General features: G+C 70.9%; 37 protein-coding genes (1 of these 37 running past the window's edge). 17 read left to right on the top strand and 20 right to left on the bottom strand.

The window, feature by feature from the left end; genetic code table 11:
- The first annotated feature begins 142 nt into the window (after positions 1-142).
- Together DQ384_RS20965 and DQ384_RS20960 are read left to right on the top strand one after the other, a co-directional pair.
- Positions 143-328, top strand: a complete 186-nt coding sequence (locus tag DQ384_RS20965) for a hypothetical protein (protein WP_114030546.1) — start codon at positions 143-145, stop codon at positions 326-328.
- On the top strand, positions 315-740 hold the full coding sequence (locus DQ384_RS20960) for a hypothetical protein (RefSeq protein ID WP_114030545.1): 426 nt from the start codon (positions 315-317) through the stop codon (positions 738-740). The genes DQ384_RS20965 and DQ384_RS20960 overlap by 14 nt, the downstream gene beginning before the upstream one ends.
- An 18-nt stretch (positions 741-758) precedes the next feature.
- On the opposite strand, the gene DQ384_RS20955 is transcribed toward DQ384_RS20960, so the two are convergent.
- The 3 genes from DQ384_RS20955 to DQ384_RS20945 all read right to left on the bottom strand — a co-directional run bounded on the left by DQ384_RS20955 (position 759) and on the right by DQ384_RS20945 (position 8,365).
- Positions 759-4,100, bottom strand: coding sequence for an ATP-dependent helicase (locus tag DQ384_RS20955; protein ID WP_245966656.1), 3,342 nt, complete (start codon positions 4,098-4,100; stop codon positions 759-761).
- Entirely contained in the window at positions 4,094-7,309 is a 3,216-nt protein-coding gene (locus tag DQ384_RS20950) for an ATP-dependent helicase (RefSeq protein WP_245966655.1), read from the bottom strand. The genes DQ384_RS20955 and DQ384_RS20950 overlap by 7 nt, the downstream gene beginning before the upstream one ends.
- Before the next feature lie 189 nt (positions 7,310-7,498).
- Positions 7,499-8,365, bottom strand: a complete 867-nt coding sequence (locus DQ384_RS20945) for a GNAT family N-acetyltransferase (protein WP_147268851.1) — start codon at positions 8,363-8,365, stop codon at positions 7,499-7,501.
- A gap of 471 nt (positions 8,366-8,836) precedes the next feature.
- Between DQ384_RS20945 and DQ384_RS20940 the strand changes: the two genes are divergently transcribed.
- Together DQ384_RS20940 and DQ384_RS20935 are read left to right on the top strand one after the other, a co-directional pair.
- Positions 8,837-11,056 (top strand): M4 family metallopeptidase, encoded by a 2,220-nt coding sequence (locus tag DQ384_RS20940; RefSeq protein ID WP_114030542.1) that lies wholly within the window; start codon positions 8,837-8,839, stop codon positions 11,054-11,056.
- Between the two features lie 214 nt (positions 11,057-11,270).
- The gene (locus DQ384_RS20935; protein ID WP_114030600.1) at positions 11,271-12,245 is read left to right on the top strand and encodes a magnesium transporter CorA family protein; all 975 of its coding nucleotides are present in this window, start codon (positions 11,271-11,273) and stop codon (positions 12,243-12,245) included.
- An 18-nt stretch (positions 12,246-12,263) separates the two neighbouring features.
- Here the strand turns inward: DQ384_RS20935 and DQ384_RS20930 are convergent, their stop codons facing one another.
- Positions 12,264-12,944 (bottom strand): TetR/AcrR family transcriptional regulator, encoded by a 681-nt coding sequence (locus DQ384_RS20930; protein ID WP_114030541.1) that lies wholly within the window; start codon positions 12,942-12,944, stop codon positions 12,264-12,266.
- Between the two features lie 179 nt (positions 12,945-13,123).
- Here DQ384_RS20930 and DQ384_RS20925 point away from each other — a divergent pair, with 179 nt between their 5' ends.
- Positions 13,124-13,495, top strand: coding sequence for a DoxX family protein (locus DQ384_RS20925; RefSeq protein ID WP_114030540.1), 372 nt, complete (start codon positions 13,124-13,126; stop codon positions 13,493-13,495).
- A gap of 15 nt (positions 13,496-13,510) precedes the next feature.
- Here DQ384_RS20925 and DQ384_RS20920 read toward each other — a convergent pair whose 3' ends face one another.
- The gene (locus tag DQ384_RS20920) at positions 13,511-14,773 is read right to left on the bottom strand and encodes an ROK family transcriptional regulator (RefSeq protein WP_114030539.1); all 1,263 of its coding nucleotides are present in this window, start codon (positions 14,771-14,773) and stop codon (positions 13,511-13,513) included.
- Between the two features lie 56 nt (positions 14,774-14,829).
- On the opposite strand from DQ384_RS20920, the gene DQ384_RS20915 reads away from it, so the two are divergent.
- Positions 14,830-15,471: an HAD-IA family hydrolase gene (locus tag DQ384_RS20915; RefSeq protein ID WP_114030538.1), complete on the top strand. Its 642-nt coding sequence runs from the start codon at positions 14,830-14,832 to the stop codon at positions 15,469-15,471.
- Positions 15,472-15,805: 334 nt separating this feature from the next.
- Here the strand turns inward: DQ384_RS20915 and DQ384_RS20910 are convergent, their stop codons facing one another.
- The gene (locus DQ384_RS20910) at positions 15,806-16,201 is read right to left on the bottom strand and encodes a hypothetical protein (protein ID WP_114030537.1); all 396 of its coding nucleotides are present in this window, start codon (positions 16,199-16,201) and stop codon (positions 15,806-15,808) included.
- 917 nt (positions 16,202-17,118) lie between these two features.
- Between DQ384_RS20910 and DQ384_RS20905 the strand changes: the two genes are divergently transcribed.
- On the top strand, positions 17,119-18,618 hold the full coding sequence (locus DQ384_RS20905; protein ID WP_114030536.1) for an FAD/NAD(P)-binding protein: 1,500 nt from the start codon (positions 17,119-17,121) through the stop codon (positions 18,616-18,618).
- A 121-nt stretch (positions 18,619-18,739) separates the two neighbouring features.
- Positions 18,740-19,153, top strand: coding sequence for a hypothetical protein (locus DQ384_RS20900; protein ID WP_220183039.1), 414 nt, complete (start codon positions 18,740-18,742; stop codon positions 19,151-19,153).
- A 104-nt stretch (positions 19,154-19,257) separates the two neighbouring features.
- Here DQ384_RS20900 and DQ384_RS20895 read toward each other — a convergent pair whose 3' ends face one another.
- Together DQ384_RS20895 and DQ384_RS20890 are read right to left on the bottom strand one after the other, a co-directional pair.
- The gene (locus tag DQ384_RS20895) at positions 19,258-19,458 is read right to left on the bottom strand and encodes a DUF397 domain-containing protein (RefSeq protein ID WP_114030534.1); all 201 of its coding nucleotides are present in this window, start codon (positions 19,456-19,458) and stop codon (positions 19,258-19,260) included.
- Positions 19,427-20,275: a helix-turn-helix domain-containing protein gene (locus tag DQ384_RS20890; RefSeq protein ID WP_114030533.1), complete on the bottom strand. Its 849-nt coding sequence runs from the start codon at positions 20,273-20,275 to the stop codon at positions 19,427-19,429. Before DQ384_RS20890 ends, DQ384_RS20895 begins: the two co-directional genes overlap by 32 nt.
- A gap of 173 nt (positions 20,276-20,448) precedes the next feature.
- Between DQ384_RS20890 and DQ384_RS20885 the strand changes: the two genes are divergently transcribed.
- A complete protein-coding gene (locus tag DQ384_RS20885; protein WP_181871314.1) occupies positions 20,449-20,877 on the top strand; it encodes an ATP-binding protein in 429 nt (142 codons plus the stop codon).
- A gap of 166 nt (positions 20,878-21,043) precedes the next feature.
- Entirely contained in the window at positions 21,044-21,799 is a 756-nt protein-coding gene (locus DQ384_RS20880) for a hypothetical protein (protein ID WP_114030531.1), read from the top strand.
- 117 nt (positions 21,800-21,916) lie between these two features.
- Here the strand turns inward: DQ384_RS20880 and DQ384_RS20875 are convergent, their stop codons facing one another.
- The 5 genes from DQ384_RS20875 to DQ384_RS20855 form a co-directional block, all read right to left on the bottom strand.
- Entirely contained in the window at positions 21,917-22,276 is a 360-nt protein-coding gene (locus DQ384_RS20875) for a hypothetical protein (protein WP_114030530.1), read from the bottom strand.
- 96 nt (positions 22,277-22,372) lie between these two features.
- On the bottom strand, positions 22,373-23,434 hold the full coding sequence (locus DQ384_RS20870) for an ABC transporter ATP-binding protein (protein WP_114030529.1): 1,062 nt from the start codon (positions 23,432-23,434) through the stop codon (positions 22,373-22,375).
- 157 nt (positions 23,435-23,591) lie between these two features.
- The gene (locus DQ384_RS20865; protein WP_181871313.1) at positions 23,592-24,410 is read right to left on the bottom strand and encodes an ABC transporter permease; all 819 of its coding nucleotides are present in this window, start codon (positions 24,408-24,410) and stop codon (positions 23,592-23,594) included.
- 156 nt (positions 24,411-24,566) lie between these two features.
- Positions 24,567-25,382, bottom strand: a complete 816-nt coding sequence (gene modA, locus DQ384_RS20860; RefSeq protein WP_114030527.1) for a molybdate ABC transporter substrate-binding protein — start codon at positions 25,380-25,382, stop codon at positions 24,567-24,569.
- A 7-nt stretch (positions 25,383-25,389) separates the two neighbouring features.
- Positions 25,390-25,800 (bottom strand): TOBE domain-containing protein, encoded by a 411-nt coding sequence (locus tag DQ384_RS20855; protein WP_114030526.1) that lies wholly within the window; start codon positions 25,798-25,800, stop codon positions 25,390-25,392.
- A gap of 211 nt (positions 25,801-26,011) precedes the next feature.
- Here DQ384_RS20855 and DQ384_RS20850 point away from each other — a divergent pair, with 211 nt between their 5' ends.
- The 3 genes from DQ384_RS20850 to DQ384_RS20840 all read left to right on the top strand — a co-directional run bounded on the left by DQ384_RS20850 (position 26,012) and on the right by DQ384_RS20840 (position 29,753).
- Entirely contained in the window at positions 26,012-26,929 is a 918-nt protein-coding gene (locus DQ384_RS20850) for a LysR family transcriptional regulator (protein ID WP_114030525.1), read from the top strand.
- A gap of 100 nt (positions 26,930-27,029) precedes the next feature.
- Positions 27,030-28,190: an NAD-dependent formate dehydrogenase gene (locus DQ384_RS20845; RefSeq protein WP_114030524.1), complete on the top strand. Its 1,161-nt coding sequence runs from the start codon at positions 27,030-27,032 to the stop codon at positions 28,188-28,190.
- A 366-nt stretch (positions 28,191-28,556) separates the two neighbouring features.
- On the top strand, positions 28,557-29,753 hold the full coding sequence (locus DQ384_RS20840; RefSeq protein WP_114030523.1) for an ROK family transcriptional regulator: 1,197 nt from the start codon (positions 28,557-28,559) through the stop codon (positions 29,751-29,753).
- Between the two features lie 27 nt (positions 29,754-29,780).
- Here DQ384_RS20840 and DQ384_RS20835 read toward each other — a convergent pair whose 3' ends face one another.
- On the bottom strand, positions 29,781-30,320 hold the full coding sequence (locus tag DQ384_RS20835) for a hypothetical protein (protein ID WP_147268850.1): 540 nt from the start codon (positions 30,318-30,320) through the stop codon (positions 29,781-29,783).
- A 291-nt stretch (positions 30,321-30,611) separates the two neighbouring features.
- Here DQ384_RS20835 and DQ384_RS20830 point away from each other — a divergent pair, with 291 nt between their 5' ends.
- Complete coding sequence (locus DQ384_RS20830) at positions 30,612-31,229, top strand: aldo/keto reductase (RefSeq protein WP_114030521.1); 618 nt, start codon at positions 30,612-30,614, stop codon at positions 31,227-31,229.
- A gap of 856 nt (positions 31,230-32,085) precedes the next feature.
- On the opposite strand, the gene DQ384_RS40490 is transcribed toward DQ384_RS20830, so the two are convergent.
- From DQ384_RS40490 to DQ384_RS20820, 3 genes are read right to left on the bottom strand one after another with little or no spacing between them, the layout of a single operon-like run.
- Complete coding sequence (locus DQ384_RS40490; RefSeq protein WP_147268849.1) at positions 32,086-32,367, bottom strand: hypothetical protein; 282 nt, start codon at positions 32,365-32,367, stop codon at positions 32,086-32,088.
- On the bottom strand, positions 32,355-32,711 hold the full coding sequence (locus DQ384_RS40485) for a hypothetical protein (RefSeq protein WP_147268848.1): 357 nt from the start codon (positions 32,709-32,711) through the stop codon (positions 32,355-32,357). The genes DQ384_RS40490 and DQ384_RS40485 overlap by 13 nt, the downstream gene beginning before the upstream one ends.
- On the bottom strand, positions 32,708-33,526 hold the full coding sequence (locus DQ384_RS20820) for an SAM-dependent methyltransferase (RefSeq protein ID WP_114030519.1): 819 nt from the start codon (positions 33,524-33,526) through the stop codon (positions 32,708-32,710). Before DQ384_RS20820 ends, DQ384_RS40485 begins: the two co-directional genes overlap by 4 nt.
- Before the next feature lie 248 nt (positions 33,527-33,774).
- Between DQ384_RS20820 and DQ384_RS20815 the strand changes: the two genes are divergently transcribed.
- The gene (locus tag DQ384_RS20815) at positions 33,775-34,890 is read left to right on the top strand and encodes a helix-turn-helix domain-containing protein (RefSeq protein WP_114030518.1); all 1,116 of its coding nucleotides are present in this window, start codon (positions 33,775-33,777) and stop codon (positions 34,888-34,890) included.
- Between the two features lie 113 nt (positions 34,891-35,003).
- On the opposite strand, the gene DQ384_RS20810 is transcribed toward DQ384_RS20815, so the two are convergent.
- Together DQ384_RS20810 and DQ384_RS20805 are read right to left on the bottom strand one after the other, a co-directional pair.
- A complete protein-coding gene (locus DQ384_RS20810) occupies positions 35,004-36,410 on the bottom strand; it encodes a replication initiator (RefSeq protein WP_181871312.1) in 1,407 nt (468 codons plus the stop codon).
- A 712-nt stretch (positions 36,411-37,122) separates the two neighbouring features.
- Positions 37,123-38,673: a recombinase family protein gene (locus DQ384_RS20805; RefSeq protein ID WP_181871311.1), complete on the bottom strand. Its 1,551-nt coding sequence runs from the start codon at positions 38,671-38,673 to the stop codon at positions 37,123-37,125.
- A gap of 73 nt (positions 38,674-38,746) precedes the next feature.
- On the opposite strand from DQ384_RS20805, the gene DQ384_RS20800 reads away from it, so the two are divergent.
- Both DQ384_RS20800 and polX read left to right on the top strand, forming a co-directional pair.
- A complete protein-coding gene (locus DQ384_RS20800) occupies positions 38,747-39,127 on the top strand; it encodes an aldo/keto reductase (protein ID WP_245966654.1) in 381 nt (126 codons plus the stop codon).
- 199 nt (positions 39,128-39,326) lie between these two features.
- Complete coding sequence (polX, locus tag DQ384_RS20795) at positions 39,327-41,012, top strand: DNA polymerase/3'-5' exonuclease PolX (RefSeq protein WP_114030515.1); 1,686 nt, start codon at positions 39,327-39,329, stop codon at positions 41,010-41,012.
- A 276-nt stretch (positions 41,013-41,288) separates the two neighbouring features.
- Here polX and DQ384_RS20790 read toward each other — a convergent pair whose 3' ends face one another.
- Positions 41,289-41,791, bottom strand: the 3' end of a protein-coding gene (locus tag DQ384_RS20790) for a solute symporter family protein (protein ID WP_114030514.1). It continues 1,108 nt past the right edge of the window; the window shows 503 of its 1,611 coding nt (coding positions 1,109-1,611); the start codon falls outside the window, past its right edge; its stop codon occupies positions 41,289-41,291.

Raw genomic sequence — 41,791 nt, 5'->3', positions numbered from 1 at the left:
AGGGCGAACCCCACGGCCCCTGCGGCCGCCCGAGCATCGCGGGGCCCGCATGATCTACCTCTGCCTCCCCAGCGTCGGCCGAAATGCCGACAGATCGCCCTCCGGCCGAGCGGCGGACATATCAGCCTGCTACGCCGTCCGGGTGACCGCACGCCGCGCCCGCGAGACGATGCGCCGGTCGGCCGAGTTCGAGCGGGCGTGGCAGCGGGCCATCCGGGCGATGCGCGCCCAGGGACTCGGCCGCGCGGACCTCACCAACGCCGCCCTGGCCCTCGGACTCCCCTCCCCCACCGACGAAGAATGGGCCCAGATCGATGAGCACCTCTGACACCGTCTCGGAAAGGCGTGCCGACGAGGACGCCGAACTGCTCGCCATCCTGCACCGTCACCTGGCCGGAGAAGGAATCCGGTCCCTGGTCTGCAAACGGATACGCCTTTCGATCGGCACGGAGACCGTTCCGCCGCGGCGCGCCTACAACCCCCCCGAGCTGATCGTCTACGGCGCGGACGGACACGGACGCGCGAAGGTCATCGTCCGCACAAGACTCTGGGGAACGGCCTTCCTGGTCACCCCCGGCGACGACCGGCCGGTGTTCCAGTTTCCCGTAGGCCAGGTCTCCGAGGTGATCCGCTGGCTCACGCTGCTGACCCGTGACCAGTCCTGCCCGCCCGCCATCCCGTCCCCGGGAAGCCGTGAACTCCGACCGCCCGGCGTCTGCCCGCCCGGCGAGACCCTTTGATCCGGCGCGCCCCGGGTCTCACTTGTCCTCGGGGACTGCTTCGATGAGCTTCATCAGGCCGCCCGCGTCGAGCAGGTCCACCGGGCGGACGGTCTCGTTGGCGCGGACGTAGTGGAAGGCGGCGCTCACCTTCGTGAGGGGGACGCCGGCGAGGTGGGACCAGGCGAGGCGGTAGGCCGCGAGCTGGACGGAGGCGGCGCGGGCGCCGCGGCCGCGCGGGGGTTCGCCCGTCTTCCAGTCGACGATGACGTAGCCGTCGTCGCCGTCGGGGAAGACGGCGTCCATGCGCCCGCGGACGACCCGGTCGGCGATGACCGTCTCGAACGGGACCTCCAGGTCGACCGGTTCCATGGTCGCCCACACGCTCTCCTCGAAGCGTTGCTGCAGCTCGGCGAGCTGGAGGTCGGTGGGGGAAAGGTCGTCGGCGGCGCCGGGCAGCTCGAAGTCGTCGATCAGGCGCTGCTGCTCCCAGCGGCCCTCCAGCCAGCGGTGGAAGGCGGTGCCGCGGCGGGCGAGCGGCGCGGGGCGGTGGGGCAGCGGGCGGCGGATCTGCCGGGCCAGGGCCGCGGGGTCGGAGGCGAGGGTGACCAGGGACGAGACGGTGAGCCGCACCGGCAGGTCGACGACGGCGCCGCCACGCCGCCGGGCCTGGTCGCGTTCGCGCAGCAGCAGCTCGGTGTCGCGGGCCCACGAGCGGACGCGCTCCTGCTCCCAGTCCTTCAGGGGGCCGGCGTCGCCGGGAGGGAGCCACACGTCGCCGTTGATGGCGTCCATGACCATGTCGGCGCCGCCGCGCACGGCCTCGTACCGCTCGCCGTGCGGCGTGACCGGCCACTCCTCGGACGGGGGCTCGGCCAGCAGGGGGTTGACGGCGTCCTCCTGGAGGTCGGGCGCCCAGGAGGCGACCTGGCCGGTCGCGTCGCGGATCTCCAGCAGGAAGTCGGACGGGTCGAGGGGCTTGGCCGCCGACCCCCAGCGGTACCCGGAGGCGATCAGCAGGTAGTGCGCCCGGGTCACGGCGACGTACGCCAGGCGCCGTTCCTCCATGAGGTCGCGTTCGCGGCAGCGCTCGTCGAACGCGGCGAGGTCGTCCTTCTCCAGCCCTTCGAGGGCGGGCAGGTCGGAGCGGTCGCCGCGCAACGGGTAGGGCAGCTTGCGCGGGTTCTCGGTCCACCGGGAGTTGGTCGCGGGGGTGGCGGGGAAGACGCTGCCCCGGGCCAGCCCGCCCGCCTGGGTGGTGACCTGGGAGAGCCCCGGCACGATCACGACGGGCCACTCCAGGCCCTTGGAGGCGTGGACGGTCATGAGCTTGACGCTGTTGGTCTCGCCGACCCGCCCGGCCTCAAGGCCGAACTCCTCGGTCTCGGCGGCCTGGAGGTAGGCGAGGAAGGCGCCGAGCGTCGGGTCCTCGGCGTCGCCGGCGAAGCGGGAGGCCGCGTCCAGGAACGCGTCCAGGTCGGCGCGGGCGGCGAGCGGCCCGCCTCCCCGGGCCGCGACCTCGATGTCCAGGCCGAGGCGGCGTTCGACCTCGGAGATGAGGTCGGGCAGCGGCTGCCCGGCGTGGGCGCGCAGGACGCGCAGCTCCTGGGCGAGGCGCGGCAGCCGTTCGCGGGCGAGGGGCGAGAAGGGCTCCAGCCACTCGGGACGGTCGGGCAGCTCGTCGAGGGCGTCGACGAGGCTGCCGCGCTCGGCGGCCATGTCACTGACGACCTGCTCCAGGGGGTCGTCGGGGCCGCCGCGCTGGGAGACGGTGAGTTCCCGGGCGAGGTCGCCGAGCAGCTTCAGGTCCGCGACGCCGATGCGCCAGCGCGGCCCGGCGAGCAAGCGTACGAGCGAGTCGCCGGCCGCGGGCTCGTACAGCACGCGCAGGGTGGCGACGACGTCGGCGACCTCGGGGACGGTGAGCAGGCCGCCGAGGCCGACGACCTCGACGGGGATGTCCTTGGCCTCCAGGGCGCGCCGCAGCGCGGGGAACTGGGACCGCTTGCGGGCGAGGATCGCGAAGTCCTGCGGCTGGAGGGCCTCGGGTCCGCCCCACGCGCCGGCCTTGGCCTTCACCTTGTCCCGCTCGCCCTCGCCCCACGGCAGGCCGTCGGGGGCGGTCTCCTGGCCGAGCAGGTGGGCGACGCCGTCGGCGATCCAGGCGGCCTCGTCCTCGGCGGTCTCGTGGAAGGCGCACAGGACGCGCCCGCGCCCGGTCCGGTTGACGCCGGGGACGAGCACCGGAACCTCGCGGGCCTCGGCGCGCAGCGGCACCTGCACGCGCGCCGCGACGTCCAGGACCCGCTCGCCGTTGCGGAAGCTGACCGACAGGCGGCGCACGGGCGACGGCTCGCCGTTGGCCGTGGGGAAGTCGCGGACGAACCGCTTGAGGTTGCCCGAGGAGGCGCCGCGCCAGCCGTAGATCGACTGGCAGGGGTCGCCGACGGCCGTCACCGGATGGCCGCCGCCGAACAGGGCGCGCAGGAGGACGAGCTGCGCGTGGCTGGTGTCCTGGTACTCGTCCAGCAGCACGACGGAGAACCGGCCCCGCTCGATCATGCCGACGTCCGGATGCCGGTCGGCGATGCGCGCCGCCAGCGCCATCTGGTCGCCGTAGTCGATGACCTCGCGGGCGCGCTTCAGCCGCTCGTACGCCTCGACGAGCGGCAGCAACTGCTCGCGGATCTCCTGCGTGCGCACCGGCCGCCGTTGCGGCAGCGTCGTGCGCCCCTGGACGGCGGCCAGGCGCTCGGCGAGCCAGCGGCCGACCTCGCGCACGTCGCCGGGGCCGCGCAGGTGCTCGGCCATCTCACCGGCGAGGTCGAGCACGGCCGCCGTGACGGAGGACGGCGCCAGGTCGACGCGGTCCATGGGCCCGTCGTACTGGCCGACCACGCGCGAGGCCATCTGCCAGGAGATCGCGGGCGTGACGAGCCGCATGGTCGGCTCCAGCGCCTCGCGCAGCGCGTGGTCGGTGACCAGGCGGGCGGCGTAGGCGTGGTAGGTGGAGACGGTGGGCTCGCTGTCGAGCAGCTCGGCCGGGGCCAGGCCGACCTCGGCGAGCCGGGTGAGCCGCTTGCGGACGCGCGCTGCCAGCTCGGCGGCGGCCTTGCGGGTGAACGTCAGGCCGAGCACGCGCTCGGGCCTGACCAGCCCGTTGGCGACCAGCCAGACGACGCGCCCGGCCATGGTCTCGCTCTTGCCGGAGCCCGCGCCCGCGACGACCACCATGGGGCCGAGCGGCGCCTCGATGACGGCGGCCTGCTCGGGGGTGGGCGGCGGGATGCCGAGCCGGTCGGCGAGCTCGGCGGGGCCGATGAGCGCGGCGCGCACGCCCTCGGCGCCGGGGGTGGCGCCGGGCGCGCTGGGGCCTAGCAAACCCGGCCCCCCGCGTCGTTGACCGGGCAGCTCGCCTTGGCGGCGCACGTGCGGCAGCCGTCGTTGACCGTGGCGGTGAAGACCCGCGAGGACATGCCGGTCGCGACCGTGTCGACCAGCTCGCCCGCCCAGCCGGGCTCGGGATCGTCCCCGAGGGCCCCCTGGACCTGCTCGCGGGCGAGCTTGGCCTCCTTGCCGGCCGCCTTGCCGAGCTGGACGAGGGCCGCGCCGCCCGGCTCGGTCAGGCCGTGGCGCTCGAACGCGCCGAGGAGGGTGGCGAGCTGGTAGACGCCGAGCTGAGGGTGCCGGTCGAGGTCGTGGTCGGACGGCTTGCTGGTGCCGGTCTTGAGGTCGATGATCACGGCCCGGCCGTCGCCGTCGCGCTCGACGCGGTCGACGCGGCCCTTGATCTGCACGTTCTCCGACAGCATCGCGGTGAACGCCTCTTCGACGGCGACGAGCTCGCGGGGGTTCTGCTCGTGCCAGGTGAGGAACCGGGAGAGCATCTGCTCGGCGACCGTGCGCTGCTTGCGGTTGTACCAGAGCCCGCCGAAGTCCAGTTCCTCCCACACTTCGTCGATGCGCTTGCCGAGCGCGTCGCCCTCCTGCCCGGCGGCGGCGAGGACGGCGACGGCGTGGATGACCGAGCCGAGGCTGCGCGACATGTCGGTGCCGGACGCGCCGACGGCGGTCTCCAGCAGCCAGCGCAGGCCGCATTTGGTGAAGCTCTCGACGGTGGACGGCGAGATGCGGACGATGCCGTCCGGCCAGGTGAGGGGACGGTCGTCGGAGATGCGCGTGAGCGCGTACCACTCGTCGGGGTGGGCGCCGGGGACGCCCGCGCGTGCCAGGCGGGCGAGGTGGCCGGCGGCGGCCCTGCGCACGGCCTCGGACCGGGTGGGGTCGCACACGGCGGCGCGCAGGTCGGCGACCAGGGAGGACATGCTGAGCCAGCGGGCGCGCTCGTCGATGTTGGCGCCCTCGGCCGCGCCGGGGATCAGCTCGGCGAGGAAGCGCGAGGGCCGCTCGTCGGTGTCCTCGCCGCCGACGGCGGTGACGACCAGGCGGCGGCGGGCGCGGGTGGCGGCGACGTAGAACAGGCGGCGCTCCTCGGCGAGGAGCTTGGAGGCGAGGGCGGCGGTGGCGGCGTCCACGCCGTCGAGCACCGAGCCCTCCGACAGGGCGACGAGCTGCTCGATGCCGAGCAGGGAGCCGCGCAGCCGCATGTCCGGCCACACGCCGTCCTGCACGCCCGCGACCACGACGACGTCCCATTCGAGGCCCTTGGAGCGGTGGGCGGTGAGGATGCGGACGGCGTCGCCGTCGGGGGCGTGGGCGGCGAGCGTGTTGCCGGCGATCTCCTGGGAGACCAGGTCGTCGAGGAAGACGCCCGCGCCGGCGTGGGGCAGGCGGTCGACGAATCGGGCGGCGTGGTCGAACAGGGCCACCACGGCGTCGAGGTCGCGGTCGGCCTGCGCGCCCCTGGCCCCGCCCGCGACGCTCGCGTCCGTCCAGCGCTCGGGCAGGCCGGACGCCTGCCACACCGCCCACAGGGCCTCCTCGGCGGTGTCGCCGCGGTCGACGGCCGCGCGGGCGACCTTGATCAGCGCGGCGACGCGCTCGGCGCAGGCGGCGACGTGCGGCTCGATCGAGGTGAGCTCGCGGGAGTCGCGCAGGGCGGCGACGAGCAGGTCGTCGGAGGAGCGCGGCGGCGGGGACGGCGTGCCGGTGTCGATGGCCGCCGCCTCCAGCTCGGCGACGCGCAGGGCCCGGCGCAGGCGGCGCACGCCGATCGCGTCGGTGGCCCCCAGCGGGCCGGTGAGCAGTTCCTCGGCCGTGGTGACGTCGAGGGTCTCGGGACGCAGCGCGACGCGCAGCAGCGTGGCCAGCGGCCGTACGCCCGGCTCCTGGATCAGCGGGACCTCGTCACCCATGATCACGACGGGGACGCCCGCGGACAGCAGCGCGCGGCGCAGCATCGGCACCTGGCGGGTGGCCGAGCGCACGAGCACGGCCATGCGCGACCACGGGACGCCTTCGAGCAGGTGGGCGCGGCGCAGCGTGTCGGCGACGACGGCGGCCTCCTGCGTCTCGCTGTCGGCGAGCAGGACGCGGACCTCGCCGGGGTCGGCGGTGTCGACGGCGAGCAGGTCGCGGTGGCTGTCGGGATGGGGACGGGCGCCGCGGCCGGGGCTGGGCGGGACGGGCAGGCGGGAGGCGAGGCGGCGGGAGGCGGCCAGCAGGCCAGCGCCGCTGCGGCGGCAGACGCGCAGCGCGACCACCGGCGCCTCGCGCCCGTCGGCCGTGCGGAAGCGCTCGGGGAAGGACAGGATGTTGCGGACGTCGGCGCCGCGGAAGCCGTAGATCGACTGGTCGGGGTCGCCGACGGCGATCAGGTCGCGGCCGTCGCCGGCGAGGTGGCGCAGCAGCTGTTCCTGCGCCGGGTCGGTGTCCTGGTACTCGTCCACGAACACGACGTCGTAGGCCCCGCGCTCGCGCCGGCGCACCTCGGGGTCGCTCAGCAGGCCGGCGCCGGCGCGGATCAGCTCGGCGTAGTCGAGGGCGGGCGTCGGGTCGAGGTCGAACCGGTCGTTGTACCGGCCGGCGAAGCGGCCCGCCGCCACCCAGTCGGCGCGGCCGTGCTCACGGCCGAGCACCACCAGGTCGGGGCCGTCCAGGCCGCGCTCGGCGGCCCTGGCCAGGAAGTCACGCAGCTCCTCGGCGAACCCGCGCGTCTTCAGCGCCTCGCGCAGGCTGGGCGGCCACTGGCGCGCGCCGTCCTCCAGGTCGCCGTGGAGCAGGCGGCGGATCTCCAGGAGCTGCTCGGGGCCGGTGAGCAGGCGCGGCGGCGGGTCGCCCGCGAGGACGGCCTCCCGGCGCAGCAGCGCGTAGGCGTAGCTGTGGAAGGTGAGCGCGAGGGGCGTTCGCGTGGTGCGGCGCATGCGGGCGGTGATACGCTCGCGCAGCTCTTGGGCCGCCTTGCGGCTGAAGGTGAGCACGAGCACGCGCTCGGGGTCGACGCCGCGCCGCTCGACGCGCTCGACGATGCTCTCGACGATCGTGGTGGTCTTGCCGGTGCCGGGGCCCGCCAGGACGAGCAGCGGGCCGCCCCGGTGGCCGACGACCGCGCGCTGGTTCTCGTCGAGCACGGGAGGCGTCGCCTGTCCCGCGCTTCCCCTGCGTACCAGGCGGTAGGTCTGACCACTCACAACACGCTATTCCACCAGACCACAGGGGTAGATCGTGCCGACTCGGCCGCTACTGGCGCCCGTGAATCTCCGTGGCGGGTGACAAAGCAGGTTATCGGGGTCATGCCGACACGCCGAGCAATGACACGCCCGTCTCTACACCGCCTCCGGGGCGCCCCGGACCGCCGCGCCGGAGGCGCGGCCATGGGCTCAGCCGAGGGCCAGCATCACCGGGGCGTAGATGCGGGCGCGGGCGCCGGGGAGGGGGCCGCCCCGGGTCATCAGGGTGGTGGTGAAGGCCGGGGGCATCCCCCGGGCGGCGGCCCAGCCGGAGAGGCCGGCCTCGCCGGCGCCGAGGTCCAGGCGTACAGGGCCGTGCAGTTCGGAGGCCAGCCCGGCGATCAGCCCCCGGGCCATGGCCGTGCTGTCGGCGATCACCGGGCCGACCACGACGTTGTCGACGTTGCGCCACGCCGCGCCGAAGCCGACGACCTCGCCGCCGCGTTCGGCGACCCGCGTCTGCTCGGCGATGGAGGACAGCCGGGTGATCAGGTCGGCGCGGGGGGCGCCGGAGGCGTGCGCGTCCAGGCCCCGTATCGCGGCGAGGTCGGCGTCGCGCGCGGGGCGCAGGCCGTCGTGCTTGAAGTCCTCGGGTTCGGGGCGCAGGTGCCCGATGTGGGTGACGATCTCGCCGACCGCGCGGAAGCCGAGCTTCTGGTACAGCCCGCGCCCGTACTCGGTGGCCGAGAGGAAGACGGTCGCGTCCCCGGCCCGGTCGAGCACGTGGAGCATGAGCCGGCGGCCGAGCCCCATGCGGCCGTACCGGGTCGCCACCAGGACCATGCTGACGGCGCCGAGGTCGCGGCCGTAGCGGGCGAGCACCACCGTCCCGGCGAGGCCCCCGCAGGGGTCGTCGATCCCGTACACCTCGCCGACCTCGAAGAGCAGCCTCCACTTGGCCTCCTCCGGCAGCCACTGCCGGTCGATGGCGAGCAGCAGGCAGTCGCGAAGGTCACCGAGGCCGAGCCTGCGGACGGGCATGTCCGTGGCGCTCGGCCGGCCGGTGGAATCGATCACGTACACCCCCGATGACGGCGTCCGGGCCCTCTGGCCCCTTCCGTCGGCATCATCGACCACATCTGCCGATACATCCACTTAATTTGCAGACCGTCGTTGATGTTCGTTCAGTGCATTTTTCCGTAGATGTACGGATGTCACTACGGATGTTCAGAACGTGAAGCGGCACCTAGCGTCACGCACAGGTCAGTTCACCGCGGCCCGCCTGAGCCGAGTTAAGGAGCGCTGTGGAGACAGCCCCCCACTTACCGCCCTAGCCGCTTCACCCGCACGGACATCTCCGCCGGACACGGCCCGCCCCGGCCAGGTCACCCCCCAAACCGGCGGACGCACGCCGTTCCCCTTTGTCTCATCACCCCCCAAGATCCCTTCACTCACTCCCCCGGTCGACGATGCCCGGCGGCGTGACGACCGCCGCACGCGTCCACGGCGAGCGACGCGGTGGCGGAGGCACTAGAAAGGAAATCGCGCATGAGGCGCAGAGCTCTATTCGCGGTGACCGCAGGGCTGGCCGTCGTGGCCGTCGCGGCGCCGGCAACCCCCGCGGCAGCCAAGCCCCCGCCCGGGTTCACGGCCACGCCCCTGGCGGCGGACCCGATCCAGCGCGCGACGCTGGCGGCCGACCAGGCCGTCGCCAGCCAGCTGGACGCCCTCCGCAGAGGCACCGACGAAGTCTTCACCCGCACCGGCGTGACCCCCAGCGTCGGGGGCTCGTTCTACGCGACCTACGCGCGGTCCTACAAGGGCCTGCCCGTGGTCGGCGGCGACGCGGTCGTCGTCACCGACTCGGCCGGCCGCGTCCGCGACACCGAGTCGGCCGCCGCGCCGACCGCCGGCCTGTCCACCGACGCCACGGTGAGCGCCGACCAGGCGCTGTCCACCGCCAAGACCAAGCTGGACCGCGTCGACGACAGCCGCAGCCCTCGCCTGGTCGTCCTGGCCTGGGGCGCGCAGCCGCGCCTGGCCTGGGAGGCCACGGTCGCCGGCATCGCGAACGGCAAGCCGAGCATCCAGCACGTCTTCGTGGACGCCAAGAGCGGCGCGATCGCCGACTCCTACGACGACGTCCGCGCCGGCACCGGCAACGGGTACTACTACGGCACGGTGACCATCCAGACCAGCGGCTCCGGCAGCTCGTTCTCGATGGCCGACAGCACCCGCAGCGGCATCCGCTGTGGCGGCCAGAACGGCACGACCTACACCGGCACCGACGACGCCTGGGGCACCGGGTCGGGCACCAACCTGGAGACCGCCTGCGTCGACGCCCTGTTCGGCGTCCAGCGCGAGTGGGACATGCTGCGCGACTGGCTCGGACGCAGCGGCATCAACGGCAGCGGCGGCGGCTTCCCGGTCCGCGTCGGGCTCGCGGACGTCAACGCGTACTGGAACGGCAGCTACACCAACTTCGGCCACTCGCAGGACAACGCGCGCCAGGCCACCCCGATCGACGTCGTGGCGCACGAGTTCGGCCACGCGATCTTCCAGACCACGCCGGGCGGCGCCGGGTCGGGCAACGAGAACGGCGGCATCAACGAGGGCACCGGCGACATCTTCGGCGCGCTGACCGAGGCGTACGCCAACAACCCCAACGACCCGCCGGACTACCAGGTCGGCGAAGAGGTCAACCTCGTCGGCCAGGGCCCGATCCGGTACATGTACAACCCGTCGACCAACGGCGACCCCAACTGCTACTCGTCCTCGATCCCGAGCACCGAGGTGCACGCGGCGGCCGGTCCGCTGAACCACTGGTTCTACCTGCTGGCCGAGGGCTCCAGCCCCGGCGGCGGCAAGCCCAACAGCCCGATCTGCTCCGGCGGCCCCTCGTCGGTGACCGGCATCAGCATCCAGAAGGCCGGCAAGATCTTCATGGGCGCGCTCAGCCGGAAGACCTCCACCTGGCGGTACGCCAACGTCCGCACCGCCTCCCTGGCCGCGGCCGTCGAGCTGTACGGCGCGAGCAGCCCCGAGTGCGCCGCCACCAAGGCCGCCTGGAACGCCGTCAGCGTCCCGGTGCAGTCCGGTGAGCCCACCTGCTCCGGCACCCCCGGCAACGACTACTCCATCTCGCTGAGCCCGACCTCCGGCTCGGTCACCGCGGGCGGCTCGGCCACGGCCACCGTCTCCACGGCGACGACCTCCGGCAGCGCGCAGACGGTCACCTTCTCGGCCTCCGGCCTGCCGAGCGGCGCCACCGCCACCTTCAGCCCGACCTCGGTCACCTCGGGCGGGTCCTCGACGCTGACCATCTCCACCTCGACGTCCACGCCGAACGGCAGCTACAGCGTGACGGTCACCGGCACCGGGTCCGTGACGCACACGGCGACCTACACGCTGACGGTCGGCACCACCGGCGGCCGGACGTTCCGCAACGACACGAACTACACGATCAACGACCTGTCGACGATCAACAGCCCGGTCACCTCGACCGCCTCGGGCACCGCGGTCTCCCCGGTCCAGCTCACGATCGTCATCAGCCACACCTGCGCCGAGGACCTGCGGATCCGCCTGCGCGGCCCGAGCGGGACCTACTACACCGTCAAGAGCAGCGGCGGCACCTCCTGCACCTCCTTCGGCACCCGCAACTACTCCGTCCCCGTCAGCCAGACGGCCGCCGGAACCTGGACCCTAGAAGTCGCCGACCAGTACAGCCAGGACACCGGCTTCCTGGACTCCTGGAGCATCACCCTCTGAGTCCCGTTCGGGGCGCCTGCCCAAAGGCGCCCCGAACCGCCGCGCCGGAGGCGCGGCCATGAACACGGCGCCCCTGCGACCAGTGGGCCTTCCGGTCGCAGGGGCGCCGTGCCTCAGCATGATAGCAATGGTTTTCATAATCGATAAGAGCCTGCAGTGGACGCGGCGCGGCCACGTCCCCGGCCTCCCACCCGCGGGGCTAGTCTTGGCGGACATGGTACGTACACGCCTTTATCGCGACGGCGCCCTCGCGGCCGAAGGCTTCCCGATCGCCGACGTCTCCGACCACCTGGAGGATCCGTCGGCCACCGTGTGGTTCGACCTGTGCTCTCCCCCGCCCGAGAAGCTGGCCGTCATCAGCGAGGAGCTGGGCCTGCACCCGCTCGCCATCGAGGACGTTCTGCATCCGCACCAGCGGCCCAAGCTCGACATCTACGAGAGCCACCTGTTCATCGTGGCGTACGCCGTGAGGCTGGGCGACGACACCGGCTCGCTCGGCTTCAGCGAGGTGTCGATGTTCGTGACGCGCAACGCGCTCGTCACGGTGCGCTCGGACGAGGCGTTCGACATCGACGCGGTGGCCGCGCGCTGGGACGCGAGCCCGGGCCTGGCCAAGCACGGCGTGTCGTACCTGCTGCACTCCCTGCTCGACTACATCGTCGACGGCCACTTCGATGTCGCCCAGGCCCTGGACGACCGGGTCGAGGAGCTCGAGGACACGCTGTTCACCGACCATCCGGGCAACGGGCGTGGCATCCAGCGGCGCATGTTCGACCTGCGCAGGACGACGGTGCGGTTCCGCCGGGTCGTGGTGCCGATGCGCGAGGTCGTCAACGGCCTCATGCGCCCGGACCTGCGCGTGGTCCAGCCGGACATGGCGCCCTACTACCAGGACATCTACGACCACGTCCTGCGGGTCTCGGAATGGACCGAGTCGCTGCGCGAGCTGGTGGGCAACGTCCACGAGACGCACCTGAACCTGCAGGGCTACCGCATGAACGACATCATGAAGCGGGTGACGAGCTGGGCGGCCATCATCGCGGTCCCCACCATGATCACCGGCTTCTACGGGCAGAACATCCCCTACCCCGGCTTCGGGCAGTCCGCCGGCTTCTGGACCTCAACCCTGCTGATCCTCGTCGCGTCGGCGATCCTGTACGTCGTCTTCCGCCTGAGGGACTGGATCTGACCTTCGCGGCGCCGAGGGTCAGCCCCCGCAGGTGCTGGACCCACCGAGGTCGACCATCGCCTTGTAGACCTGGTCGGGGCGCATGGGCGGCTCGGGCAGCGGGTGGGCGCGGTCGGCGCGGAAGGCGTCCAGCATCAGGCCGAGGTGGCGCCGCCAGGCCGTCGGGCAGACCACGCTCGTGGCGTCGGTGATGCGCGTGTGCGCCCACACGACGAGCGCGAGGTCCTCGGCGGTGACGTCGGGCCTGACCGCGCCCGCGGCCTGGGCGCGCTCCACGATGAGGACGCTGAGCTCGTAGATGCGGCCCCGGGCGCGCTCGCTGCACGAGGCGTCGGGGAAGCGCATGGACGCCAGGTCGTTGAACCCCCGGTCGTGCGCCTGGAGCTCGCACAACCGCTCCAGGTAGAAGGCGAACGCCTCCCACGCGTCGTCCATGACGAGCGCCCGCTCAGCGTGCTCCAGCCACGCGCCGAGCTTCTCGAGGAAGATCGCCTCGACCAGTTCCATGCGGGTGGGGAAGTTGCGGTAGAGCGTGCCGATGGCCACGCCGGCCTGCCGGGCTATCTGCTCCAGCGGAGCGTCGAGCCCTTCGGAGGCGAAGACCGCGCGCGCCGCGGCGAGAAGGGCGTCGCGGTTGCGTCGCGCGTCACGACGGAGGGGCCGGGCGGCTGCGGTGTGAGCGGAGTCGTCGGGCGGCATTTCCCCAGTGTAACCAACTGGAGGCCACCCTCGACTTATGTGCTACGCTCCCAAAGCCGAGGAACCCCTCGACTTCCGGACGCGCAGGTCGGGCGCGCTTTTCCGGAGGTGATCCCCAGGCTGTGCGGCCGGCACGCCTGGACCGCACCCTCCCCGTCCGGCCCTTCGAAGGAGACCCTGTGAACGTCTTCCTCTGGGTGCTTCAGGCACTCCTGGCCCTGGCGTTCGGCCTCGCCGGCGTGCTGAAGTCCACCCGTCCCAAGGAACAACTGGCCCCGCAGATGCCGTGGGTCGGCGACTTCTCCGCCGGCACGGTCAAGCTCATCGGCGCGGTCGAGTTCCTCGCCGCCCTCGGCCTGATCCTCCCCGCCGCCACCGGCATCGCCCCGATCCTGACCCCGCTGGCCGCGACCGGCCTCGTGATCACCATGATCGGCGCCATCGTCGTCCACGGCCGCCGCGGCGAGCCCCAGGGCATCGTGATCAACGTCGTCCTGCTGGTCCTCTCCGCCCTGGTCGCCTGGGGCCGCTTCGGGCCCTACAGCTTCTGAGTCACGGCGTGTAGATCACAGAGCATCCGCCCACGCCGCGAGCGCCGCCTCGCTCGTGACGTGGTCCAGGCCGACGGCGACGGCGCCGTGCAGCGCGCCGTCGTCGCCGTACGCGGCGTCGAGGACGGGCGGGGGCAGGTCCCTGCGGAAGCTCATCAGTCCGTCCGCGTAGGCCGCGCCGAAGCGGGCGGAAGCGGCGGCGCGCAGGTGGACGGCCAGGCCGCCGAGCGTGACGACGTCGGGGGCATGGGCGTTGACCAGCCCGGCGATGCCCGCCGCCAGCGACCCGGCGACCACGCCCGCCGCCCGCGCGGCCGCCTCGATGGGAACGTCGTCGAGACCGTCCCCCGCGGCCTCCCGGCCCGCGACCCGGGCGAGGACCCGGCGGGCGTACGTACGCGGGTCGCGCGGGGCGGGCGCGCCGAGGTGGCGGGCGAGGGCGCGGCCGTCCACCTCCAGGTCCCAGCACCCGCGCGCGCCGCAGGGGCAGCGCAGCGCCCGGTCGCCGAAGGGCATGTGCCCGTACTCGCCGCCCGTGCCGCCCGCGCCCGTGACCGGGCGGCCCCCGACGATGAGGGCGCCGCCGACGCCGACCTCGACCAGCAGGTGCAGCGCGGTCCCGGCCCCGGCGGCGGCCCCCGTGCGCGCCTCGGCCACCCCGGCGAGGGTGGCGTCGTTGCCGACCAGCAGAGGCAGACGCGAGCGGGCGGTCAGCGCGCCGAGCTCGACCGGCCCCCAGCCGAGGCCGGACGCCTGGACGATCCGGCCGTCGCGGACGGTGGCGGGTACGGCCAGGGACACCGCGCGCAGCCGGTCGCCGTGACGTCGCCACGCGCCGGCGACGACCTCGCCGAGCGCACCGAGGACGGCGCCGGGCTCGCGGCCGGCGTGCCGTCCCTGCCGGAGGTCGTGGATCCGCCCGTCCAGCGAGGCGAGCCCGCACCGCCAGTCCTCCTGGCGCAGGTCGACCGCGAGGACCAGCGGGCCGGAGGGGTGCGGCGCGAGGACGGTGGTCGGCCGTCCGCGGCCCCGCGCGGGCGCCGGGGTCTCGCTGAGCAGGCGCAGCTCGCGCAGCCGCGCGGTGATCTCGGTGGCCGACCCGGTGGTCAGGTTCAGCCGCCGGGCCAGCTCGGCGCGGGTGATGCCGGGCTCCCCGCGGACCCGGGCCAGCACGTCGGCCGCGGTGCGCCAGCGCGCGGTGCGGGCGCGCTCGGGCCGGTCGCCGGTCCCTGTTCCCGGAGCGGCGTCGCCGGATCGCCGGGGCCCGTCGCTTGCCATCCGCCGTGTCCACCACCTTATGCTCGTGCCACGAGTATAAACCGGAAGGGGTGGACATGGATCTGACGCACGTCGAGGCCGTCCTGCTCGACATGGACGGCACGCTCGTGGACTCCGACGCCGCCGTCGAACGCGGGTGGAGGGTGTGGGCCGCCGAGTACGGCGTGGACGCCGGGACGGTACTGGAGATCATGCACGGCAGCCCGTCCATCCTCACGGTCCGCCGGCTGCTGCCCGGCGCCGAGGAGACGGCCGTGGCCGCCGCGGCGGCCCGCCAGCTCGCCCTGCAGTACGACGACCTGTCCGACGTGGTCCCCGCACCGGGCGCGCGGGAACTGGTGGCCGCGCTCGGCGACCTGGCGTTGCCGTGGGCGGTCGTCACCAGCGCCGACGCGCGGCTGGCCAAGGCCCGTCTCGGCGCGGCCGGCATCGACCCGCCCGTGCTGCTCACCATCGAGGACGTGACGGCAGGCAAGCCCGACCCCGAGGGCTACGTCCTCGCCGCCGCCCGGCTCGGCGTCCACCCCGGCCGCTGCCTGGTCGTCGAGGACAGCACCCCGGGGACGGCGGCCGGGTGGGCGGCGGGCGCGACGGTCGCCTCCCTCAGGGGCCTGCCCGGCGACGTGCCGCTCACCGGCCTGGCCGAGCTCGCCGGCCTGCTCACCCGTTCGCTCCGGCCCCGGCCCGCGACCGGGTGACCGTCCCCCGGGCCACCGAGCGGCGGCCGGGCATCCGCCCCCACGCACATCGCCGTCCCCTGGGCCGGGCCCAGCCGACGATCTGTCACAGGAACCCCTCGACCTGGTCGTCACCCTCTCGGCAGGGGCCGGGCGGCCGGTTCGGGCGGGCGAGGCCCGCCCGAACCGGCCGTATGACCTGCTGCCGTCCGGCGATGCTAGGCAGTCGGACGTCCGGTAGCCGTGATCATCGATCGTTTGGTCGGACAAGTGGGGAATGGGCGCGCACGAGCGGCCATGGTTCGGCGATCCCCGACGACCGCCGGCCAGATGCGCGGCCCGCGGAGCGATCCCGCTACGCTCGGCCCTCCGCGGGCCGGTCCTCATGGGGCCGATCCCCCTGAGGCCACACTTCCCGAGGCGCGGCCTCCTGATGCGCGGGTTCCCGGCCCCGATCCGCCTCGGACTGCCGGCGGAGTTGGGCGTAACGCTCGGCGACCCGCCGGGCCGTGGTCACCGGGTCGTCGGCGGGGCTGTAGCTGTAGCTCCTGCGGTTGCCCGCCGTCACGGCACCCGACCACCAGAAGCAGGAGCCGTCGGTCCACGCGACGAGGTCGACCCACACGCTGACCAGCGCGAGCCCGCGCCCCTCGTGGACCTCGCCCGTGATGCCGTGCCGTTCCAGGGCACGGCTCAGCCGGTGGGCGGCCTGCGCGGACGGATGCCGCCACGACCGCTCATCGTCCGTCATGGCGGTCCCCTCGCGCGCGTGCGGCAGCCCTCATGGCCACGAACCTAGAAATGAGACGACAAAGCGGGCAAGAGGGTTTCTCATTGTTGCTTCGGATTGGTCAATGATTCAATCTCCCGGCAGCGTCAGGAAACCCGCCGTTACTAGTGCGGACACTTCGGGAAACCGGTCGTCCGCACCAGCCTCGCCGCACCCGAAAATGCCCGGCCGTTCACCGCCATCACCGGCCTGGCCAGCCACGATGACCTCGGATCTCGGAAATCCGGAAATCGGACCGCTCATATTCAGGCCGGATATGGGCCACCCAAATAACGGGGACGCCGTGACGGGCGTCGCACGGTCCGCGAGGCGCGGAGCGTCCCGAACGCGCATTTCCGGGGGCGGGTGGGCTGGAACGCCGTCCATGTCGGCGGAAGTCTGGTTGCGTCTGGTTTCCCGCCCGCGCCACGCCCACGCCCCGGGCCGGGGACCGCGAACGCGCGTGCGGACGAGCCGCGTACGGCTCGGGCGACCCGCGCCTGGGCTACGAGGAGACGTGCGTCCGCGGTTCGTGGTGTTCGACGGCACGGCGACGTCCTTCGCGGGGCCGAGCGGCGACCAGCGGGCGTTCTACCGCCCGTACTTCACCACGCTCACCGACGCGCACAGCGTCTCCCCCGCGCTGGACACCTACGACCCGACCCCGACGCGGGCCCTGGCGCGAGCCCGGCGCGGGCCAACTCCCTTGGCTGCCCGAGCGCGACCGTCGTTTCCAGCGACTGGCGCACCGTCCCCGGCCGGCAGGGCCCGCACCCGCGCGGCGCCTGCTGACCCCAGGCCAGCAAATCGGGCATACGACGCAAAACTTCACCCACCCGCAACCCGGAGTTGAGCTATAACCCTTATGTCATGTAGGTATACAGGGTTATTCTGAGCACGTGCCTCACCCTCCAGCGGTCGTCATCGTGGGCGGCGGCGCCAGCGGAAGCCTGGCGGCCATCCACCTGCTCCGCGCGCCGGCGAACGGCGCACCGCTGGAAGTCGTGCTGGTCGACCGGGACGGGCGCCACGCGCTCGGGCAGGCCTACGCCACCACCGACCCGCGTCACCTGCTCAACGCCTGCGCCGAGAAGATGAGCGCCGTGGACGGCGACCCCGGCCACCTGCTGGCCTGGGCCCACGCGAACGGCCTGGACGTCGCCGGGTCCGACTTCCTCCCCCGCGAGGCGTACGGACGCTACCTGCGCCACGTCCTGGACACCGAGGCGCGCCGCGCCGCGCCCGAACGGCGGCTGACCCGGGTGACCGGCACGGCCTGCTCGCTCGCCCGCCCGGCCACCGGCCGTCCACTCCACGTGCGCCTCACCGACGGGCGCGTGATCGAGGGCGACGCGCTGGTGCTCGCCACGGGCAACCCCTCCCCGGCCACGCCCCCGGGCCTCATCGGGCACACCGGCGAACGCTACATCGCCGACCCGTGGGCGCCGGGCGCGCTCGGCCGCGTCCGCGACGGCGCGGTGCTCGTGATGGGCACCGGCCTGACCATGGTGGACATCGCGCTCACGGTCACCGGGACCGACCCGCGCGCGGTGGTGTACGCCGTCTCCCGGCACGGCCTTCTGCCCCGGCCGCACCGGCACCCGTCGCCCCCGCCCGTCCCCGCGCCCGTCCCCGAAGGCCCACTCACGCTCGCCCGGCTGCTGCGAGCCGTCAGGAGCGCCGTCCGGGACAACGACGGCGACTGGCACGCCGTGGTGGACGGCCTGCGGCCCCGCGTCCCGGACCTGTGGTCACGGCTCGCCCCCGGCGACCAGCGCCGGTTCCTGCGCCTGGTGGCCCGCTACTGGGAGATCCACCGCCACCGCCTCGCCCCCGCCACGGCCGCCCTCGTCGACGAGTTGCGCGCCACCGGCCGCCTACGCGTACTGCGCGGCCAAGTGGTCAGCGCCGTCCACACCGCGGGCCCGATCGGCGCGGCCGGCCCGGCGAACGCCATAGGCCCGGTCGGCGCGGCAGGCGTCATAGGCCCGGTCGGCGCGGCCGGGGCGGCGAACGCCGTCGGCATCTCCGGTGTGACATGCTCTCCGGACGGGCTGACCGTCGCGGTGGAGGACGGCGACGTCCGGCGCGACCTGCGGGTCGACTGGCTGGTCAACGGCACCGGCCCCGCCTCCGGGGCCGACCGCGACCCCTTCCTTGCCCGCCTGCTCGCCGACGGGGTGATCCGCCCCGGCCCGCTCGGGCTCGGCCTGGACGCCGACGGCGACGGCGCCGTCCTCGACACCACCGGTCGCCCGTCCGACCACGTCTTCACCCTCGGCCCGCCCCTGCGCGGCAAGTGGTACGAGACGACGGCGGTCCCCGAGATCCGCGCCCAGGCCGCGGCCCTGGCCCCCCGCCTCATCGAGGCCGTCACCCACCCCGCGGCCCTGCGCTGAGGCACCCGGATCCCCCGATCCGGGCCGCCGATGACCGGCCGGGTCCCGCACCTGCGGTCGATTCCTGCGAGGCAATCGAATATATGGCCATCTCATGGATTTTCGGACGCTACGGTGGGGCGTGGCCACCTCCGGATACTCGGGCACCCCGCTCGCCAAGAAGATCGGCGTCAAGCCCGGCTACCGGGTCCGCCTGGCGCACCGCCCCGATGGCTGGGCCATCCCAGACCTCCCCGACGACTGCGCGGTCACGAACGCCGGCGGGACCGCCGGGGCCGACGTCACCGTGGCCTTCTACCGCGCGGCGGCCGACCTGGCGGATGAGTCGTCCCAACTGGTCCACGACCTCGCCGACCACGCGATGCTGTGGATCGCCTGGCCCCGCCGCGCCGCTGGGCACGCCAGTGACATCACCGAGAATCTGCTGCGCGAGGTCTTACTGCCGCTCGGCGTCGTGGACGTGAAGGTCGCCGCCCTGGGCGACGACTGGTCCGGCCTGAAGTTCGTCCGCCGCAAGGAGAACCGCACCACCTGACCCGGCCGACGGGAGGGCCCGCTCGCTGGCCTGTGACCGATCCTCAGATGAGCACCGTCGGGACATCTCACCTGAGGATCCATCACCAGGGGGACGCGGCCAGGTCAGGCGGACAGTTCTCCTCGCGCGAGGCCGCGCAGGAACGCCGACCAGCCGCCAGGAGAGGCGACAAGAGCCGGACCTGACGGGTTCTTACTGTCGCGGACCGCTACCAGCCCCGGCAGGTTCGACGCCACCTCGACACACTCTCCCTGGTCCGCGCTGAAGCTGCTCTTACGCCACCGTGCGTCCTGAAGGTCTTGCATCACTTTGGTTCACCGCTTCCTCTATTAGTCGAAGTGACTGGCTGAACGGGACGGCCTCGGCCCGGAGCGCGTCGTACCGGCGGACCAGCTCGGCGATCAATCGGCGGTCGTCGAAGGTGCGTCCGGACGGTTGCGCATCCGTGTATGCGGCGTAGGGGTGCCCGTTCCGTTCCGCGATGATGAAGCCGCCTGCCATCCCGCAGTGCGCCCGCACCGTGCAAGGCACGACTTGGATCGTCACCTGGGGATGCCGGGCGATCTCAAGCAGGTACCTTAGCTGTTCGCGGGTGACCTCCATATCGCCGATCACGCGCCGGATAACGCCTTCGTCCATGACCACGCTGAGCGCGGGCGGCTTTTCCCGGTGAAGGATCGCCTGCCGCTGCATACGGTTGGTCAGCCGCCTTTCCAGCACCTCATCGGTGATGCCGGGCGTTGCGGCGAGGACTTCACGAGCGTACGCCTCGGTCTGGAGCAGACCGGGGACGATCATCGGCTGCCAGGTTCTCAGCCCCGTCGCGTCCTCCTCTTCCTCCAGCCACGGGCGCAGGTATTCGGGGGCCTTGTGCCAGGTCGTGGCCATATACAGCCTGACCATGGTGCCGTCCAGGCCGAAGACCTGGTCGCACAGTTCCGCGAACTGGCGGGACGGGGGGCGTTTGACCTGCTCGACCATGTTGACCATCGAGTCGGAATAGCCGAGGCGCTGGGCGAGCTGGCGCTGGCTCATGTTGACCGCGTTCCGGTAGCGGCGCAGCTCGAAGGCGAACAGGGCGCGCGGGGACTCGTACGGGTCTGGCTCTCGGTCGGGGGGCATGGTGCACCTGCCTATCGACTAGGACACTTCGCTGCATGAATCACGCCGCCCACCATGACTGTGGTCACGGGGTGGATGCGATCCACTACCAAGAGTAGTCCGATGGCGGCATTCTGTTAGGGCGAACTCCCGATCACGTCCGGCAATTCTCCGGCGAGCGAAAAGGCATGCCGATGATGACAGGATTCCTGCTCGGCGTTACCCACCTGACCGGTTCTCCGCAGTCGGCCGCACAGGCCCGTGAATACGTGCGCGCCAAACTCGGGAAGCATCACCCGGCGCTGGACGACGTCGTATTACTGGTATCCGAGGTCGTCACCAACGCCGCCGTCCATTCCAATTCGAGAAACGGCGGCGTGGTCACCCTGGCCATCGCCGATTGTCACGACCTCGTCCGCGTCGACGTGGTGGACGCCGGCGGCGAAACGGCTCCGCGCGTGTGCGATGACGACCAGGCCGAAGGCGGACGCGGCCTGGTGCTGGTGGACCACATTTCCCACCGCTGGGACGTCCACGAGGACGACACCGGGCGCACGGTGTGGTTCGAGGTGAAGTACCGGCACGCCTACGAGCCCCATGGCGTTCCCCCTCGACCCTCGTAGCGAGGACCGGTGGAGAACCGGACCGATCAGCGGGCACGAGGCCGGGACACGGTCAGGTGGAGGGACTGCCATGGCGAGGGCATGCGTGTGATGATTGCGCTGCCCGTGGTTTCCCTCATAGGACCAATAGTCATCTGGCCGTTGTGCAGCTAGGGGGGCCGATCCAGTGCGCCAAGCCCGGCCGGGCCGTGTCCGCGTCTTCGCCGTCCTGTTCCTGCTCACGTTCACGTCGGCGGCCGTCGGCGGGGTGATCGCGGGGATGAAGATAACCGAGCTGCGCGACGCGGCGCGCGCGCAGGAGAGCCGGCTGGCGTCGCTGCAGAGCAGGGTGAGCACCGTCAGCAAAGAGACAGACCAGCTCCGCGACGAGCGGGACGCCGCGAAGAAGGCCATCGCGGAACTGGAGAAACAGTCCGGCACGTCCGTGAAGGACGTCACCGAGATCTTCCGGGACGGGCTGACGCTGACCCGGACGAGCGTGCTCGACGCCGCCCTCCCGAAGGACCCGCTGAGCGTTCCCCTCCAGCAGGCGAACTGCCGGTCGGACTTCGACAACTGGGCCTGCGAGGACTTCACGACCATCTCGGCGTCGCTCTCGCCGTGCGAGACCGGCGAGCCGTGCCTGTCGCAGACGTGGGTGGACGGCGCGGCGGTGCTTTCCAGGGGCGACGACCCGGCCGCGACGACGTGGTCCGGCTCCGGCACTCCGGTCGGCGTGCAGTTCCAGTGCGGCGGCGCCGACGTCAGCGCCGAGATGACGTGGAGTTTCACGTTCGAACCCCGCGCGGCCGCCTTCGACCCGAGCAGCCGGAAGTGGAGGGTCACCGAATACTCCGCCGAATTCCAGCTCCAGACCTCCCCGGGCTCGGCCTGCCCCGAATTCACGGCGACCTGGACCCTGCCCGACGGCACCGTTTCCTGATCGCCCGGCCTGCCCGGCAACCCGCCACCGCACGCCGCACGGACACGCGAGGGCGTTTCGACGAGACCGGGACGGCACCTCACTCGGGGAGGCGCCGTCCCGGTCACGTGGGGCCGTTCAGCCGTTCACGTTCGAAATGCCGCGATAGATGAATATGGAGATATCGGAGTAGGTGTTCTGCACGATGGCCCTGGTCTCTGGGACGCGTTTCAGCTCACGTAGTTTCGGCATTACACGGTCGAGATCGAGTGTTCCATGAATGCGCGCGAGATGCCCCAGACAGGTGATGGCCACTTCGCGCACGTAAAGGTTTGGATGATCGCACAGTTCGAGGCATCTGTCCTGAACCCAGCGCCAGTCATCGGCCCCCCCGAGAGTCGCAGCTACCAGGCTATCGCGGATCAGATCGATGTCGTTCGCTTCCATGGCCCGCAGCAGGCTCTCAGGAATGCCCTCCTCGGCCTCCTCGTACTCCATTCTTATTTCGGCCTTCCTCAGTGGTCGACGATACCGGCCTTGATCAACGCACTTCGCGCTCTGTCGTCGAGGCCCTTCCATCGAACGCTAAGCGAGTCATGCCGGATAGGCGTGGGTTTCGGTGGCTTTGACCGAGGCCCAGATGGCCTGGCCGGGGGTGAGGTCCAGGTCCGCCACGGCGGCGGGGGTGATGTCGGCGAAGGCGGTGATGGGGCCTTCGAGGTGGACGCGGACGTTGTCGCCGTGCCGTTCGATGCCCTCGATGCGGGCCTGCCAGAGGTTGCGCGGGGTGCCGTCCGGACGGGCCCGGTAGAGGGCGACGGCGGCCGGTGAGAACGCGACGAACGCCGGGCCCTGAAGATGCTCGACGACGCTGAAGGACATACCGCCCACCTCGACCCGGCGGTCGGAGGCGGTGCCCCGGTACAGGTTGAGGCCGACCAGGCGGGCGACGTAGTCGGTGCGGGGACGGCGGGCGACCTCGGCGGGCGGGCCGGTCTGGACGATCGCGCCGTCCTCGACGACCACGAGCCGGTCGGCGAGCACCATCGCGTCCAGCGGGTCGTGGGTGACGAGCACGGCGGCGCCGTCGAAGTCGTCCAGGTGGCGGCGCAGTTGTGAGCGGATCTCCAGGCGGGTGTGCGCGTCGAGGGCCGCGAGCGGCTCGTCCAGCAGGAGCAGCCGCGGCCCGACGGCCAGGGCGCGGGCCAGGGCGACGCGCTGCGCCTGACCGCCCGACAGGGTGCCGGGACGTGCGGAGGCGTGCGCGGACAGGCCGACCCGCTCCAGCAGGGCCGCGGCGGTGCGGCGGGCCTCGGCCTTGGACGCGCCGTGGCAGCGCGGCCCGAAGGCCACGTTGTCGAGGGCGGACAGGTGCGGGAACAGCAGGTAGTCCTGGAAGACCATGCCGATGGGGCGGAGCTCGGCCGGCAGGTCGTGCAGGGGACGGCCGTCGAGGCCGATGCGGCCCCCCTCCGACAGGGCGGCCAGCCCGGCCAGCGCCCGCAGCGCGGTGGTCTTCCCGGCGCCGTTGGGCCCGAGCAGCGCCAGCACCTCCCCCGGCGCGACCTCCAACTCGATGTCCAGGACGAACGCGGCCCGCGTGACGACGAGCCGCGCCCGCAGCCCACCACCGTCAGCGGCGCCGGAGCCGCTCATCGCAGCGCCCTCGGCCGGGCGGGACCGACGTGCGCCCCACCATCTCGCGGCACGGGCCAGGTCGGCGGGCGGACGCCTGATCCGGCGTGCCCGGCGGCGGACCGCGCGGGTGTACGGATGCGCGGTCGCACTGGCCGGGCGGACGGGGCGGGCCGGCTCATGGGGACGTCACCCACCTGTCGCGCAGGGCGGCGAGGATGGCGACCGAGACGACGAGGAGGACCAGGCTGAGGACGATGGCGGACTCGGGGTCGGTTTCCAGGGCAAGGTAGACGGCCAGCGGCATGGTCTGGGTGCGTCCGGGGAAGTTGCCGGCGAAGGTGATCGTCGCGCCGAACTCCCCCAGGGCGCGCGCCCAGCACAGGACGGCCCCGGCGACGACCCCGGGCGCGACCAGGGGCAGCGTGACGCGGTGGAACACCGTCCAGCGCGAGGCGCCCAGCGTGGCGGCGGCCTCCTCGAAGCGCGGGTCGGCGCCCCGCAGCGCCCCCTCGACGCTGATGACCAGGAACGGCATCGCGACGAACGCCTCGGCCACGACGACGCCCGCCGTGGTGAAGGGCAGCGAGACGCCGAAGGTGGCGTCCAGCCACTGGCCGACCAGCCCGCGCCGGCCGAGCACCAGCAGCAGCGCCACTCCCCCGACGACGGGCGGCAGCACGAGGGGGACGGTGATGAGCGCCCGTACGACGCGCCGCCCGGGGAAGCTCACGCGGGCGAGCAGCCACGCGAGCGGCACGCCCAGCAGCAGGCACACGGCCGTGGCGACGGTCGCGGTGACCAGCGACAGCCGCAGTGCCTCCAGCACCTGTGCCCCCGCCAGCCGGGACGGCAACGTGGACCACGGCGCGCGTACCAGCAGCCCGGCCAGCGGCAGCACCAGGAAGGCCATGCCGATCACGGCGGGTATCAGGAGCGGCCAGGGCGGGCGGCCCATCACGCGGTCGCCTCCGGCCGCGCCACGGCGAGGCCGCATCCTGGCGTGGCCGGAGGATGAAACTGGAGAAGTCATGAGATATCCGGACGACGCTGCGCGGGACGCCGGCCGGTGGACGACACGAGGGAAGCCACGCGACACCCCGGACGAGGCCGCGTGCGGGACCGGACGGAAGGCGTGGCGCGGGTCACGGGATCAGGGGGTCTCGAAGCCCGCCTTGCCCAGCACGTCCCTGCCCTGCTGGGACAGCACCAGGTCGACGAACTGCTGGGCCAGGCCGGGCGCGGAGGCGTTGGACAGCGGGGCGATCGGGTAGTCGTTGACGGCCTTGTCGGCCTCGGGGAAGGCGATGCCCGTCACCTTGCCCTGCGAGGCGAGGACGTCCGTCTTGTACACCAGGGCGGCGTCCACCTCGCCGAGCTGCACCTTGGTGAGCGTGGCCTTGACGTCCTGCTCCAGCGTGACCGGCTTGACCGTCACCCCGGCGGCGTCGAGCGCCTTGACGGCGGCGGCGCCGCACGGCACCTGCGCGGCGCACAGCGCGACCTTGACCTTCGGGTCGGCGAGGTCGGACAGCGCGTCCACCTTGGCCGGGTTGTCCGGCGGGACGGCGATCTCCAGCTTGTTGCGTACGAACGTGACCGGCGAGGCGGCCAGCGAGGCGTCCGTGACGGTCTTCATCGTTGCCGGGCTGGCGGCGGCGAAGACGTCCGCGGGCGCGCCCTGGGTGATCTGCTGCGCGAGCGTCGCGCTGGACCCGAAGTTGAACCTCACCGAGGCGCCCGGGTGGGCGGCCTCGAAGGCCTTGCCGAGCTCGGTGAACGTCCCGGTGAGCGAGGCGGCGGCGAACACGTTCAGCGTCGTGGCCTCGGCGGGAGCGGTCGTTGAGGCGGACGTGGGGGAGGACGCGGTCGCGGCCGGTTCCCCGGATCCGCAGCCGGACAGGCCTGTGGCGAGCGCGAGGACGACGGGGGCGGCGACCGCCCACCGGGATAGACGCCTGAACACCAAGGGCTCCTTACTGGTTCACCATGCGGGTGTGGTCGGGGATCTCCACGACGACGTTGGTCGACTTGATGACGGCGACCGCCACCACGCCGGGCTGGAGGCCCAGCTCGTCGGCGGCCTGGCGGCTCATCAGCGACACCACGCGGTACGACCCCGCGGCGATCTCGACCTGCGCCATCACCGCGTCCCGGATCACCTCGGTGACGATCCCGCGGAAGCGGTTGCGCGCCGAGGACAGCCCCGAACCGTCCCCGGCCTCGATCTGGGACCGCGCGAACGCGGCGAGGTCGGCACCGCCGACGCGCCGGTGGCCGTTCTCGTCGCGCTCGGCCGCCAGCCTGCCGGAGTCCACCCAGCGGCGGACGGTATCGGAGCTGACCCCGAGCAGCGCGGCGGCCTCGCTGATCCGGAACGTCGTCACAAGCAATCACCATACCTTCGCACATTCCAGCTACAAGAGGCGGATCCCATCGCAACAGCGGCGTTATACATGGCCTCCCTCTGGCATCCACGAGACCTCCTCGGGTGGCCCGCGCGTCGCCGCCCACGATCATGCCCGGACCCGTCGCCGTCACCCGCGGGTCACGCGACGGGGCATCGCCGGGTGAACCCGGATTCGCGTACGCTACGGCATGCTCTTACGCGAGTTGGAGTATCTGGTCGCCCTGGCACGGGAGCGGCATTTCACGCGGGCCGCCGCCGCGTGCCACGTCTCCCAGCCGTCGCTGTCCGCGGGCATCCGCAGGCTGGAGAAGGACCTCGACGTGACGCTGGTGCGGCGCGGGCAGCGGTTCGCCGGGCTCACCGCCGAGGGCGAGCGCGTGCTGCTGTGGGCCCATCGCATCCTCGCCGACCGCGACGCGCTGCGCGACGACCTCGTCCAGATGCAGACCGGCCTGTCCGGGGTCCTGCACGTGGGCGCGATCCCGACCGCGCTGCCCACCGCCTCTCTGCTCACCGCGCCGTTCTGTGAGCGGCATCCGCACGCCCGGGTCGGCCTGGTCTCGCTGTCGTCCCGCGAGATCCACCGCCGGCTCGGCGACTTCGAGATCGACGTCGCGCTGACGTACCTGGACGAGGAGGACCACGCCCGCGCGCTGCCGCTGTACGAGGAGCGCTACCTGCTGCTCACCCCGGACGACGGCGAGCTCGCCGGCCGCGCGCTGGCCCGCTGGACGGAGGTCGCCGCGCTGCCGCTGTGCCTGCTCGGCGGGCAGATGCGCAACCGGCGCATCCTCGACGACCTGTTCCGGGCGGTGGGCGCGGCGGTCGTCCCGGCGGTCGAGACCGACAGCGTGTCCGCGCTGTTCGCCCACGTGGCCACCCGCCGATGGTCCAGCGTCATCGCGCACGCCTGGCTCACCATGTTCGGCGTCCCGGACGGCCTGCGCGTCGTGCGCATGGAGCCGCCGCCGCGCCCGCCGAGGATCGGCCTGGTGACCGCCGACCGCTCCCCCGAGCCGGTGCTCGTGCGGGCCATGCTGCACGTCGCCCGCGGGCTGGACATCCGGGACGCGCTGGACCAGAACCTGCGCCGCCATCTGCGTTGATAGACTCCGCCTATCGCCCATAGGGACATACGCTTTGACCCCGTCCCGGCCCGCCCGGAAGGTGAGATCAACAGCTCCCGATGGACGGAAGGCGACGACGATGGCGAAGATCCTCTGCGTCCTGTACGACGACCCGGTTGACGGCTACCCCGCCACCTACGCGCGCGACGACCTGCCCGTCCTGGACGGCTACCCGGGCGGCCAGACGCTGCCGACCCCCTCGGCCGTCGACTTCACCCCGGGCAAGCTGCTCGGCAGCGTGTCCGGCGAGCTCGGCCTGCGCACCTTCCTGGAGGCGGCCGGGCACACGCTGGTCGTCACCTCCGACAAGGAGGGCGACGGCTCGGCGTTCGACCGTGAACTCGCCGACGCCGACGTGGTGATCTCCCAGCCGTTCTGGCCGGCGTACCTCACCGCCGAGCGCATCGAGCGGGCGCCCAACCTCAAGCTGGCGATCACCGCCGGCATCGGCTCCGACCACGTCGACCTGGACGCCGCGATCCGGCACGGCGTCACCGTGGCCGAGGTGACCTACTGCAACAGCATCAGCGTGGCCGAGCACGTGGTCATGATGATCCTCTCGCTGGTGCGCAACTACCTGCCGTCCAACAAGTGGGTGCTGGACGGCGGCTGGAACATCGCCGACTGCGTCGCGCGGTCCTACGACCTGGAGGGCATGGACGTCGGCACCGTCGCGGCCGGGCGCATCGGGCTGGCCGTGCTGCGGCGGCTCGCGCCGTTCGACGTGCGGCTGCACTACACCGACCGCCACCGGCTGCCGCGCGAGGTCGAGGAGGAGCTGAACCTGACCTGGCACCCCTCCACCGCCGACATGGTGCCGGTCTGCGACGTGGTGACGATCAACGCGCCGCTGCACCCCGAGACCGAGGGCATGTTCGACGACAAGCTGATCGCGAGCATGAAGCGCGGCGCGTACCTGATCAACACCGCGCGGGCCAAGATCTGCGACCGCGACGCCGTGGTCCGCGCCCTGGAGAGCGGCCGGCTCGCCGGGTACGCGGGCGACGTCTGGTACCCGCAGCCCGCCCCGGCCGACCACCCGTGGAGGTCCATGCCGCACCACGGCATGACCCCGCACATCTCCGGCTCCTCCCTGTCGGCCCAGACCCGCTACGCGGCCGGGACGCGGGAGATCCTGGAGTGCTGGCTGGAGGGCAAGCCGATCCGCGACGAGTACCTGATCGTCCAGGGAGGGCACCTCGCGGGCGCCGGCGCCCACTCCTACTCCACCAAGTCCTGAGAACCCGCTCCACCACACCCCGGGGCCCGCTCCACCACACCCCGGACCCGCTCCACCACCTAAGGACCCGCTCCACCAAACGCTGAGGACGGCTCCGCCGAGCCCAGGGACCCGCGCCGTCAAGTCCTGGGGTCCCCGCTCCACCGAACCGTGATGACCCGGCCGCTCCGGTGACTCCCGGCGCCGCGCCGCACGCCGCTCCCGACCGGTGGCGACGGAGCGCGGTTCGCCGGGTGTCGCCGAGGTTACGGGCGACTCCGATGATCCCTTTCTTCGGATTCCGAACCGGGAAAACGGGCTGACAGCCGGTTATCATGACTGCGTCGGCGACGGCCCGACTGCTCCCGAGTCATCAGGATCCCCACGATGCTGAAAGCCGGTCGGTCCCAGGAGGAGATCCGCCAGCACAATCTGGGCGCCCTGCTCCGGCACGTGCACCTGGGCGGCGCCGTCTCCCGCGCGGTGCTGGCCGACCGCATGGGCCTGAACCGCAGCACCATCATGGCGCTGACCGCCGAGCTCACCTCCGCCGGGCTGGTCCGCGAGGAGCTCCCCAAGGAGACCCGCAAGGCGGGCCGGCCGTCGCTGGTGGTCCGCCCCGAGTCCGACCGCGTGTACGTCCTGGCCTTCGACGTCCGCGTGGACCGGCTCGTCGCCGCCCGGGTCGGGCTCGGCGGGACGATCCTGGCCCGCAGGGAGGCCGTGCGGCGGCGCGCCGGCGCCGACCTGGACGACGTGGTCGGCGTGCTCGCCCGCTTCGCCCGCCTCCTGCACCGCGACGCGCGTCCGGACTCGGTGTGCGTCGGGGTGGGGGCGGCGTACTGCGGCATGATCCGCCCCGGGGATGGAATGGTGCGTTTCGGGCCGAACATGGGGTGGGTGGACCAGGCGTTCGGCACCGAGCTCAGCGACCGGCTGGGGCTCGGGCTGCCGGTGGCGGTCGGCAACGAGGCCCACCTCGGCGCGCTCGCCGAACACCAGCGCGGGGCGGGCGTCGGCTTTCAGAACCTCGTCTACCTGCACGGGGACGTCGGCGTGGGCGGCGGCATCATCGTCGGCGGCAAGCTGCTCGACGGCGACCGCGGGTACGGCTGCGAACTCGGCCACATGATCGTCAACCCGTACGACGGGCGGGCCTGCGGGTGCGGCTCGCGCGGCTGCCTGGAAGCGGAGGTCGGCGAGCAGGCCCTGATCGACATGGCAGGCCGCACCTCGGAGCTGTCCGGCCGCGAGGGCGTGCGCGCCGTGGTGGACGCGGCCGCGCGCGGCGACGAACCGGCCCGCGACGCCCTGCGCCGCATCGGCGACTGGCTCGGCATCGGCGTCGCCAACCTGATCAACCTGTTCAACCCCGGCGTCGTCATCTTCGGCGGCATGCTCCGCGAGGTCTACCCGAGCGCGGCCCCGGAGGTCCACCACCGCGTCACCTCCAACGCCCTGGTCATCTCCCGCGAAGTACACCTCCGCACCTCGGGCCTCGGCGACGACAGCACCCTGATCGGCGCCGCCGAACTCGCCTTCTCCAAGGTGCTCTCCAGCCCCCTCGAAGCCCTCGCCCGCTGACCGTCAGACTTTCAGCGGTCCTTGAATCTACGAGCCTACGAGCAGGGCTCCGCCGTAGAAGTACCGCGTGTGCTCGTCCGCGAACCATTCTTCACCTAGATGGACGCCGGTGATTCGCTCGGCCAGGAGGAAGGCGTGCGTCAGCCAGACGTCGAACGTCACCTTGTCCCGCAATCCGAGGCCGGCGAGGCGCGGTTCGAGAGGGCGCACGTCTCCCTCCGGGTCGTCGAGCCGGACCAGACGGCACACGAGCCGACCTTCGCGCGCATAGTAGAACGAGCAATACGACCCATGGGCCACGGTGATGCAGCAAGCCTCGCCTGCGGCGGAGAGCGCCTCAAGCTTGCGACGCCCTCCTGAGGCCAAGGGCTCCAGGACGACGAGCCACGCCCCGGCCAGGCCGATGAGCACCGGATTCGGACCTTCGCCTGACACCGCTCGCTCGTAGGACTCGTCGTAGGCGTCCGCGAGGTTTCTCTGCCCGGCCGTCGACGGATCCGCGCCGAGCACCTCCGCGAGCCGACCCGTGTCCGTGCCCGGCACCCACGTGACGGAGATGTTCCGCATCTGGAAGTCGTACCATTCGAGCAGATGCCGGTACGTAGGCTCCACGTGGTGCGGCAATGCGTCTCCCAGAAGATCGGGGCGGACGGTCGGCCCCGGGAATGGCACCTACGGCCCGCGGTGGCCGACCGTCACGGGCGGATTTCTATTGAGGAATCGTCACATAGAAGCGCTCGAACTCGAGGGAATGTTCTCTCGTTCACGGGCGTCGCCGAGCTCTCCCTCAGGGCTCTCCGCCCCTTTGCCGCGCTCGCAGGGACGTGTGATGGGATGGCCGTTCGGGAGGTAATAGACATGGAATACGTACGCCTGGGGACGACCGGGATGAAGGTGTCGCGGGTCTGTCTGGGGATGATGAGTTACGGGGATCCGGCGCGGTGGCAGGAGTGGGTGCTGGATGAGGAGGGGGCCGAGCCGCTGGTCAGGAAGGCCGCCGAGGCGGGGGTGACGTTCTTCGACACCGCCGACACCTACTCGGCCGGCGCCAGCGAGGAGGTCACGGGAAGCCTGCTGCGTAAGATCTTCACGCGCCGCGAGGAGTACGTCCTGGCGACCAAGGTCTACTTCCCGGTCGAGATCGCCACCAACGATCATGGGCTGTCGCGCAAGCACATCCACGCGGCCATCGACGCCTCGCTCACCCGGCTCGGGACCGACTACGTGGACCTGTACCAGATCCACCGCTGGGACGACAACACCCCCATCGAGGAGACGATGGAGGCCCTGAACGACCTCGTCCGCGCGGGCAAGGTGCGGTACATCGGCGCCTCGACCATGTACGCCTGGCAGTTCGCCAAGGCCCAGCATGTCGCCGAGCGGCACGGGTGGACGAAGTTCGTGGCCATGCAGCCCCACTACAACAAGTGGTTCACTTCAGGCATGAAGAAATCCGCCTGCACTCTCGCGGCGTAGCGCCACCCACATTGGCCATCACTACCCCCTTGACCTGCACGTCTGCTCAACCTCCCAAACCGAATCCTCTTGTCGATCTTGAACGGCAGTCCCGACTCGGCGAGGATCTTCTCTACATGGTCTAGGGCGGCGCAAGCGCCGCCGTCGGGGGCCGTCCGCCCTGCGGCGGCCAGCGGCTCCCGGGCTGCGGCCTTCGGCCGGTCCCGGGGCCGCGCCGTCCTCGGGCAACGACCCCCGACCAACGCAGCACGACCCTTCTCAGGTAGTCACCCCTACAGCCCTACGATCGCCACGGGGTGGTTAATCCTGTTGCGGGGTTGGGGGCGATCGACGGTCCGGCGCTTCGCACCGGCCCACCGGGCTCCCCAAGGGGCAGGCCCGTGGGGGGCTTCTGCGTTACCTCTCTCCCTTCTGTCTCTCGGGACACTGATCGTTCTCGGATTCGACATAACCCGATTGCGCCACGTGATCTAGTTCTCGCTAATCTCGAAGTTGACGAAGCAAATGGCCGCGCCACAGTTCGGGCAGTTCTCAGGTTCGCTGCGGATGTAGACCCGCTGCCCGCAAGGTCCGGGACAGATGGCCCAGCCGGACTTCTTCACAGTTTTGACCTTTTTGTTGGAGGTGGCGCTATGAACAACGCTCTATTCTCAAAAGGACGAGCCCCCGGCTTCAGCAAACCGGGGGCTCTAGGTGCTTACATCCCTATGCCTTGAGATCAACTAATGCCGATCTACATACCCCCTTAGTTGGATGCCCGTCCCCCGAGCCTGGAGGGGGCGACGACGCAGGGATGAGGCTCAACCCACGGCCTGTAGGCCGGGATGTCACCACGTCACCGCCCCAGCTTGAGAGGTCACGGCGCAGGCGAAGGCCCGCCGTTCCCGGATGAAGGCGAGGCAAGACGCCGCATGAATTGAGCCAGCATTTCGCGTGCCCGCTCGTGAGCGTCTTCCTCGCTGGGGAGACGCTGAATGAACTGTTCCCCTTTAGGGCCAGGCAGAATACAGCGCAGTTCATACGGCCGAGGCGTCACGTCCAAGATAAAGGCCCGGACCTCGCCGACCATGCCATAGCGGTAAGCGGCGACTTTCGCCGAGCGCACCCAGACGATTTCGAGTTGATCTAGATAGGCCATGGCGACCGGTGTTCTTCAAGTTGGACTTCCGCCTCTTCGAGGGCGCGCAGTTCTCGAAATCGCGCGGCTATCCGTCGCGCCGCCGTCGTGGGATTGTCCGCCGGGCACAGGGCGTAAATCCACCGCCCGGTATTCAGCGATACCCGACCGGTCCACCATCGGAAACAAAGTCCGGCAGGGTGGTCATGACACCACACCACCAGCCAGCAGGCCACCGACAATGCAGCCACCCCATCGCCCTCGTGGGGGTCGGCGGTGATGCCATGGGACTCCAGTTCGCGCGCCAGCCGCAGCACCGCCACCGCGACCGGGGGACGTTTCACGGTGGCAAGCTCCGCGATCATGGCTTGCGTCCCACGCCGCCCAGCACCCACACCGGGATATCGGGGTGATCGCTGGGGAACACCGGGTCATGATCGACCGGCCGCCACTCATTCAGCCGCACCACACCCGGATCGACCAGCCGCGTGCCCGTGAAGAACCGCGAGACTTGTGCGTGATCACGGAACACCACGTCAGCGGGGGTGTAGTGCAGAGATGCCGCAATCATGGCCGGAGTCGGTTCCAGGTGGGATACGGCCAGATACGAGCCGGGTGCCAGCGCACGCAGCAGGGTTCCCGTGATCTCGTAGGGGTCGTGTGCGCCACCGTCCGGAAAGAAGTGAAGGACGGCGAACAGCAGCACCCCGACAGGTTCGGACAGATCCAGGTACCGACCGGCCGCCCTCACGATCTCCTCGGACAACCGGAGGTCACCGGTAAGGGCGTATGTGGTCGGCGTGGTGGCGAGGATGGCCGTTGCATGAGCCCGCACCAAGGGGTCATTGTCCACGTACACCACCCGGGCACCGGGGATGATCTCTTGCGCGACCTCGTGAACGTTCTGCCGAGTGGGCAAGCCCGAGCCGATGTCCAGGAACTGACGGACGCCCGCCTCCCGAGCCAGGTAGCGGACCACCCGGGCGAGGAAGGTCCGGTTGGCCACCGCAAGCCGAGGAAGATAGGGGACAGCCCGGATGATCTTGTCTGCCTCCTCACGGTCGGCAGGGAAGTTGTCCTTGCCGCCCAGGAAGTAGTCATACATCCGAGCGACGTTCGGACGTTGTGGATCATGAACCGGGGCCGCGATCGTGGCGTCAGGAGTGTCCGAGAGATTCATACGGCCTCCATTCGTTGCCTGACGACGCCCGCCGTTCCGATCGGGAAGCGGGCGAGCACGTTGCGTGACGCACACAGCAAACCGTCTGGTGAAGCGTTCCCGGAGTGGCCAACAAGTGGTCAGGTGGTAGCCAGGCAGGGATCACACCAGGAGCCAGGAGGGGCCAGGGAGGGGCCAGGAGGGGGCCAAGTCCCCGGACTTCGCGACGATCACGCGATGGCACGGCAGATCAAGCGCATACTGGCCCCATGCACACGACCGGTGAAGTGATCCGAGAGCTTCGCTTGCATCAGGGCTGGTCGCAAAGCACCCTCGCAACGAAGCTTTGTGAGGAGGCGCAACGCGCGACCGTGACGCGCGAAGACGTCTCGCGTTGGGAGCTTGGCAAGCGCACTCCCGGCCCGTTCTGGCTCCGGCACCTGGCCACAGTGCTAGAAGTTCCCCTTACGGCACTGGAGAGCGACCCTGTGAAGCGCCGGACGTTCCTTACCAATGTCGCCGCCACCGCCATTGCTCCGGTCGTGGCGTCCGACCTCATTGAGCACGGTTTTGCCGCAGCACTGACCAAACGACCCACACTGGATCACTGGCACGCCAAACTCGCCGCCTACGGCAACGACTACATGTCTCTAGGAGCCAGCGAGATACAACGTCGCCTCGCCAGTGACCTTGTTGTGCTGCAACAGCAGGTAGACAAGCCTCGCATCTGGGATGTCGCCGCCAAGCTCATGACCTTGTACGGCAAGACCTTCCCCGGCAACGACGGCTCAAAGGCCGTCAACTGGTACCTCATGGCCATGCAAGCAGCCGACCGCTCCGAGGACGACTCAGCGCGTGTATGGGTCCGAGGCAGGGCAGCTATCGCACTCGGATACGAGGGAGCTTCCTTGTCGGTCGCGGAGACCTTCGCAAACCAAGCGTTGGCCATCTCGGACAAGCCATCGCTAGGCAGGTTGAACGCCCTGTTCGGGAAAGCTCACGTGGCGGCGATTCGTGGAGATGGCAGGGCCGCGAAAGCACTGCTTGAGGAAGGCCGAAGGGTGTTCGACGTGGCAGGTTCCGAGGAACAGGAATCGGACTACGCCGTCCCCCTGTGGCGCGTGAACGTCTTCACCAGCCTGCTAGCGGCTCGTCTAGGGGACGAGCGGACGGCGCTCCGAGCACAGGAGGTAGCAGCCAAGCATCTGCCTGCCTCTCTACCTCGTTTCGCTACTCACTTGGAGATGCACCGGGGCCTGATGCTGGCACGCGCAGGGGACCGGACGGGCGGCGTGGTCTACGCCCGTTCAGCCCTCGACAAGCTTCCGCCCGAAAAGCACAGTCTGACTCTCCGGATGCTCATGTCAGAGATCGAGCAGGGTTAGGCCGGTAACTCCCTCTCCGCCGTGGTGTCGCCGGCCCCAACCGCTTCGCGGCCCCTACGGGGTGCTTCGCATTGGCGCCGGCCACACCACTACCGCACGGAGTCAGCCAGCCATCAGCCGGGCGGTTGCTCGCGAGCCTGTTGCCGTGCGATCTGGCGAGCTGTGGCGATGCGTTGCCGTGCCAGCTCAGCCCAGAACCGTTCGCCGTCCCTGTGGCCGCTTCCGGCGAACCGCCATTCGCCCACCGTGACCGTCTGCCGTTCGGCCGGGTCAGGCAGGCCCCGACGCTTGCGCGCCTCTTCGGCCTGGTGATCGGCCCGAGCCTGCCGCAGCGTGCCCAGCGTCGTTGAGTAGTGGCGGCTCTTGGTGGAGAAGTGCCCCCGATACCCGAGCATGTGAGCCCACCGCCGAAGCGGCATCAGCCGGTACTCGGGAAGGTCGTTCAGCACGAAACACGTGTAGATCATGCGCCGGGCATGCTCGGTGACATCCAGGAACGCCACGTCACGCATCTGCCGAATCGGCCGGTCAACCGTCCCGGAGGCTTCCGCCCCCTTGGTGGCGTACTTGGCGATGTACGACGCCACCCGCTGATCTGCCACCCCTTCCAGCGAAGCAGACACATAGATCGGTTCCACGTCGAGCTGACCACCCCAGCGAGCGACGAACGAGGCGCCGTCCTCGCCCACCGGGACCGAGACGCCCGCCGCAGCCTCCGTGATGGCCCCCTGGAGCACAGGCACGCTCGCCCAGCCCGGAGGGGCCGCCCCGGGGCCGTCAGGTCCATCCATCCGGATCACGGCATGGAAGTGGACCAGGCCGCGCGCCTGATACTCGGCCACCTTGGCGTACGACAGCCGCAGTCGCCGCCGTAGCTGCGCGCGTGAGATGCCCAGCCGCCGGGCGAAGACGGCCGGGAGAGTCTGAGTGAAGCGCCGCCACAACTCGCCCGCGTGCGCGTTCCACAGCACCGCCCCGGGGTAGTCGTAGCAGTCCACGCAGACCGGTTGCCCGACCTGGGAATCATCCTCGTCATGGCGGGCACCGCAGCCTTGCGGCCGTCCGTGCTCGCACACCGGGTTGTCCCGCCGGGGACGACACGGCAGCGCCTTACCGTCCCTCTCGCGTCGAGCGTGGACCGCGCCGAACGAGGGGGCGGTGAAGGTGGCGAACACCCTGGGATGCGCGCTCACGTCCTCAGGGACGCCCTTGCCGCCCCGCAGGCCGGACAGGATCAGGTGATAGGTGTCATCCCGGTAGACCTCCGCACAGGCCGGACACCGGGACGCGCGACGGTTGCCGCACGCGGTGAGCAGATACCCGGTTGGCTCATCCGCCGTCCGGTAGACATCCAGGACCTCTAGAGCCGAGTCGAAGGTGATCCGGTGACCCTGAAGCCGGATCGGCTCAGCACAGCCACCAGTGGCGCGCACCATCTGTTGCCACCGGGCGAAGTCCGGCATCGACGCGCGCTGAGCAGCAGCGTAGATCTCAGGCGAGAAGCCGGGAACGTCGCTCACGCGGCCCTCCCATCCTGATCCGGGACAGGACGGGAAGGAGTCTCGGAACTCACTTCCACGCCGAAGACCGTCGCGACGCGCTTCCACTTGTCGGATGACCACTGGGGGGATTCACTGGCCTTGCGCTTGCCCCACTCCTTTGCAAGCTCTGCCAGAGGTACCGAGTCACGGGGTACCAGTTGGGGGCTCCTTCCGCCGCAGGGGGCCACCCTGCACGGAAGACGGAAGCACCATCGCGGGCATGCCGAATACACGGCATGGCGTAACGATGGTGCTTCAGCGAGAGTATCTTGGAGTGTTTGTAAGTGTGTGCGCGATGTTTATAGACCGGTTGGCGCGCCAATTATTTTGGCCTACCGCTGGGCCGGGCACATCCAGCGGAACGGCAACCATGTAATTAGGTTTGTATTCCCGGTAGTTGTATTCGCGCCAATAAATCGCGGGCCGGTTTCTCGCTGGTCCTGTCTCTCGTGATCGGGTGGCATGGACGCCTTCAGGTGTACCACCTACGCAACGAGTAAGACCAGGCAAAAGTTCCCGCATCAGGACATCCCAGACGCGTCCGTCAACGTCCGTCAACGTCCAAGGAAGTCCGTGGACGTCCAGAGAAGTCCGTCCCTGTACGCCTGTTCAGCGGCCCAGGGTAAGAGGGGTGTCACCTGAAGGTAAGGCGACACCCCGAACAGCTCTCAAGACGTCTTCGGACGTCTCGTCAGTCTTCCCGCCACACCAGCTCCAACAGGTCGGGATTGAAGATCTTCTGCCCCTTTCCTGCCGGGCGGACGATCACAGCATGCAACGCCTCGCGGACGTATGTCCTTTTCTGCGAGATCGGCAGCCCGCCTTCACCCTCCGTGAGAATTCTCGGCGGCTCGCGTTCATCACCAGGGAAAATCCACCGCCGCCGGATTGCTGCTACGTCCATTACGACTCTTTTGCGGCGCAGTTCTGCCGTAGCGTTCTGTTTGTTGATCAGCGCACGAAGCCGTGCGATCTCCTGTTCCAAGCCCGGGGCCAGCTTGAAGAACAGCTCATTGCCGATGTTATCCGCGTTCCACTGAGTGGTCAGCTCGTTCAAGCGGTTCTGCGTGGCTTTGAGACGCTCCTCAGCATGCGGGTCTATGCCCTCCGAGGGTTCGGCGAACGTCACCTCACCGAGCTTCGCCAAGACGGCCTCAGAGACGAAGAGGTCCACCAGATCACCGCGACGGCTACAGCGACCGCAGCCCCCCTCCGCCTTGCTCCGGCAGACGTAGGCGTGGTGACCGGCCCCCTTCTTGACGTTGACCCTCATGGGAGTGTTGCAGATCTTGCCGTCCTCTCCGACGCGTCCGCAGCGCGCGATACCCGAAAGCAGGTAGGCAGGGTCACGGTAGTCGGGCGGATGCGCCCTTCCGATCTCCATGTCTCGCGTGATGAAGTGGCCCTTGCGGGCGTTGAAAACAGCCCGGATCGCGGTCCACTCCTCCTGAGTGATGATCGGTGCCCATTTACCCTGGATCGGGTCACCGTCCACGCCCCGGACCAGCTCTCCGCCTAGCTCTCGCAAGCCGCAGATGCGAGGGCTCCGCAAAGCGGCCTTGAGGGTGCGCACACTCCACTCGTTGCCAAGCGAAGTCACGACCTTCTGTGCCTGCCATCCGCGAGTGATCGAATGAAGTGAACGTCCGCCAAGGAAGTCCTTCGCGGCTTGCCGTAGGAACCCGGCCTCGTCCTCGTTCAGGGTGAGACGATCCTCGTTCCAGCCGAAGGGGCGTGGCCCGCCAGACGGCCTGCCCTCCTCAGCACGGGCACGATGCGAACGGCGCATGCGTCGCTGCATCTTCCGTACCTCCATCTTGGAGATCACCGCCCCGAACAGCCCCATACTCTCAACGTCTTCGTTGTACAGGTCCTTGCTGCCCCGCCCATCGGCAAAGACGCGCCCGTCCTGAAACGTGATCGCTTCCACGAACCGCTCATAGTCGCCGGGACGGCGCGCAAGCCGGTCTTCTGCCACGATCACGACACCCTGTACCGGTGTGCCATTCGGCAGCTTCCCCGCACGTAAGGCGCGTAGCATCGCCTCGAAGTCGTCCCGGACAACGCCCTCTTTCGCCGCCGACTTGTCGTTGTCGGTGTACTCGTGGACGACGGTCCAGCCGAAGCGCGAGGCAGTGTCGCGATTCACCTTGTGCTGATCTTGTACGCCGTGCTCGTCCCGCCGGATATCAGCCGAGATACGAGCGTACGAGACCACAGGGATGGGGGGATTCGGCGTCATCGATGCACCTCCTGGCGACATCATGCCTGAGATGCAGAGCTACAATCTTCTTTACAGAGAAGAGGAGCGGGAGATGATTCCGCTCTGCCTGGACCAGGGCGTGGGGCTGATCCCCTGGAGCCCGCTGGCGCGTGGCGTGCTCGCGCGGGCCGGGTCCGACGACGCGACCACCCGGGCGGGGACGGATCCGCGCATCGAGTACCTGTACACCGATCAGGAGAACGACCGGCAGATCCTCGACCGGGTGGCCCAGACGGCCAAGCAGCGCGGTGTGCCGGCCGCCCAGGTGGCCCTGGCCTGGCTACTGCACCAGCCCGGCCTGACCGCCCCGATCGTCGGCGCCACCAAGGACCGGCACATCGAGGACGCGGTCGCCGCCGTGGACCTGTCGCTGTCGGACGAGGAGCTGGCCTTCCTGGCCGAGCCCTACCGGCCCCGCGTCATCCGCCACTGAGAGCTCCCCGGAGGCCCCGGCCCACGGTCGTGGTCCCCGGGGATCCGTCCCGCCGCTGACGGCTCTTAAGGGAAAGATCCAGACTGCTCTGCCGAGGGTCCGGCCACCACTGACCCGTCCGCGAAGGACGGCCCGCCACCGGCCGTTCCCTCGGGCCGCGGGCCGCGGATTGTCGGCGGGGTTCCGTAAGCTGAGGCGCATGGGACGGGCGAATGACGAGGCCGCGGCGGCGTTGGAAGAGTACGCCGATCTCTTCGCGATGACCGGTGGGGACGCCTTCCGGGTGCGTAGTTACCAGAAGGCGGCCAAGGCCATCGCGGGGTTCCCGGAGGACATCTCGCGGGCCGACGTGCGCAAGGTGCCGGGGGTCGGCGAGGCCATCGCGAAGAAGGTCGAGGAGTTCCTCCAGCGGGGCGCGTTCCGCCAGCTCGACGACCTGCGGTCCCAGGTGCCCGAGGGGGTGCGCCGCATGACGCGCATCGCCTCGCTCGGCCCCAAGAAGGCGGTGTTCCTGTTCCACGAGCTGGGCATCGACTCGCCCGAGGCGCTGGCCGAGGCGATCCACCAGGGCCGGCTCACCGGCCTGAAGGGCTTCGGCGCCAAGACCGAGGAGAACCTGCTCAAGGGCATCGAGCAGCTACGGCAGGCCGGCGAGCGCGTGCACCTCGGCGTCGCCATGGACGTCGCCGAGCGCGTCATCGCCTCGCTGCCCGCCGAGCGCATCGCCTACGCCGGGTCGCTGCGCCGCATGAAGGACACTGCCGGCGACGTCGACATCCTGGCCGTCGGCCCGCAGAGCCTCATGGACGTGTTCAAGGAGCAGCCGTACGTCGCGGAGGTCATCGCGAGCGGCGAGCGCAAGACGTCGGTGCGCACGACGGCGGGCCTCCAGGTGGACCTGCGGGTGGTGCCGGCCGCGTCGTGGGGCGCGGCGATGCAGTACTTCACCGGCTCCAAGGAGCACAACGTGCGGCTGCGCGAGATGTGCGTGAAGCGCGGCTGGAAGCTGTCGGAGTACGGGCTGTTCGAGGGCGAGCGGGTCATCGCCGCCGAGACCGAGGAGGAGATCTACGCGGCGCTCGGCATGCAGTGGGTGCCGCCACCGATGCGCGAGGACGGCGGCGAGGTCGCGGCGGCGCTGCGCGGCGAGCTTCCCGAGCTGGTCACCCTCGAGGACGTCAGGGGCGACCTGCACACGCACACGAACCTCACCGACGGCATCGCGACGCTGGAAGAGATGCTGGACGCGGCGGCCGCGCGCGGGTACGCGTACTACGCGGTGACCGACCACGCGCCCAACCTGTTCATGCAGCGCATGACGCTGGACAAGGCGCTGGAGCAGCGCGAGGAGCTGTACCGGCTTCAGGCGTCGTATCCGGGCATGCGGCTGCTGCACGGCACCGAGCTGAACATCGCGCCGGACGGCACCGTCGACTGGCCGCTGGAGGTCCTGGAGGGCTTCGACGTCCGGGTCGCGTCCGTGCACTCGCACTTCACGCAGTCGCGGGACGAGATGACCCGCCGTTTCATCGCCGCCTGCGAGAACCCGGGCGTGCAGATCATCGGCCACCCCACCACGCGCAAGATCGGCAAGCGCGCGCCGGTGGACGCCGACTGGGAGGCCGTCTTCGCGGCGGCCGGGCGCACCGGCACGGTGATGGAGATCGACGCCTACCCCGACCGCGCCGACCTGCCGTCCGACCTGATCCGGCTCGCGCGCCACCACGGGGTGAAGTTCTCCATCGACAGCGACTCGCACGCCGTCCCCCACCTGGGCAATCTGCGGTTCGGCGTCGGCCTCGCCCAGCGCGCCTGGCTGACGACGGACGACGTCATCAACACCTGGCCGCTGGACCGCCTGCTGGCCTTCCTCGGCCGCGCTTGACCTGACCACGCCGGACCACGCCGGACCACGCCGGACCACGCCGGACCACGCCGGACCACGCCGGACCACACTGCACCACGCGTCCGACCGTGCGAGCACCGTCCCGGCGCCTTTACTAAGTAGATTAAATCCGGACAAGACAGGAAAGGACGGCCCGGTCGCGGGACCTCAGGAAGAGGGAGGGGGACCCGCGGCCGGGCCGCCCGCGGCGGTGGCGGGAGGAAGGGGCCCGTCACCGCCGCGGAAGGGGGCGGGCCGAGCGGCCCGCCCGGGGCGTCAGTGGGAGGTGGCCTTCTCGGCGCCCGCCCCGGTGAGCGAGCGGACCTCCATCTCCGCGTACTTCGCCGGGTCGTACCGCTTGCTCAGCACCGTCCCGAGGTAGCCGGACAGGAAGCCGATCGGGATCGAGACCAGTCCGGGGTTCTCCAGCGGGAACCAGTGGAAGTCGACGTCGGGGAACATCGCCGTCGCCGACCCCGACACCACCGGGGAGAAGATCACCAGGATGACGGCGGACAGCAGGCCGCCGTAGATCGCCGAGACCGCTCCGGCGGTGTTGAACCGCTTCCAGAACAGGCTGTAGAGGATCGCGGGCAGGTTGCCGGACGCGGCGACCGCGAAGGCCAGCGCCACCAGGAACGCGACGTTCAGGCTCTGGGCGAGGATGCCCAGCCCGATGGAGACCGCGCCGATGACCAGGGCCGAGATCCGCGCCACCAGGATCTCCTGCCGGTCGGTGGCGTTGCCCCGCCGGAAGACGTGCGCGTACAGGTCGTGGG

Source organism: Sphaerisporangium album (assembly GCF_003323745.1).
Classification (GTDB): domain Bacteria; phylum Actinomycetota; class Actinomycetes; order Streptosporangiales; family Streptosporangiaceae; genus Sphaerisporangium; species Sphaerisporangium album.
Note: the sequence above shows the minus strand (reverse complement) of the source record. Positions and strands in the feature narration are given on the sequence as shown.

Bases quoted from the DNA above. Each gene is read 5' to 3' on its own strand.
- DQ384_RS20895 (WP_114030534.1), bottom strand. From the start codon at position 19,458: ATGCAAGACCTTCAGGACGCACGGTGGCGTAAGAGCAGCTTCAGCGCG.
- DQ384_RS20915 (WP_114030538.1), top strand. From the start codon at position 14,830: ATGGATCTGACGCACGTCGAGGCCGTCCTGCTCGACATGGACGGCACG.
- DQ384_RS40490 (WP_147268849.1), bottom strand. From the start codon at position 32,367: ATGGCCTATCTAGATCAACTCGAAATCGTCTGGGTGCGCTCGGCGAAA.
- DQ384_RS40485 (WP_147268848.1), bottom strand. From the start codon at position 32,711: ATGATCGCGGAGCTTGCCACCGTGAAACGTCCCCCGGTCGCGGTGGCG.
- DQ384_RS20870 (WP_114030529.1), bottom strand. From the start codon at position 23,434: ATGAGCGGCTCCGGCGCCGCTGACGGTGGTGGGCTGCGGGCGCGGCTC.
- DQ384_RS20865 (WP_181871313.1), bottom strand. From the start codon at position 24,410: ATGCGGCCTCGCCGTGGCGCGGCCGGAGGCGACCGCGTGATGGGCCGC.
- DQ384_RS20930 (WP_114030541.1), bottom strand. From the start codon at position 12,944: ATGCCGCCCGACGACTCCGCTCACACCGCAGCCGCCCGGCCCCTCCGT.
- DQ384_RS20830 (WP_114030521.1), top strand. From the start codon at position 30,612: ATGGAATACGTACGCCTGGGGACGACCGGGATGAAGGTGTCGCGGGTC.
- DQ384_RS20840 (WP_114030523.1), top strand. From the start codon at position 28,557: ATGCTGAAAGCCGGTCGGTCCCAGGAGGAGATCCGCCAGCACAATCTG.
- DQ384_RS20935 (WP_114030600.1), top strand. From the start codon at position 11,271: ATGGTACGTACACGCCTTTATCGCGACGGCGCCCTCGCGGCCGAAGGC.
- DQ384_RS20960 (WP_114030545.1), top strand. From the start codon at position 315: ATGAGCACCTCTGACACCGTCTCGGAAAGGCGTGCCGACGAGGACGCC.
- DQ384_RS20885 (WP_181871314.1), top strand. From the start codon at position 20,449: ATGATGACAGGATTCCTGCTCGGCGTTACCCACCTGACCGGTTCTCCG.
- DQ384_RS20920 (WP_114030539.1), bottom strand. From the start codon at position 14,773: ATGGCAAGCGACGGGCCCCGGCGATCCGGCGACGCCGCTCCGGGAACA.
- polX (WP_114030515.1), top strand. From the start codon at position 39,327: ATGGGACGGGCGAATGACGAGGCCGCGGCGGCGTTGGAAGAGTACGCC.
- DQ384_RS20850 (WP_114030525.1), top strand. From the start codon at position 26,012: ATGCTCTTACGCGAGTTGGAGTATCTGGTCGCCCTGGCACGGGAGCGG.
- DQ384_RS20820 (WP_114030519.1), bottom strand. From the start codon at position 33,526: ATGAATCTCTCGGACACTCCTGACGCCACGATCGCGGCCCCGGTTCAT.
- DQ384_RS20805 (WP_181871311.1), bottom strand. From the start codon at position 38,673: ATGACGCCGAATCCCCCCATCCCTGTGGTCTCGTACGCTCGTATCTCG.
- DQ384_RS20890 (WP_114030533.1), bottom strand. From the start codon at position 20,275: ATGCCCCCCGACCGAGAGCCAGACCCGTACGAGTCCCCGCGCGCCCTG.
- DQ384_RS20815 (WP_114030518.1), top strand. From the start codon at position 33,775: ATGCACACGACCGGTGAAGTGATCCGAGAGCTTCGCTTGCATCAGGGC.
- DQ384_RS20940 (WP_114030542.1), top strand. From the start codon at position 8,837: ATGAGGCGCAGAGCTCTATTCGCGGTGACCGCAGGGCTGGCCGTCGTG.
- DQ384_RS20800 (WP_245966654.1), top strand. From the start codon at position 38,747: ATGATTCCGCTCTGCCTGGACCAGGGCGTGGGGCTGATCCCCTGGAGC.
- DQ384_RS20875 (WP_114030530.1), bottom strand. From the start codon at position 22,276: ATGGAGTACGAGGAGGCCGAGGAGGGCATTCCTGAGAGCCTGCTGCGG.
- DQ384_RS20910 (WP_114030537.1), bottom strand. From the start codon at position 16,201: ATGACGGACGATGAGCGGTCGTGGCGGCATCCGTCCGCGCAGGCCGCC.
- DQ384_RS20845 (WP_114030524.1), top strand. From the start codon at position 27,030: ATGGCGAAGATCCTCTGCGTCCTGTACGACGACCCGGTTGACGGCTAC.
- DQ384_RS20835 (WP_147268850.1), bottom strand. From the start codon at position 30,320: ATGCGGAACATCTCCGTCACGTGGGTGCCGGGCACGGACACGGGTCGG.